Consider the following 57671-nt stretch of genomic DNA (forward strand, 5'->3'; position numbering starts at 1 on the left):
CCTGGACCATACAGTGCAAGGCCGCCACGATCGGCCCGGACGACACCCTGGAGAAAGACCCGCGCCCGCTGCTCGACATCACCGCAGAGCTGGACGGCCTCACCCCCGTCGCCGCCAACTCCGCTCCCATCACCGGCTACGGCACCGACCCCGAGGGACGCCTGCTCGCCGGCCCCATGAACGTCTATCAGCCCTATCGCTGGTACGACCTGGCCTCCCCCGAACACTCTGCCCGCACCCGGCTTACGGTCCACGCCCCAGGCGACGACCTCGGTCACGACATCCGAACGCTCCTCGGCGACGGAACACCGGCCGCCGGCGCATGGACCTACCAGTCTCTCCCCGTCGCTGCCCACAACCGCCCCTACTACCTGCCGACGGGGCCGCGACCCTGACCGGCGGACCCTCAGAGGGTGTGGGCGCCCGGGTGGATGACCGGCAGAGCGCAGACCGACAACCCGCGGGTCAGCGCCCACTGTCGATCCATGGCTGGTCGGCCAGCCATGGCAAGGGGGACAACGCTTTGGTGGGCCGGTACACACCTGCCATGGCCGCCCACCGGGCCGGAATCGCCGGCGGCGGACGTGGCCATCAACGACATCGCACCCCTGGAGACCCGCGCCGCCGACGCCCAAGTGGCGCTGACCGCGCTCGGCGTGCTGTGCCGGCACCGGGAGCAGTCCTGGGTGAATCTCAGCGTCACCGACCTGCGCCGGGCCGACTGCGACGGACTGTGGTTCCCCGAGGTCAATTTCGACCGTGCCTGCCTGGAGGCGGCGGGCCTGTACCACGCCAATCTGACCCAGGCATCCCTGGTCTCGGTCAACCTACGGCACTCTGACCTCACGACTGCGATTCTTCGCCGGGCCCGGTGTGTTCTGGCGGACCTGCGGGGCGCAAAGCTGGTCGAAACCGTCTTGTGTGACGCCGACTTCACCGAGTCCGACCTGCGCGAGGCAAACCTGCGCAAGGCCGACGCCCGTGGCACCGTCTTCCGCCGCGCCGACCTGCGCATGGCTGACTTGCGCGGCTCCGACTTGGGCACTGCTGACCTTGTCGACGCACGCCTGACCGGTGCCCTGGCCAGCGAGCACACCCACTGGCCCGCCGACTTCGACCCCTCGGCCGCCGGAGTCGTCCACGCCGATGACCCCGGACCCGAGCCCTCGCCCCTGCTCCAGCCGCCGGGGATGACGTGGCAGGCCCCGCCACTGCGGTCCACACCGTGACCAAGACACCCCGGTCAAGTCCGCGGCGACCGCGATCGTCTGACCGGCGTCATTCCCCGACGAGACCTGCCTGGAGAGGTGGGCATGTTGGTGGCGGCGAAACGCCATGGGGACGAGAACAACCCGTCGCCTCGGCGGAACCCCAGCGTCACCACCCAATTTGACGGTCTTCGAGGCATCCAAGCCCCACCAAATTCAAGTGGGCCACTGCAAACGGACGGTCGGCTCTGTCGCGGTCGCGCGTCTGCCCCGGGCAGCCGCCGGCCAGTTGGCGGTTGTCTCTTGTTAGTTGGACGGGAGCGCCATACTCCCGGACGGGACGCCACCGTCGGCAGCGCCGGTTCCGATGCCGGAACACACCGACCCGTGCGAAGCCATCCGATGACGAAGTCCTCACCAAAAAACCCGAGTTGGCATCAACAACTCAGGTGCTCGGGTCCAGAAGAGTCGTCGCATGGCCCGAGGAGTGACGCCTCCGGTAAGGCGACCCTGCCGCCGTCACCCCGTGCGAACAGATGGGTATTCGGAAGGCAGCACCTGTCCGCCCGCGACACCATCCGGAACAGGTAGCGGCCGGCGACGGCGGCGTCCGTAGTGACCTGTTCCGGCACCCACAACTCACCCCAGCCGATGGCCAACTGGCGCCTCTCCCGCACGTGTGCGGCAAACTCGGACCGCGGGTATGTCCGCCCGTTGACGCGTTGGACGAAGTCAGGTGTAAGCAGTCAGCCGAGCGTCCGTTCCAGCGGCTCGGCGCTCTCGTCTCCATACAGCAGCCCCGTCAGGAAAGCGGGCAGATCGAATGCAGGGGTCATCGGTGGCCCTCTTCCTGCTCGGCGGAGTCCGGGATGCTTTGGGGGTCGGCTGGACGGAGGAAGCGGTCTCGGCCCCGGTTGAGCAGCGCCGTGATGGTGGGACACCGAGCAACGGGGCTTGCAAGAGAGCTTCTTGTGGGAGCTTGAATATCGGTCCGCTTCTGGTGCCATAGATCCCGTCGGCGCTGTCCCAGACGCGCACCTGGCTCGTAGCCGACCCTGTGCTAGCTTTTTTGCGGACGTACGAAAGTCACAGTCCGGTAGGTAGTCCGGATGGCGGTTGCTCGCTCGTACAGTGCCCCTGAGGCACACCCGGTGCGTCCCTTTTCGTTTCGTGATCGAGAAGGGACACAGCTGTGTCGGATATGCACGTCATCATCGCCGGGGACGGGCTGGGAGGTCTGCCTCTTGCGCAGGGGCTTCGCCAGGCGGGGATCAGCGTCGCCGTCTACGAGAAGGACCCCGGCGCGGCCTTCCGTAACCAGGGTTACCGCATCCGCATCAACTCCGACGGCATCACCGCGCTGAAGGCGGTGCTGACGCCGCAGGCGTTCGAGGTATTCGCGGCCACCGCGGGCAACCCCGGCCCGCGCATGGACACCTTCGACCATCAGCTGAACCTTCTGCACGCCCAGGAACTCCCGCTCATCCAGGGCCTGCCCGGGGGCGGGCACCTGGCCGTCAATCGAATGACGCTGTGTCAGATCCTGCTGTCCGGTCTGGCCAAGAGCGTGCACTACGGAGCCAGGCTCACCCGCTACGAGATCAACCCGCCGGGCGGCGTGACCGCGTACTTCGCGGACGGCACCAGCGCCACCGGCGACGTGCTGATCGGCGCCGACGGGGTCAACTCGGCGGTCCGTCAGCAGTATCTGCCCCAGGCCCAGGTCGTCGATGCCGGACTGCGGCTGCTGTACGGGAAGGTCCCCTTCGCCGACGACGAGGCCCGTGCGCTGGTCCCGCCCGATCTGCTGGGCCTGTGGACCACGGTGGTCGGCGCAGAACGCCGCTTCGTCGGCCTCGCCCCGGTCCAGTACCGCCAACCGATGCGCCAGGCGGCCGGTCGCATCGCTCCGCAGATCGAGCTGAGCGACGACAGCGATTACCTCGCCTGCGTCGTCGGCGCCCGACGCGAGCAGTTCCCCTGCACTGACCAGGAGCTGTTCGCCATGGATGGCCCGCAACTGCGGGCGCTGGCCCTGCCGTTGGTCAAAGGCTGGCACCCGCGGCTGGTCGAGATCGTGGCCCGGCAGGACCCTGCCTCGCTCTTCCCGGTCTCGGTCCGCACCAGCGTGCCCATCGGCCCGTGGGAGACCAGCTCGGTCACCCTGCTCGGCGACGCCATCCACGTCATGAGCCCTGCCATCGGCGTCGGCACGAACACCGCGCTGCGCGACGCCCGCATACTCACCGACCGACTCGCCCAGGCGACCAACGGCCGACCGCTGACGGAGGCCCTGCACGCGTACGAGGCAGAGATGCTCGGCTACAGCTTCGACGCCGTGCGCGACTCGGCCGACCGCGGGCACCGCATGGTGGGCCCGGACCCACTGCCCACCCCCCAGGGATAGACCTCCGCCGCTGCACGGCCACATACCCGCCGCCGCGCGGCAGCCGGCGAACGTGACGGGACAGCTCAGCGGCCGCAGGGCAACTGCCCTGCGGCCGCTGAGCTGTGGCGCCGCGATGAGGGGCGGGGCGCAGACGCCGTCCGCGCCAGCCCCGCGACGGTTGATCGCAGCACGCGCCACACTCGAACCTTGAAAAACGGACTAGCGGTCCGTATTCTCGAACCCATACGGACCGCCGGTCCGTATTTGTTCGGGTGGCGCCCGCCATGAAGAGACCGCCATGCCCCCATGTCGTACCTCTCGTGACGCGTGACCGCACCCGAGGGGCTGGAATCGCCATGCCTTCGAGCAGAACGGAAGCCTTGAACATGACAGTGCCGGTGCCCATGACCGCCGCGGAGCTGTACCGCCATGGCCTGCAACTCCTGTTGGAGAAGGACGTCCCCGGCTGGATGGACCTGTGGGACGAGGGCGGCGTCCTTGAGTTCCCCTTCGCACCCCAGGGCTGGCCCGCGCGGCTGGAGGGCCGACAGGCCATCGCGGACTACATGCGCCACTACCCCGGCCACATCGACCTCCACGACTTCCCCGACGTGACGGTCCATCAGACCACCGCCCACGAGACGATCGTGGTGGAGATGCGCGGGGTCGGCCGCCTGGTGGCGACGGACAGCCCCTTCGACATGACCTACATCGCCGTAGTCACCGTCAAGGAGGGGCGCATCACCGCCTACCGCGACTACTGGAACCCGCTCGCGGTCCAGGAACCCGGCGCCGACTTCGTAGGAGCAAACCAGTGAACACGCCCAGCGCCACCCTGGCCATCGGGGCGACCGGTACCACCGGCCGCCGCGTCGCCGCCGGCCTGATCGCCGAGGGCCACCGGGTCAAGGCCGCCGGCCGACGCGCCACCCCGGTGGAGGGCGCCGAGGCGGTTCGCTTCGACTGGCACGAACCCACCACCTGGGACGGGGCGGTGGAGGGCGCCGACCGCGTCTACCTCGTCCCGCCGATCGGCTCCTCGGACCCGGCCGCGGTGATGCTGCCTTTCCTCCGCCGGGCCCGTACGGCAGGAGTGCACCGCGCCGTGCTGCTCAGCTCGTCGGCGATCCCAGCGGGCGGTCCTGCGGTGGGGCAGGTCCATGAGGCACTGCCCGGCCTGTTCGAGCAGTGGGCGGTGCTGCGGCCCTCCTGGTTCATGCAGAACTTCACCGGCTCAACTCCCCACGCCCGCAGCATCCGTGAGGACGGCGCCATCCTCACGGCCTCGGGAGACGGCCGTGTCGGGTTCGTCGACGCGGTGGACATCGCCGCCGTCGCCGTACGCGCCCTGACCGACGAACAGGCCCCGAACACCGACCTGATCCTGACCGGGCCACAGACGCTGACCTACAGCGACGTCGCCGCGACCATCGCCGAGGTCACCGGCCGTCCCGTGGTCCACCGGCAGTTGACCTTCGAGCAGCTGCGCGACCGCTGGGCGGCCGAGATACCGCTGGAGTTCGCCACCATGCTGGCCGGCATGGACCGCGCCATCGCCGAGGGAGCCGAGGACCGCATCTCGGACACCGTCCAGCGGCTCACCGGCCGCCCGCCGGGAACCTTCCGGGCCTTCGCCGAACGGGCTCTGCTGTGAAGCAGCTGATGTTCCATGGTGATCCGCCGTTCCGGATCGAGACGCTGCGCAACCTCGGCCTCGCCGCCTACGGCGGTCCTGACGCCGGTCCTGACGCCGGTCCTGATGCCGGTGACGACATCATCTGCCCCCGCTTCACCCCACGCAGCCCCCCTCCACCGCCCCACACGCGGCGAACGCCGCCGGGCGCGAGCCGCCACGCGCCCGAACCCACCGAATATCATTCCCTGGGGCCGGGACCGGCCGAAGACCAAGGAGGATCTGTGGCCCAGCGCCCGGAACGCGCCGACGCCCTGCGCAACCGTGAAGCCGTCCTGGCCGCCGCCGACGCCCTCTTCGCCGCCAGCAGCAGCCCTCACAGCGTGTCGATGGACGACATCGCCGCGGCCGCGGGCGTGGGCAAAGGCACCCTCTTCCGTCGCTTCGGCGACCGCGCCGGCCTGATCGGCGCCGTGATCGCCTCCCGCCTCGAACCCCTGCGGCAAGCCGTACAGGCTGCACAGGACTCCGGGTCCTCACCGCAACAGCGGGTACGGGACCTCCTCGATGCCGCACTGCACTTCAAGATCGAGAACCGGAACCTGATGTCGGCCGCGGAGGACGCCGGACTCAGCAGCCCCTACCAGGCCGAGCACTACGGCGCGTGGTACGAAATCCTCCGCGAGGCACTGGATCAGGTGCCCGGCGTCCACGATGCGGAATTCACTGCCCATGCGCTGCTCGCCGCCATCCGCGCCGACCTGGTGGTGTACCTGATCGACGACCAGAAGATGACACCCCAAGCCCTGCACACCTCGCTCGCGGCCCACATCGACAACGTCCTCGGAAACCGCTGCGATCCGGCGGACACGCACAAGAAGCCATGACAGAACCTGCCTGTTTGCGGACCTGGGCGAGCGGCTCGGCTACAGCCCGAACATCGCCGACAGTGTGCTGCCGGCGAGGTCTTCGGGAGCTTCATCCATGCCGAACCTCTGGTGGGGCTGGCGCAGGCTGAGCACCGCGAGGCCGTGCAGGGTGGCCCAGATGGACCTGGCCAGCAGTTGCGGTGAGGGCTGCGCGGGAACGAGGGCGGCCGCCTGGGCTTCGACGACGGCCCGCCCGGCGATCACCCGCCGATGGTCCGCGGCATGGACATCGCCCGTAACAGGGACGGTGTCATCGTCGAGCTCTACACGATCGTCACGGAGGTACGTCCGCTGTCCTAGGGCCTGCCCGATGGGTCCGAACGTGCGTATGGCCGCGGCGGGCGCCCGGCTGGGTGGCCGGGCGCCCACTGTCGCTGGGGGTGTGGGGGTCAGTGGAAGCTGAAGTAGGCGATGTGGTCGCTGCCGTCGGTGAGTTGCAAATGCAGGTGGCGGCAGGTGGCGGCAGGTGCCTGCCCACGTGGAGTCGGTCTTCCAGGTGTAGGTGTAGCGGTCGGTGCTGGAGTCGTAGGTGAGGGCGGTCGTCGCGGTGGTCGGCTCCAGGGGTCCGGTGGGGGCGCCGGTGGTGCAGTTGACCTGTTGGGAGGCGGGTGAGTTGGCGGCGAGGATGTTCAGGCCCTGGTCGCCGTGGAGGCTGAACTTGAGCGGCACCGAGGACCCGGCGTTCTTCGCGTTCACTCTGGGTGGGTTGTCGACCGGCGCGAAGAAACCGGAGAAGTCGAAGGTGTTGCCGGTGATCGTGGTGGTGGTGCTGTCGCTGCCGCTCAGGTCTCCGGACAGGGAGGTGCTCGCGGTGACCGTTCCGGCAGCGGTGGGCAGCACGGCCACGGTGAAAGTCTCGGGGCCCGCATTCATGATCGTGCTCTTTCGGGGACGGGCGCCCTGCCGGGCCGGGCCCGGGACGGGGGCGCGGCAGCGTGCCGTGACGGTCCGCCACGCACGGCGGACCAGGGCGCTCTCCCCCATCGATCCGCTCACCTGTCGCTGCGTGGTCCAGGCTGCGGTGGTGCCCCAGGAACGTGGTCTGCTGCGAGAGAACGTGAGGGCAGCCTTCCACCGCCCGGGGAGGAGAGGGATAGCCCAAATAGGCGACCGGCACAGGGCAGTTGGTTCTGCCCGAGGCTGTTGCATGGGGTCGGTTGCGTACCCACATGCGCAGCCCGGCGAGCGTGACCGCCCCATGAAAGACGTAGGCACTCTTGTCGTACCGTGCCGCAACCGCCCGACAGCTCTTCACTCCGAACAGGCCCTGGCGAAGGAATACGGCGGGGCCGTGTGCGGCACTGGCGACGCGGAGGAAGGCGCCGTCGGGCTCGTGGGCCAGCCGACGGGCGACTGACAGCAGCAGGCCGGTCACCTCGTCGCCGGCCGAAGCGAGCTCGGCGAACCGGGACTTGCCGAGGCCCACGTGGAAGGTGATGTCGAACAGAGCCGGCTCCCCGGCGCCCGCGCTCGGCATCCACCTCGCCGACCGCCGCGCGCTGGTCACCGGCGCCGCCTCCGGGCTCAGCGCGGAAACTGCCGGCCCTGGCCGCGGTGGAAGCTGCCGTCACCCTGACCGTCCGCGACATGGCGGCCGGAAAGCGCGTCGCCAAGGACATCGCCGAGGCGATCGGCAACCAAGACGTGCCCCCACGTGATTCACTCCTCGTTCAGCAGCCTGCGAAAGGCGCGGCACGCCGCCTAACGGATCCGTGCTCACGCCCTGTCGGGCGGGCACGCCACACATGAGCGGTCTGGCTTCCGGGCGCCCGACCAGGGGCAAGACCGCAGGGCGCCCCCGCCAGGAGACTGTCACCGCCTTCCTCCAGGACGGCGATGATCCCACCGAGCTCACCATGTACGTCCAGGCCCTACGGCGCTCCGTACTGCAGACCGCCACCGCCCGCGTCTGGCCTGGCTCATTCGTCGTGCCGGCCTCAACGACTCCGGGACAGGGCAGGCGTCGGTCCTTGGCGAGGGAACGGCTTGCTCCAAGCCTCTGCTCTCATACAGCAGTTGCAGGAGCGTCGGACTGATGAAGTTGAGGACGGTGAGTCATCGTGACTGAGGACAGCACGGCTTGTTCAACTGCCAGTCCCTACCCGGGATCCGCTTTCCATGTGTCTGCCGTTTTGCCATCTCCGTACCATTGCCACCGCCTTCACGCGGGCGGGTGGTGGTGGCACGCCCGGTGGCGGATCCCGCTAGCGGCCCGCACCTGGCGAGGCGACGGCTGTGTCCCGGAGCGTTACGCCTGCCCAGGATCCGCTGGTGGCCGAACCAGGTCGCGCTGGTCGGCTGCCTGCGGATCGACCGCACGGTGATGACCTGCCTGCTCGACACCTGGAGGTGGCGAGTCTGAGGGGCGTCGATGCGATCCTGCCGACCGCCACCCGCGCAAGATCGTCGCGCCCCACCGAGGCGTCGAAACCTTCCGTGGCCTGCAGCGACAGGTGAGGGCGGCGGATGAGCTGCTCTCCGCCATCGACGAGGACGAGCGCGCGATGTTCCGGGCCTGCTCGCCCTGCCCGCCCGCACCCTCGCGGAGGGCGAACTGGGCGGCCTGGCCTGCGACGTCGGCGCTTCCTCCTGCGAAGCCACCGTCAGCCCAGGGCGCGGTCCAGATTGAAGGCGGCGCTGATCAGCGAGAGATGGGTGAATGCCTGGGGGAAGTTGCCGAGTTGTTCGCCGGTCCGGCCGATCTCCTCGGCGAACAGGCCAACGTGGTTGGCGTAGGTGAGCATCTTCTCGAAGGCCAGCCGGGCCTCCTCCAGTCGACCCGCCCGGGCCAGCGCCTCGACATACCAGAAGGAGCAGATCGAGAAGGTGCCCTCGGAGCCCCGAAGCCCGTCCGGACTGACTGCCGGGTCGTAGCGGTACACCAGCGAGTCGGAGACCAGATCCGAAGTGAGCACGTCCAGGGTGGAGAGCCACTTGGGGTCGGTGGGCGAGATGAACTTGGCCATCGGCATCATCAGCAGGGACGCGTCGAGGACGTTGTCGTCCAGCCCCTGGACGAACGCGCCGCGCTCGGCTGACCAGCCGCGAGCCATGATCTGCCGGTAGATCGCGTCGCGGGACTGCTGCCAGCGGGGCAGGTCGGCGGGGAGCCCGCGCCGGTTCGCCATCCGGATCGCCCGTTCCAGCGCGACCCAGCACATCAGCCGCGAGTAGACGAAGTTACGCCGACCCGACCGGGTCTCCCAGACCCCGTCGTCGGGCTGGTCCCAGTGGTCGCAGAGCCAGTCCACCACGGCGCCGACCTCGTCCCAGTGATCGCTGCTGATCGACTGTCCCCACTTGTCGTAGAGATAGACGGAGTCGATCAGCGCGCCATAGATGTCCAGCTGGAGCTGCCCCGTGGCGGCGTTTCCCACCCGTACTGGCGCCGACCCGAGGTAGCCCTCGAAGTGGCGCAGTTCGTACTCGGGCAGGTCGCAGCGCCCGTCGATGCCGTACATGATCTGCAGCGGGCCGGTCTCCTTGGTGCCCCGCATGATCCCGTGCTCGGAGATGAAGCCCATGAACGCCTCGGCCTCCGAGGTGAAGCCCAGACGGAGCAGGGCGTAGACGCAGAAGGCCGCGTCGCGCACCCAGACGTAGCGGTAGTCCCAGTTGCGCTCGCCGCCGAGCTGCTCGGGCAGGCTGGTGGTTGGCGCGGCGATGATCGCGCCGGTGGGCGCGTAGGTGAGCAGCTTCAGCGCCAGGGCCGAGCGATGCACCATCTCCCGCCACCGCCCGTGGTACTGCGAGCGGGACAGCCAGTGGCGCCAAAACCGGACGGTGGCCTCGAACTGCCGTTCCGCCTCCCGACTGGGGCAGGCACGCGGGCCGACATCGGCGCTCACCCGGTCGAGGGCGAACACCGTGGACTCGCCCTCCAGCAGCTTGAAGTGCGACGACACGTCCACGCCGTCGGTCTCGATCGGCACGGTGGCGGTCAGGGCCAGGGACAGAGAGGGGGAGCGGAACACCGCGTGGCCATCCCCGAGCTCCACGGTGTGCGACTCGGTCCCGTAACCGAAGCGCGGGGCGACCTTCGCCCGGAACGGGAGCACTCCGCGGACACAGATCACCCGCCGGATCAGCCGGTGGCGGTCCGCCTCGCGGGACTCGTCAACGACGGGCATGAAGTCCTGGATCTCCCCCACCCCGTCCGCGGCGAAGAACCGCGTGATCAGGACGTTGGTGTCGGGAAAGTAGAACTGCCGGGTACGGGTCGGCACGTCCGCGGACAGTTCGAAGCTGCCGCCCCGGTCGGCGTCGAGTAGGGACGCGAACACGCTGGGTGCATCGAAGCGCGGGCAGCAGTACCAGTCGATGGTGCCGTCGGTGGCGACGAGCGCGGCGGTACGGAGATCACCGATCAAGCCGTGCTCAGAGATCGGCAGATACCGGGAACCGACCAGCTGCCCGAATCCGCCTCCGCCGTACTGCGTCATGGCGGCCTCCTCACCCAGTGGTGCGGGGCATCGAGCCGAACCTCTTGTTTCATGCCAGATCGCGGCATGCTGGAGAGCCGAATCAAACCGGAAAGCCGCAAAATTCTAGCACGCTCACCGGCATCCGAAGGCGGCTGTCATACGGAAGGTGCTGAGACGGGGGCCGGCTGCGGGGCTCGGCGGGCAGGTGCGACTGAGCTCGACCACGTCGAGTCCGAGCACCTCCAGCTGCGACAGCACCCCGTACAGCCCTGAGCGATCGAGGCAACCGACAAGCACGGTCTTCTTCAGGAGGGTGCGGTGCATGGCGGTGCGGCTGCTGGCGAACAGTACGGCGAGTGGTTCCGCGGCCGGGGCGACTCGCAGATGGAGCACGGTGGCCAGGATCTGTTCCACTTCGATGTGCCCGGCGGCAGGTGACACACGGTGATGGTCAGCCCGGTTTCGGCGGCGAGCTGGGCGAGTTCGAGTTTCCAGGCCCGGGTGCGGTAGCCGTTGGAGCCTCCCGTTGTCGGCGGTGATCAGCAGCCGTGTCGCCTGCGGGTAGGCGTCGTGGCCCCGGCCGTGCCACCAGCGGCGGATCGATGCCACGGCGAAGGCTGCGGTGTCGTGATCCGTGCCGACGTTGACCCAGCCCGTGTTCGCCGCCAGATCGTAGATCCCGTACGGGATGGCCTTGCCCAACTGCGGGTCGAGGAAGTCATGGACGTGCACCGGCACCGGGTCACCTGCCGGCCGCCACTGGCGGCCATGGTTCTTGAATTCGCCGACGAGTTCCTTCTTCTTGGTGTCCACGCTGATCACCGGCTGGCCGACATCCCGATGCTCGCGGGCCCGCTCGTTGAGGTAACGGAACTGGGCATCGCGGTCCGCATGCTGGCTGCCCTCGATCGTCTTCGCGTTGGCCTGCAAGCTGAAGCCTTCCTCCCGCAGCAGGCCGGCGACGGTGTCGGCACTGACTCGGTGCCCGGCCCCGGTCAACTGCCTCCCGAGAGAGCGGGTGGACTTCACCGTCCACCGCAGCGGCGACATCGGATCACCCCGCACATCCGGCTCGACCAGAGCCAGCAGTGCCGGCCGCAGCCCAAGGTCGACATCGGCGACCCGTTTGCGGCTCCCCGCCCGGACGACGCACCCGCCCCGACGGATCCTCACCCGCCTCCAGCTCGAACACGCCCTTGCGGACCGTCGTCTCACTCACCGCGGCCGCCCGCGCGACGGCCCGCACCCCTCCATGCCCCAGCCCCCGGGCCTCCGCAGCCATCAACAGACGCCGCTGCCGCTCGCCCAGGTGAGGAAACAACACCGCGAGCTTCACAGCGAGTTGGGCACGAGTCTCGTCCGGGATGCGCATACCACCCCAATGAACCCCAGGACAGGAAGCAACACCTTGATGATCTGCAAGCCCTTAGGCGGACGTGGTGGTGCCGGTCGGCAGGGCCTGCTGATAGAGCGCCACCAACACGCCGTGCACGGGCTCGTCCTCTGCATTCTCCTCGGTCTCGTCGACCAGTTGGGCGAGGTTCTCGCCGAGTTCTCGTGCCTTCGTGGGGCTGAGACGCAGGTGGCGCAGTGTCAGGTGGGTCTCGGCGGGAGAGCGGTCCAGTTCCTGGGCGACCGCGGCGAGCATCGCGGCGGTGCCTGCCGCCTGGGGTTCGGCGACGACCATGCGGCGGGCGGTGCGCTGGTAGTGCTGCTCGGTGCCGCCGCGGACCTGGCGGGTCTCGGCGATGTGGACCAGCCCGGCTTCGCGGAGCACTTTGAGGTGATGGGCAACGTTGCCCTTCTTCGCGTCGAGCTGCGCCGCAAGCTGGCTGGCGGTGGCAGGCCGGTGGCCCAGGGCGAAGAGCAACCTCTGACGCAACGGGTGGGCGAGCGCTGCGAACTGCCCAGGCGCACCGATCTCCAGGACGTCCTCAGGAGGCGGCAGATAGGGAGGCTGATCACGCATACCAAAAGTGTCCAAACTCTTTGACGCTTTCACAAGGGCGCTGCTCTAATCCCTGCCATGACGACTCCGACGAAGCTTCTTTCCGCCCCTGTCATCGACGAGACAGCCCGGCTGCTGACCGAGCACTACGTTTTCCCCGAGATAGCCGAGCAGCTCGCCGGGCTGCTGCAACGACGCCTCACCGAAGGCGCCTACGACGTCGACGACGCCGAGGAGCTCGCCCGTCTGGTCACCGCGGACCTGCAGTCCGTCAACGGCGACCGACACCTGAGACTGAAGCACCACGCCGACCCGGTCTCCCCGATGCAGGGGGCGGCCACCCTGGACGCCATGCGCCGGGACTTCGACACCTCGCTGGGCGGCGCGCCCCGGATGCAGTTGCTCGACGGAGGGGTCGCCGTGATGGAGTTGGCGCCGATGCTGTTCCCGCTGGAGTGGGCCGCCGAACCGCTGAGCGCCGCGCTCACCCTGGCCTCCCGCGCCCAGGCGCTGATCGTTGACCTTCGCTCCAACCGGGGCGGCGACCCGGACACGGTCGCCTTCGTCTGCAGCTACCTGCTCGACGAGCGCACCCATCTCAACACCATGCACTGGCGCGACGGTGAACGCAGCGAGCAGTCCTGGAGCCTGCCGCATGTCCCCGGCGCGTGCTTCGGCGGCACCAAGCCGTTGTATGTGCTGTCCAGCGACAGCACCTTCTCCGCCGCTGAAGAACTGGCGTACAACCTCCAGCAGCTCGGCCGCGCCGTAGTAGTCGGCGAGCCCACCCGCGGCGGCGCACACCCGTGCAGGGGCTGGACGGTGCACCCACACCTGGAAGCCACCGTCCCTGTTGGCCGCGCCATCAACCCCGTCTCCAACACGAACTGGGAAGGCACCGGCGTGCAGCCGGACATCCCCTGCGCTGCTGCCGACTCCCTCGACCACGCACACACGCTGGCCCTCGCCCGACTGGCAGGCTGACCCACTCCAGCTTGTGAGTCGGTGGTGGGTGGCAGTGGGTGTTCGGCAGTCATGTTGATCTCGTAGGTGATGTTGCTTTCCTGTTCAGGGCTTAGATGTAGCCGACCACGAGGGCGTCAAGAGCCCCGACCACCCGGCGTTCACCGGCATGAAGCGCGCCGAGATCACCTAGGGCGGCGCCTCCGAGGCCTCCGCCTCCTGGCGGCGCGGCCCGACCGCGACCCGGGCCCGGCCCGGGCTACCCCCGCTGACCGCCCAGCAGACCGGCGTCCAGAGCGAGACCGGACGCACCCCGGGACCCGCCGGCACCTGGCAGCGCACCAAGACGTCGAGGCAGCCATGAGTGCGCTGCGAGGGCCCTGGGTCGCCATGGAGGCCACCCGGTCGCGGCGACGTCGTCGGCCAGCGAGGTAAGCGGATTCTGCACCGAGGTCACGTTCACACTCCCGTGTTCCCCCGCGCCTTCGTGCACCATCGGGCCGGGTGCCACGTCGTTCGGGTGCGGGACCCGTGCCGGGTGACGATGTGCGAGGGAGAGGAGGGGACGAATGACGGGTGAAGTGATCACTGCCCGGTCCGGACCGTAGTCGGGAGGCAACCGGGTGCCAAACGGGCCCGCGCGACGACCGTTCGGACGCCGGAACCGGGCCAGCGGTCAGCGGCCGGGCCAGCCGGGAGCTCGTCGGCCACCACGGAAACGGTCAGAATCGGTCGCCATGCACAGGAGAACGGGCCCCTCCGGTCTGCCCGTTTGGGCTTACAACTTCTCCCATCGCTCCGTGTGCCAGGTGAGCCCTGTCGTTTCCGAGCGATGTCCGACTGTTGGAGTGCCCGGAGGCAATGATCACGCCCGAGTTAGAGATCCGCCCCGCCGCCCGTTGCATCGAACCCGACGAGGAGTTCCTGCGGGCCCTGTACGAGCGACACGGATCCGTACTGCTCCGCTTCGCCACCCGACTCCTCAATGGCGACTGGCACCGCGCCGAAGACATCCGCCAAGAGGCCGCGATCCGCGCCCGGCAGCACGCCGCCAAACTCGACCCGCGGCGGAGTCACTGCGCCCGTGGCTCTTCCACGTAGTACGCAACCTGGGCATCGACGGGTACCGGGGACGGCGGGCGCGCCCGCTGGAGGATCAAGTGCCCGACATCACGCACCTGCCGGTGCCTGACAGGGTCGACCACGCGCTCACGACGCACGTGGTGGTGGACGCAATGCGCGACCTCGCACCGCTCCAGCGCGAGGTCCTGCTGCACGTCTACTACCTGGGCCGCAGCGTAAACCAGACGGCACACGTCCTCGGCGTGCCCCCCGGGACGGTCAAATCCCGCACCCACTACGCGATGCGCGCCTTGCGGGACAGCCTCAACAACCGGGGCCTCAGCACTGTTTGACGCTTTGTCACAATTCCGGAGCAGCACACCCCCTCAGCGGGACAGACGGTCCGATTAGGAAGGCGAGTTGCCCACCAGGGCACCCTGGACTACCCCTTTTACCTCTGGCCCCGCCTCGTGCCCACCGGCACCATGAAGGGATCGGTTCACCGTCGACGGGATCACGCAGGGAGGCGCCCCGTGCGCGTCGTACAGCAGAAACAGGGCCCAACTGCCAAGGCGCCGCGGAGGGAGCCGCGCGCCGAGCCGGCGGAACGCTCGGCGGAGCGGCCTCCCTCCGGTCTTCTGCCGCCGGCCGCCCTGCTCGACTTCCAGCGGACCGCCGGGAACGCCGCCGTGGTGCGCGCGCTGCAACGACAGGCCCGGCCCGCGCAGGACAAGGACGCCTCGGTCAGTGGGCCGGTGGAGCCCTCCACGGTCCCCAAGGTTCTCGGGACCTCCGGCAAGCCGCTCGCCGGGGGCGTACGCACCGAGATGGAGACCCGCCTCGGCGCGGACTTCTCCGACGTACGGGTGCACACCGGTGCCGACGCCCAGCGTTCGGCGCTGGAGCTGGGAGCGCGCGCGTACACCTCGGGCAACCACGTGGTCATCGGCGACGGAGGTGGCGACCGGCACACCCTCGCCCATGAGTTGACCCATGTGATCCAGCAGCGTCAGGGGCCCGTCGCGGGCACCGACCACGGCAACGGGCTGCGGGTCAGCGACCCCTCGGACCGCTTCGAGCGGGCCGCCGAGGACAACGCCCGCCGCGTCCTTGCCCGGCCCCTCCCTGAGCCTGCCGACGCCTCACACGAGGCACACGACCCTGCCGCGCACCACAGCGCGTCGGCACAGAGGGCGGCCGCGAACCCCGTTCAGCGCTACGTCGTCGTCAACCCCGGCGACGCCAACTACCCGAACGTGGGAACGGTCGACGCCCACGGCCAGCCCGGCCCCGCCGCACCGGATTTCTTCCCCAGCCAGGAGGAGCGGCCCCGCATCGTCCAGGATCCGCACACCGGGCCCCGGCAGGCCGACAGTTTCGTGGCGGCCGACGGCAGCCTCAACGTCGTGTACAACGGCCAGGCCCCGCTGCGGCTGGCCGAGAAGATGGACCTTGCGGTGGAGCACATCACCGACGGCCGTCAGGCCAAGACGTTCTTCGCCACATCCGATCGCATCGACAAGGCCAACGCCCAACTGCGCGGCAAGGTACGGCTCGACCGGGGACAGGGCGTTCTGACACTGCAGCGGACCAAGCGGTTCCTCAACATCAAGATCATGGACCAGAACCTGACGCTGTGGCAGGTCGAACCCGTGGTGCAGAACCCCGGGCGCGGCCAGGCGCCACAGCGTGGGCTGGCCGTGCGGCTCTCGCAGCGCTGCAACGAGATCGCCACCGAGGTCACCGCGAAGCCCGCACCGCAGTTCACCGGCGAGGACCTCTACTTCGAGGCCATCTTCAAGGTCATCGACGAGTTGGCGGGCTCCGCCGCGGTCAACGACCTTCGGACCCGCTACGGGGCCGCCAGGACCGCAGCCATCAGCGACCAGAGCAAGCTGCCGGGCCTTGCGGCCGTCATCAGCGAAATGATCCAGCGGGTCATGGCATTCCGCGACAACCCGACACAGCTGCCCCAACTCCAGGCCACGTACGAGAAGTTCAAGGTCAACGAGTTCACCACGAAGGCCGGCGTCGGCGACCTCTTCATGATCAAGGGGCTGCGCGCCGACTCCACCTCCGGCGGGCTCGACTTCCACTTCGCCTCCGTCGTGGCCAAGAGCGGACGCGACCACGTCACCATGGAGAACTTCGCACGGCACGAGGAAGAGGGCACTCTGAGCTCGGGCGACCCTCAGTGGTACTTCGAAATGTACGGGCCCGTGGAGAAGATGCAGACCTTCCACGAGCAGTGGGGCTGGGCGAACCGCTTCACCGCCCAGAGCGCGGACAACCGCCTCGTCCTGACGATCCTGATGCAGGGCTGACGACGAAGACAAAGACGAGGCCCGGTGCGCGCACACCGGGCCTCGTTTCGTGGGGCGCACGCACGCCAGCCGTTGCGGATCCGTTGGCTCGGCGGCGGCGAGCCAACGGGCCGGAGGCCGTCGCGGGCAACCGCTGAGTACGCACATCAAGGGGAAGAGCGGCCGCGCCATCGCCCGAGCCGGTCGTCGCGCACTGTAGTGGGAAACGCCCGCGAAGGGCTCGGGGTGTTCGACGAGGTGACCACGTTCGAAACGGGGCGCCGACCCGAACCGAGATGACGAGCGTGGGAACGCCAACTGCCAACAGTCCTATACGAGTTGGCAGACTCGACCGTCCGCAGGACGTGGGGTCCAGGCAGCGCCTCTCGCGCATCCGTGGCACCGTCCGGTCCGGTGCGAGCCGCCTTCTCCTTACGAAATCCGGCCGCCGCACGTCATCACGATCCGGCCAATAACCGAGATCCTCGACCCCTTTCGGGCAACCGCGACGACCGCTTCATACGGCCACCTTCCTGCGCCGTCGAACACCGACCGGAATGTGTGTTGCCCTCCGGCTGTGCAGCAGCTTTCGGACGTACCCGGAACGCTGGCTTTCCCTTGCGCCACGGAAGGATCACGATGCTGCCCCGGAAACTTCCGCCTCGTCGTTTGACGTCGCTCAGCACCCCACTCGTTCAACGCCTCATCGCACCCGGATGCCTGTTTCCCGGTGGCTGGCGTGCCGGGCTTCGCGCACGTCACGTTCACCGTCACCGTGGCGTTTTCGGGGATTTCGATTGGAGTCACCCAGTGGTAGTCCTGGTTGCGGAAGGTCTCAAGGGCGATCGTGGTGATCTTGCGCTCTCCGAAGGTGATGGTCAAAACCCCGTCGTCGCCCTGGAAGTTGGCCACGACGATGTCGGTGATCCCGAAGATCTTTCCGGCAGGGACCTTGTAGACCCCCGGCTTCGTGGCGCCGCCGTCCGTCTGGACGTCGATGGTGGCCGAGCTCTGTTGGCCGCCGCCGACCTTGCCCGGCTGCGGGCTCGATCCGGTCCCGCTACCCGATCCCGTCGCACCACCACCCGAGGGCTTGTTCTGACCGCCGACTCCGGTGCCGGGCGTCCCGCCCTGCTGAGCGCTCGGGTTGGGGCTGGGTTTGCTGACGGCGTCATTGGCGGCCTGTTTGGCGGTGCTCTGCACGGCCGGCCGCACCAGCGCGAACCACGCGAGCAACAGCGCAACGAGCGCGGCCAGCACGGCGAACAACCGCCCAAGACGTCGCGGATTCCTACGACCACATCTTCTGGGTCAACGGCGAGAACGGTGCGTCCATCCGCGCCTCCTTCCAAGGCATTCATGACGTGCTGCCCCACACGGACGCGGGCGCTCCTGCGGACAGCAGCCGACTTCGCACCCGGGTGCGCGCCTTGTTGAGTGCCTCGCCACGGCCCTGGCTCATGATCATCGATCATGCCGTAGACCATGAGCTCCTGCAGCCGTGGGTTCCCACCAGCGGACGTTTCCCTCATTCTTCCCCCAGTCAGGAATAGGGTCCGCCTCCGGCTCCCCACCAGAAGGCCCCCAGCATGCAACCGCGATGACACCAAGGGGTCAATGCGCAACGGACATGTGAGAGGCGTCGTTTCGGTCACCGGCGCCGAGACTCGAACACCGGCCGACAGAGCGGGGCTACGAGTCCCGGACGGCCGGCAAGGAAAGCGAGCGGGCCCTGAACCAGCGAGTGATCGTTCTCGGTGAAGTACGAGAACTCGTCCTCCGGCTCGGACAGAGAAGTCACCGTTGCCCACCACGCCGACCTCACTCAGGAATAGCCACACTTCCCGTGGGACGTGGTCACCGACACCTCCAGCGCCGAGCTGACCACTATGGACGCGCAACGGCGTCGTCGAGCTGACCCGCGCAGCACGGTTGTTGTCGCCGCTTTGGTGTTCCGGGGAGTCGACCGCGACCGAGAGGGCGCAGGTAAAGCAGAATGCCTGGTTGGAATTTCCCAGCCAGGCGTTCTGCCCTTTTCCTGTCCACGGTCAGTGGATCACCATGTCACAGCGGCGTGTATCCGCCGCACACCGCAGGAGCCAGCGGCTACGACTGCCCCGAGCCGGGTGCGTTGGCAGCGTGGACCTGGCGGATGAAGCGCCGTTGCCACGGTACTTCTACCGCACGGGAGTGGTAATTCTTCCTCACCCATTTGACCGCCTCCTTGGGGTCCATGCCCTCGAAGACGCAGAGCGCCGAGAGCCCCGTGCCAGTCCGACCGATGCCGCCCCCGCAGCAGATCTCCACGCGCTCGCCTGCGGCGCGATCGTACGCGATGCGAAGTTTGCGCATCGCATCCATGGGGTCAGCGGGAAGCCAGAAGTCCCGCCAGGGAATCCACAGGGACTCCCAGGCCGGCTTGGGCGGCTCGTGTTCCGTCAAGTGCACGGCGAACGTAGGAGTTTGCCCCTCCGGTAGGTCGTACCTGAGTCCGCGTCCGCGAATCGTCCGCCCTGAGGGGAGGGTAACTACCTTGGGTATCGGTGTTCCACATTTCGGTCATGATGAATCCCGTTTCGATCGGTTTCGTAAAATCGAGGTGTCTGCCATGGCGATCATCCCCAGCGGGATCTGGGGAAGCACTTGTTGAACATGGAGAACCAGCGCGAAGGCCAAGCCCTCGGCCTGCCCAAGAACGCCCGCTGTCGCGCCGAGCACGGCCGCCTCGAAGGTACCCAGCTGGCCCGGCAGGGTCGGCAAGATGTTGGAGACCTCGATGGATAGCAGTACAACTACCAGGACGGCCACCGACAGCGGCAGGTCCAGAGCCTTCGCGATGGCCACCGCAGCCAGGAAGTCCAGTGCCCGGGTGGCGAGCGCGGCCGCCCCCACCTCCGCGAAGACGCGCGGACGCCGGACCGGCCCGAGTGCCGTGCGCGCGTCGAACACGACTTTGCGCAGTCGGCCCTCCCGGGCGGGGGCGGACGGAGTGCGCGCGACCCTCACGATCAGTACGGACTCCACCGTCAGCACGGCCAGGTACACCCAGGCGACGGTCGCCGCCCAGCCTGGCACATCGCTCCCCGGCCACCAGACGAACACCAGGAAGGGCACCAGGAAGGGCACCAGGCCCAGGCTGGAGAAGAACTTGCGGACCATCATGAGCGTGACGGTCACCGTCCTGGCTATCCCCTCGCGCAGCAGATAGCCGATCCGGACGAACTCACCCACCCCCTCCGGGCTGACAGCCGCCGCTGCCTGGGCGGCGAACTCGATCCGCACCAGGAGGGGGAACCGGATCCGGGACTCGGTGAACATCGCGTTCCAGCCTATGGCCCGAGTCGTCTGCGAGGCCACATTGGCCAGTGCTGCCAAGACCAGCCAGCGCCAGTCGGCGGCCTTCAGCGCCACCCACAGATGGCCCAGATCCATACCCCAGAGGGTGATCACCAAGCTGATGCCCACCGCCACGAACAGCAGCCCCCGGATCACCCGTCGCGCGTGCTGTGCTCCTTCGGCGGGGACTCGGTCGGTGTCACGACTCGCTCCCCAACCGCACAGTGCCTGCATCGCCGTCCACGGTCAGCATGTCCCCGGTTCCGATCTGCGAGGTCGCGGTCCTCACTCCCATCACCGCCGGGATGCCGTACTCACGCGCCACCACCGAGCCGTGGGACAGCGCGCCCCCGACATCGGCCACCACGGCGCTGGCCCGGGTCAGCAGCGGCGCCCATGCCGGAGTTACCTGGCGGACGACGAGCACCTCTCCCAACTCCAGTGCGTCCGCGTCCGCGAACTCGTGGATCACCCGAGCCCGGCCCGTGTAGCTCCCCGGGCTCACCGCTGATCCGCTGAGCTCGTCGCCTTTGTGCTCCCCCCGCTCGGTCCCGAACAGCGCCAAGGAGGTGATGTCGGACCCGAAGAGCATGATCCGCGCGTCGGCGGGGACCACATCGGGCGGATTGAGCCGCCGCTGCCACTGGCGTCGCAGTCGGCGCTCACGCACCAGGTCGCGCCACTGCGCGTCGTCCGCGCCGGCGTTCACCCAGCCGCTCAGCTCCGCCCCGGTCAGGTAGAACACGTCTTCGTCGACATCGAGCAGGTCGGCGAGGACCAGCCGGCGGCCGAGTTCGAGATATCCAGCCCGCATGAACGGCCAGCCGAGCGTGAAGTGGTGCAGGGCCTCGTCCCGTACTCCGCTCCAGTGGTTCGCCCACCGGTGGACCCCGCGCCGCAGTCGGCCTAGAGCACCGCGTCCGAGGCGGCGTGCCGGGACGCAGTCAGGGACCAATGCCGGTGCCAGGGAGCCTGGTTCGCCGCCGACGCGGCGGCTGGCGATCAACGAGCGAAGCATCGAAGGATCGTCGATCGCGGTGGGTTCGGCCGGGTCGAGGCTGTACACCAGGTGGCCGAAGCGTCCCAGGTACTCCTGCAGCAGTTGTTCCTCGTCCTCCAAGGTGGCCGCGGCGACCCGGTCCAGGGCACGGTCGGCCTGGTGGGCGAGCCGGTCGTCGCCCACGAGCAGGGATCCGGGTGTGAGCCCGGCTGCGCGCCGACCATCGCGCGCCAAAACCATCCCCAGCAGCCACTCGCTGGTGTTCCAGTGCCAGGCAAGGCCGCCGATCACCGCCCAGTAGCGGGCGCTCAGATCCTCAATTGTCCTTATTCGGCACAGCACTTCGGTCGACGTCAGCTCCTCAAGAGGCGCGTCTCGTGCCCGCTCCAGGCCCGCCTGGAGCGCGGGCAGTATGTCGTGCCGCCAGCGCCGCTCCACTGGTGAGAGATGGAAGGCAAACCACCGCGCGGTGAGTCGCAGGGTGCGCAGCGGATGCTCGGAGAGGGGGAAGTCGAAGCGCAGATAGGCGAACCCGTTCACGGTCCCGTGCATGGGCTCCGGGATGAGCGGGTTGCGCGCGCAGTCTGCGTGGACCGCCCCAGTTCGTCGCCCACCGGTCGATGAGCGAGGGGAACAGCGTCGTGGCGAAGAGGGGGGAGAGGGGATCGGACAGCCACGAGTCGCAGATACTCATCCGGGCCCACCGTGCCCCGGGCACTTCGCTCGCCCAGTCGCCGAACTGCGTCGGCTGCGGGACGGCTGCGGTGATCGGGCGAGCCTGCAGCAGGTGCAGCCCGGTGTCGTCCAGCGCCCATTCGATGTCCTGCGGTCCACCCAGCGCCCGTTCCACGGCCAGCGCTGTGCGTACCAGGGAGCGGAGAGGGCCCTCGCTTCCCTCCGTCTCGCCCACCCGTTCCCCGAACGCGGTCCTGAACACGGGCGCGTGCGGTTCCTTCCGGGAGAACACCGCCCGGTTCGGCTCCACGATCCCGTCCACGAGCTGATCACCGAGCCCCTCGACCGCCTCCACGAGCACCAGATGGTCGTCGTCCGCGGCAGGGTCCTCTGCGGTGAACGCCACCCCGGCCCATTCGGGGGCCACCATCGCCTGGACCACGACAGCCATCGCCGGGGCCTGCTGGGCAAGCCCGATCCGGTCTCGGTAGACCCCGGAGGCGGCGGAGTGTCGGGACCGCTGGCAGCGGCCGACTGCGGCCAGCAGCTCGTCGAAGGTGCGGACGCCGAGCACGCTCTCGTACTGGCCGGCGGCACTGCTCGCCACACCGTCCTCATTGGTGGCCGACGACCGTACGGCGACGCCGTGCGGGGAGGGCAGGGCCTCCCAACAGGCCCTCACCTGGGCGATCGTGTCGTCGCGCAGTCCCGACTCGCCGGTGTTCTCCCCACCTTCCTCCAGGCCCGCCGTGGCGGTGAAGACATCCACCGGGAGGCAGAACCCGGGAGGTACGGGAAATCCCGCCGCTACCAGTCGGCCCAGTCCCTTGGCCTTGCCCCCGACCCGTTCGACGGGCAGGTCTGCGGCCTCGGCCAGGCTCACGACGCCCTCAGCCACGCTCTGCCACCTCCACCCACTGCTGATAGAAACGTCGAAATCGCCGCACAGCCTCGTCACCGGGCACATAGATGCCGTGCCGGTCCCCCGGCAGCAAGGTGTCGAAGATCGGGAGGTCCTGGCGGGCGGCCACCTGCACCTCCGCACGGTGGACGAGCGCGCGCAGCCACCCCAGGGCCCCGGCCCCGTCGGGGTCGACGACAGCATTGATGTGCTGAATGCTGTGGTGCTCCCCGATCGGCGTGACGGCCAGGATCATCCGGTACAGGCGTCGGCCGTCTGCGTAGTACTCGATCTCCTGGCAGCTTGCCCAGCCGCGCATCCGTAGGGTGAACTCGCCCGCGTTGAGCCCGAACGCGTTCGATACGGTGCCCAACGCGCCCCGGTATGCGGGCCAGGTCAGGGTCGCATCGCAGCGTGGTTCCGGATGGTCGTCCGGCGCACCGTCACCGACCGTTTCCTCGCGCGCTTCCTGGAATGCGATCCGGGCCTCCCCGGCCACCGTCAGCCCGTGCAAGGCCACCAAGTGGTCGGGGTCGTAGGTGTTTTCCAGGATCCGCCGGGTGGTAGCTCGGGTCGGGTCGGCCAGCCGGAACCTCCGGATGCCAGGAATCTTCCGCGTTTCAAGGTCGCGAAGGTCCGGTGGCTCGTGACGGGGCGCCCCGCTGCCGTACCACGCCCACACGTAACCCGAGCATTCGCGGGTGGGCAGCGCGGTGACGGCGGCTCGCGCCGGAGGACGCTGCCCCGGCACGAAAACACATGCCCCGGACTCGTCGAACCTGTGCCGCCACAGGCCAAGAAGCTGGCCGCGTCCAGCGCGGCCCGGATCGGCCTGTCATCCCTGGTCTGACCAGGCAACTCTCTGGGCTGTTGGTCACGTGGTTGGTCACGCCACAGCCTGGAAAAGCAGAAAACCCCACGTGAAGTGGGGTCTCAGCTGGTGTCCGAGGGGCAGCACGGGCCACAGGCACACGCCGCTGACCAGCGGCGAAATCGCGCCCGCCCGATGAGCCAAGTTCGTCACGCGGCGCCCGATACCCCACGGGCAGTCTTGTTCTGTTCAGGCGCCGCTCACTTTACTCAGGCTGGGCGCTGGCCGACATCCCCCAATCCAGTGACGCTCTCGCCACGCACTTCCGCCGCTTCTCCGCCGGCTGGGGAGGGATGCGCGCCGTGGTCGCGGTCATGGACAAGCTCGCGATCGCGACCTGCGAGTCCTGCGCCACCGGTTGGCCTACCGGGAACTCGGCGCCAACTCCTTGCCCCCAGTGCGACCCCGACCGCACGCTGCGGCGCAGGGCAGGAGGCCCACAGTCCAGGACTCATGCGGCCCGTGGACTGACGGCCGTGAGAAGGCACCCGACACTGGTTCAGCACTCCATGTGGCCCGCGTGGGTCACTGAGCCGGACCAGGATACGGGCGACATCCGCACGGTCGCGGAGGTGGTAGCTGAGGTTGGCTGCGAGGCTGAGGAGGCACTGGGCGGCTCACTGCACTCGCTGGTCTCTTCCGGGATATCTGACGGCGATTCCGCGCCGCCGGACCCGGGCGGTTCAGTGTCCAGTCGGGTCCGGCGGCGCGGCGGTGACGAGTTCGGTCAGCACGCCGTGGCAGTCCTTGGGGTGCAGGAAGGTGATCCGCGACCCCATGGACCCGATCCGGGGCTCGTCGTAGAGCACCCGCACGCCCTTGCCCCGGATGGCCTCGGCGTCGCCGTCCACGTCCTCCGTGCCGAACGCGATGTGGTGCACGCCCTCGCCGTTCTTGGCCAGCCACTTGCCCACCACGGAGTCCTCCCGGGTCGACTCGAGGAGCTGGAGGTAGCTGGCGCCGCCGTCCGAGGTCCCATTGATCCTCAACATCGCCTCGCGGAGGCCCTGTTCCTCGTTGGCCTCGACGTGGAGGACCTCGAAACCGTACGTCGCACGGTAGAACTCGACGGTCTTGTCGAGGTCGAAACAGGCGATCCCGATGTGATCGATTCGCGTCAGCATGACTCAAGTCCACCGTACGCACGGGCGATTACGCAACGTGCGCACCGTCACAACGATCCCAGGCCGGGGGGCCTACGCCTCCGAGTCGTCACTTGCCCAGTTTTTTGGCCGTGGCAGCCCGCCGGGCGAACATCTTCTCTTTGGACTCTTCCATCTCACGCAGCGCGGACTTCCGTTCCCGCTTGCTGAGCCGGTCCAGGTAGAGGTGCCCGTGCAGGTGGTCCGTCTCGTGCTGCAGGCACCGGGCGAAGTAGCCCCTGCCCTCGATCACCAGGGGGTTGCCGTCCTTGTCATAGCCTCGTACGACGGCACGGTCGAGGCGGGGCACCATGCGGTAGGGGCCCGGAACTGACAGGCATCCTTCCTTCTCCTCGACCAGCACGCGATCGTCGGCCTCGATCTCGTCCAGGACCGGATTGGCAATGTGCCCGACATGGCGCACCCCCCAATCATCCACGATGTCCCACACGAACAACTGCAGGTCCACGTCGATCTGGTTGGCTGCGAGGCCCGCGCCGTCCGCCACCTGGTTCGTGGCGAACATGTCGTCGATCAACTGCGAAAGCTCGGGGGTGCCGAACTCGGTGACCTCCTGGCACCGCCGGCCCAGGATCTCCTCCCCCACTACGGTGATGCGACGCACTGCACCCCGTTCGACCTCCGGGGCGAACTGCGGGTAGGAATCGACCGGTTCCCCCTGCACTCGCACCCGACGATCCTGCGAGATGTCACCGTTCCGAACAGCCATGGAGTTTCAACGCCTTTCGCACATGCACGCGCCGGCCGGGGACTTGGTCCCCGACCGGCCGTGGCCCAGCTTGACCGAATGCTTTCCAAAGTAGCAGCCTTTGCAAAGTGAGCCACAAAGACCGTCAAGCAACCTCCAGGGAGCGCCCGTTGAGTCGTGCCCGACAGTCACTCCCGGACCATCCCGTGCGCGTCGCCCTGCTGGACCTGCTGGCCGAGGTCGGCACCGTCACGTCCACCCAGGCAGCCGCCCGCCTCGGCCACAGCTCCGGCCTCTGCTCCTTCCACCTGCGTCAACTGGCCCGGCACGGCCTCATCGAGGAGGTCCCGCACAAGGGCGGGCGGGCGCGGCCGTGGCGGCTCCGATGGGAGTCCTCGCACCGGCCGGACCAGGAGGCGCCGGAGCAGTTCGACGACCTGGCACGCGGGTTGGAGGACGAGAGCTACCAGCACTGGTTGAGCCACCGGGACCGGGCGCCGGCCGAGTGGCGCCATGACGAGTCCTTCAGCGCCGTGGTCCACATCACCCCGGCGGAGATGACCGAACTCGCTGCCTCTGTACGCCTCTTGCTGGCCGGATACCGCGAACGCGACCACCGGGCGGTCGCAGGGACCATGCCCGTGGCCGCAGTGGCGAGACTGTTCCCGCTGCTGAACGAAGTTCCCGTGCAGGCGCCGCCCTCGGACCTCCCCTCGGAGACCGAACACCCCGGACACCGCTGACTGTCCGGGAGTTGGGTGGTCGCCGTGGGGAAGTGCCGTGCGTCGGCTCGGTCCCGGGGCGGGACACGGGTGGCGTCAGGGCCCTTGCCCGCAGTCCAGGTCGACCGGGCCGTCGACGCCGAGGGCCGTCATGACGTCAGCGGCCCCCTCACGCCGACTTGCCGTGGCGGTCACCACCGGGATGTCGCGTGTGCCCAGCGCGACCATGGCGCGGAGTTCGCGGACCATCGCGTGGACTCCGTCCTGATCAGCCTTGTTCACGACATAGAGGTCGGCGATCTCCAGCACACCGGCCTTGGCCATCTGGATACCGTCGCCCGCTCCGGGGGCGAGGACAACAATGGTCCGGTCCGCGACCGTCGCGATCTCCACCTCCGACTGCCCGGCCCCGACCGTCTCGATCAGGATGACATCGAAACCGACCTCGGACAGGATCGAGATCATGGGCCGGGCGGTGGCCGAGAGCCCGCCGAGATGGCCGCGGCTGGACACCGACCGGATGAACACCCCGGGGTCGTCCGAATGCTCCTGCATACGGATGCGGTCGCCGAGCAGCGCGCCACCGGTCACCGGTGACGACGGATCGAAGCAGAGCACCGCCACGCGCTTCCCGCGCCCCCGGTACTCGGCGACGAGGCAGGAGATGAATGTCGACTTGCCGACGCCCGGCGGACCAGTCAGGCCGATGACCGGGCAGGCTCTTCCGGCAGGCCCCTGTGTTCCCAGAGCACTGAGGTCGGCCTCCGTGATGGCGTAGTTCTCCGCGCGCCCCATGAGCCGGGCCAGCGCCCGGACGTTGCCCTGCCGTGCGGATTCCAGTGTGGCGTTGAGCGGCCCCCCGGTCACTCGGTCACCTCGAGCGGACGCAGGTTGGCGTACGCCCAGTCGATGATCTCGGGGAGAGAATCCCGGGAGGTGAAGATCCGGCATACACCCATCTCGATGAGCTGGCGTGCATCCTCCGGCGGAATGATGCCGCCACAGAAGACCGGCATGTCCGCCGCGTCGTTCTCGGTGAGCAACTTCAGTATGCGCGGGACCAGTTCCATATGGGCGCCCGACAGCAGGGACAGACCGACGGCGTCGGCACCCTCCTCCAGAGCGGTACGGACGATCTGCTCGGGCGTCTGGCGCAGCCCGGTGTAGATGACCTCCATGCCGGCGTCGCGCAAGGCCCGCGCCACCACCTTGGCACCTCGGTCGTGGCCGTCCAGCCCTGGCTTGGCGACCACCACTCGGACACGATGCATCTGTCTCCCGGCCTTTCCTGTGTCTGCGATCGGAGACGGCGCCGTCATGCCGTCATCAGCGGGGCGATCCGGTCCTCGCCAATCTGCGAGCGCAGCGCGGAATCGGTGACACCGAGCCCACTGGACGGCGCCAGGCAGAGCACACCGACCTTGCCGAGGTGCTCGTTCAGCTGGATCATGCGTGCTGCCTCGCCCGTCTCCTGGAACGGGTACACCTCGGACAGCATCGGCATCACCCGGCCGCGCTGGATGAGGCGGTTCGCCTGCCACTGCTCGTACAGGTTCGCCCCGTGGCTGCCGACGATCTTCTTCAGCCGCATCCAGAGGTAGCGGTTGTCGAAGGTGTGCTGGTAGCCCGTGCTCGACCCGCAGGTCACGATGGTGCCGCCGCGCCTGGCGATGAACACCGAGAGGCCGAAGGTCTCGCGGCCGACGTGCTCGAAGACGATGTTCGGGTCCTCGCCGATCTCACGCCTGATGATCTTGCCGAGTCGTTTGCCCGTCGCCACTGTGACGTCCGGATCGGCGGAGATCTCGCCGATCTCGCGCCGGTCGATGACCAGCTCGCAGCCGAGCTTGCGGGCGACCTCGGCCTTCTGGTCCGAACTGACGATGCCGATCGGTATGCCGCCGCCGTTGCGGACGAACTGCACTGCGTAGCCGCCGAGGCCGCCCGCCGCGCCCCACACGAGCACCACATCGCCCTGGCGCATGTTGGCGCCACGCTCGCTGACGAGCATCCGGTAGGCAGTGCCGGCGCACAGCGGGTTGCTGGCCGCCTCCTCCCAGGTGAGGTGAGCCGCCTTGGGCAACAGCTGGCTGGCCCGGACGATCGCGTAGTCGGCGAGACCGCCGAAGTTCGTCTCGAACCCCCAGGCGCGCTGCTCGTCACCCATCATGCCGTCGTGCTGGGTGAGCGGTTCCTGGTCGTCGACATGGGCCGTCGCCACGGCGACATGGTCACCGACCTTCCAGTTGCGCACGCCGTCACCGACGCGCACGATCACTCCGGCGGCGTCCGAGCCCAGCACGTGATAGGGCTGGTCGTGCCGGGCGGCCCAGCCGCCCTGCTTGCCGTAGTGGCGCAGGAAGTTGAAGGTGGGCAGCGGCTCGAAGGTCGCGGACCAGATCGTGTTGTAGTTCATCGCCGCCGCCATGACGGCGACCAGCACCTCGTCGGGGGCGAGTTCCGGCATCGGGACCTTGCCGAGGTGTATCGATTTGCGGACGTCCTTGTCCTCCACACCCGAGAAGATGCCGACGTCCTCGGTGCACAGGTAGGCCGCGTTGTATTCGCTGGGGACCGGAAGGCGTTCCAGTACGTCGGGCGAGGCGCCCGCGATCACAGCTGCCGAAAGCTCGTCCATGGTCATCCTTCTTCAATGTCAGCGTCGGTGCTGAGGTCGGGTTCGGTGCTGATGTGGGAGTCGGAGACGGTGATTCTGATGCGCCCGGGCAGATCGCTGCCGTGCAGCCAGGTGCGCAGGTGGGCGCGGATGTCACGCGCGCTCGGGGCGTCCCGGCCGGGCCCGGTCACGGTGAGTACCGCGGTCTCCGTCCGGGCCTTCTCCAGTCGCACCACCGCTTCCCGGACCCAGGGGTGGGTGCGGGCGACGCGGGCGACGGCGGAGGCGTCGATCAGGCTGCGGGTGCGGATCCACCGGCCGTCCTGCGGCCCGAGGAGCCGCACACAGCCATCGGCGGCGACATATCCGCAGTCGTCGGTACGGACCTCTCGGCCGTCGGGCAACTGGGCCCGCACCGTACCCGCGATGGAGCGCGGCAACGGCTGTCCTGACCGGCCGTGCACCGTGAACGCGACACCGTCCGCGGGCACCAAGCGGGGCGGGTGGGGAGCATCGTCGTTCCGTACGGTTCCCGCTCGGAGGTCTCCACACAGGTACGGGGTTCCGCCGGTGGTCGGCTCCGGGCGGTCCGCGCACGCCGGGCTGACCGAGGAGGTCGTGCGGTCGGCGGCGAGGTCGGAGACGGCGGTGCTGAAGTCGCCCAGGAGTTGCTCGGCCTCGGCCGCCCCCATGAGGTCCTGGCGGTAGTCGAGACGCACCCGGCACTGCGGCCAGTCCGCCCGGATCTGCAATGTCCTGGCCAGGGCCGCGTTGGTGTTCGGCGTGAAGAAGTCCCAGGCAGAGCGCAGTCCCGGGATGTCCAGGTCCAGCCCGGCCGGGGGGCGGGGGAAGGACAGGCCGAGTTCGGTGCTGAGCCGGGTCATCGGCTTGCCAGGCACACCGGCGACCAGGTCGACGAACGGTACGCGGCGATAGCGCGCCAGTTGCGCAAGCGCCCGGCGCGCGGTTGCCACCGACTGTTCGGCCGACGCGCCTGGAGAGATCTCCAGGGCCACGGGGACCACGTTGATCTGGAGCCCAGCGACGTGGCCGGTGTGCTCGTCACTCACGTCCGAGGCGAGGGCCAGCAGCGGGTTGGTGTTGTCGTAGACCGCCAGTTGGCGGGTGAGCGCCGCCAGGAGCATGGTGAAGGTGCTCACCTTCAGCTCCTGTGCCTTGGTACGAAGGGTGGCGACCGCGGACGGATCCAGGTCGATCGTCGGCGAGGCGGTGACTGTCCGCTGCCCCAGGCATCCGCCTTCGGGCAGCGCCATCGGCGTCGCCCTGTCGACGGCGGTGCGCCAGAACTCGACGGCCTCCTCTATCACTTCTCGGGGGGCCACCGGTGTGTCGGGCGCGGCCAGCGGCGTCGGGTTCACTGCCTTGCCCGCTCTCAGCTCCCCCAGGTAGGCGGAGAAGTCGCGGGCCACGATGAACTTGCTGCGCCCGTCGAACCCGGCGTGATGGGCCTCGAACACGACCGAGCAGCGGTCGGGAGCGTGCGTGAGGAGCCGGAAGCGGATGGGTGCCTCGGTGGCCAGGTCCCAGTGCCGGTGCTGTTCGGGCCGCTCGCGCCAGGCGCGGACGGCCGCACGCTCGGCGCCGTCCTCACAAGGGAGGTCACCGCGTTCGAAGGAGCAGGCCTCCTGGGCCGGCAGGACGCACTGGCGCAACTGCCCCTCGACCAGGCGCAGTACCGACCGCAGCGGCTCGTGCCGGTGCAGCACGGCCCGCGCGGCGGCTTCCAGGTGGCGTGCGTCGACCGCGCCGTGAAAGGTCGCCACGAAGTAGCCGCCGCCGCTGATCGACGGGTCGATCGTGGCTTCCGCCCACAGCGCGTACTGGCCGGCGTCCGCGGGCCTGTCGTGCAGGATCGTGGTCATGCGCGGCCGCCCCGGTCCCGCCGGCGCCTGCTGCGGTCGTCGTTGATCAGCGTGACGACCGCCTCACGGTCGATCTTCCCGCTGGGGGTCCTCGGCAATTCGGGCAGTTCCGTCACCGAGACCGGGACCGAGGCCTCCGGCAGCACCTTGCGCAACCGCTCCAGCGCGGCGGCCTCGATCGGCCCGGTGCACCCTTCGCGCAGGACGACCGCGGCGCGCAGGCTGGCGTGGCCGGACTTGGTCGCCACCATGGCCGTCGCGGCGGCCGCGATGTCGGGGCCGGCGAGCAGCTGTGCGTCGATTTCCAGGAGATCCACGCGGATGCCACGGATCTTGATCTGGCTGTCCACACGGGAGAGGAAGCGCACGCCGTCGTCGGTGAGTTCCACCAGGTCGCCGGTGCGGAAGGCCCGGGTGTGCCCGGCCGGTGAGGGCGCGATGGTGACATAGCGCTCGGCCGTCAGCTCCGGCCGACCCAGGTAGCCCGCCGACAACGGGTGCCCCGCCACCAGGAGTTCGCCAATGTGGGGAGCCTCCGGGGCCTCCGGGTCGATGAGCAGTTCGCACCCCGGCAGGGGGACACCGATCGGCGGCAGATGGGGCCACGCGTACGGGTCGGGACCCAGGATGTGGGACGTCACCATGGCGGACTCGCTCTGCCCGTAGTGGTTGACCAGGCGGCAGCCGGGCATTCCGGCGAACATCGCCCGGATGTCTTCCGAGCAGACGACCTGCTCGCCGGCCGTGTTCACCTCGACCAGGTGCAGCTTGGCCAGGGTGTCCGCCCGTGCCGTCACCGCCAGCATCTGCAGGGCCACGAACGGCAGGAACAGCCGCTCGACCCGTTGCTCGGCGAGCCAGCGCAGCAGCCGCGTCGGCTCACGGCGCAGTTCCTCCGGCATGACCGCCAGCGTGCCGCCGCCGCAGAGCGTGCCCAGGATCTCCTGGAACGAGACGTCGAAGTTCAGCGGGGCGAACTGTGCGGTGCGCAGGTCGGGGCGCGGGGAATGGGACGCCTGCCACTCGGCCATCGTGTCGATACAGCGGTGGCTCAGTGCCACGCCCTTGGGCCAGCCGGTCGACCCGGAGGTGTAGATGATGTACGCGGGCAGCGCGGGATCGCAGTCGACCGGGCGCAGGTCCAGGGATGCGGGCACGCCCGGCGCCCGGCCGATGTCCACCATGGGGCCGCTGTAGCGGACGCGCGTGTGCTCGGTGGTGATGACGGCGCGCGGCGCACAGTCGTCGATCATGAACTGCAGGCGTTCGATGGGGTATTCAGGGTCGAGCGGGACGTACGTGGCTCCGCGCAGCATCACTCCGAACATCGCGGCGACGGCGCCCGCGCCTCGCGGCCGGGACACCGCGACCCGGTCGCCCGCGCCCACCCCGGCCGCCGCCAGTTCGGCCGAGACCGCCTGGGCCCAGGCCGCCAACTCCGCGTACGTGTAGGAGCGGTCGGCATCGAGCACCGCCTCGCGATCCGGGTGATCGGCGACGCGGCGGACGAACGATGTCAGGAAGCAGTCCGGCGTCGCCGGGCCGCCCCACAGCGACTTCAATTCCTGCGTGGTCATGCGCCCGTCCCCTGTTGTGCCTTGGCGGACAGCTCCTCGTGGACGGCGTCCACGAACTCTTCGATGGTGGGGTTGTTGAATAGCAGGTGCAGTTCCGCCTCCAGGCCGTACTCGCGCTCGACGAGGGCGAGGATCTTCGCGGCCACGAGGGACTCGCCGCCCAGGTCGAAGAAGTTGTCCTCGGGCGTGAGGCCCTCTTCGCCGGTAGCTCGCTCCCAGAAGGCAATGACGGTGTCGGTCAGCTGCTGCTTGTTCATGTTTCTTCGCTATCCACTCGGGTGTCGGGCGCCGGTACGTCCGCGTGCGGGTGTGCGGGCCCGAAGGGAAAACTTGTGCCGCTGCGCCGGTCAGGCAGGCGGCGCCTGCGCGTCCAGTCCCGCCGCGACGGCGCGTTGCATCTGGCCGATGCTGGCTCGCGCCCGCGCTGCCGCGATCATCGACTCCATGACGTTGCGGCCCGCCACGACGTCCTCGGTGAGGGCGCGCAGCTCCGCGTCGCAGTTCTTGCGCTCGAAGGGGCGGCGGCGTCCCGGAACGACACCGGACCGCAGTTGCCGTTCGGTGAGCCAGTCCTCTTCCTCGGACTGCTCGGCGTCGACGACGCCGACCGTGGGGCCGCCACTGGAGTAGGCCATGTCGTCGATGCGCGACTCCAGCCAGCCGCTGCGCAGACAGCTCAGCAGTCCGCCGCGGGCCTCGATGTCGTCGAGCCAGCCCTTGGCCTCCGCCTCGATCTCGTCGGCGATACGAGATATCACCTCGGAGCCGCCGAGCGGGTCGACGTACCGGGCCAGATCGGTTTCCTTCAGGAGGATCTGCTGGACCCGCAGCGCGACGCGCGCCGACAGCTGCCCCGGGGTCTGTGCGGCTTCATCGAAGCCGCACACGTGCAGTGACTGGACCCCGCCGAGGACTGCCGCCATGGCCTGGACAGTCGTGCGCGCGATGTTGTTGAGCGGTTCGCTGGCGGCCAGGGCGGAGCCGAAGGTGTTGACCTGGATGCGCATGCGGGTCGACTTCTCGTTGGCGGCGCCGAAGAGGTCCACCATGCGGGTGGCGTACATCCTGCGCAGCACCCGGAACTTCGCCGCCTCGGCGAGGACCTCCATGTGCGTGCCGAAGATGAAGCTGAGTCGCGGCGCGACCTCGTCGACGGTGAATCCGCGCTCCAGCATGCCCTGGAGGTACGTCTCCGCGTCGGCGATGCCGAGCGCCACCTCCATGGGCCGGCTCGCACCGGCCTCGCGGGCGTGCCCGCCCGAGATCGACACGGGGTTGACCTTGGGCAGGTGGCGTACGCAGTACTCGATGACGTCCAGCGAGAAACGGAAGCTGTCGTCCAGGTCGAACACGAACGCCTTGCGGGCGGCGTGTTCCTTGAGCATCTCGTTCTGCAGCGTGCCGCGCAGCAGCGCGGGGTCGACGCCCGATTCCTCGGCGACCACGACCCACAGGGCGAGGATCATCGGCGCGGTCGCGTTGATGGTGAACGAGACCGACACCTGGTCCAGCGGAATCCCGTCGAACACCGCGGCCAGGTCGTCGACGGTGGCCACCGAGACCCCGGCGCGGCCGACCTCGCCCACGGCCGTCGGGTCGTCCGGGTCGAGACCCAGCTGCGTGGGCAGGTCGAAGGCGAGTGAGAGCCCCGTCTCTCCGCGGTCGAGGAGGTAGTGGAACCGCTTGTTGGTGTCCATTCCGTCGCCGAGACCGGCCAACTGCCTGATCGTCCACGGCCGGGACGTATATCCCTTGGGATGAATTCCGGCCTCATAGGGAAACTCACCAGGTTTGGTCATCATCGCCACCTTCCAGTTCTGCGTGCAGTCGGTCGCCATAGGTGTCCAACACGTCGGGACTCAATATGTCGTTGTGTTCGCATTCCACCGTGATCTCGGTGACCGGACCGGCGACATGGCGCGTCCAGTCACGTGAGTAACCCGGATCGAGTTCCTTCCCCACAGCCTGGAACACCACGGCAGCGCCGCTGAACACGTCCGGTGTATGGCCGTGCCAGAGCTCCGAGTTGAATCGGAGGTTGTGCACGACATGGCTGATCATCCAGGCCGGCGGAATGGCCGCGCCGAGGGAGGAATGACTTTCAATCCATTCCACCAGCTCTTCCTGAGTGGTCAGTTCGGGCGGCGCGGGCAGGTCGACGTTCTTGGAGACGAAGTACCGCAACACGTCGATCTCGTCGAATTCCTCGTCCGGTGAGCGGGTCGTGCCGGATTCCACCAGGGCCGCGTCCAGCAGCACCAGTCGCCGCACCCGCGCTCCCCTGCGCTCCAGCACCGTGGCCAACTGGTGCGCTACGACACCGCCGAAGGACCAGCCGAGCAGGTCGTAGGGACCGTCGGGTTGGACGGACTGCACCAGGTCGGCGTAGTGCTCAGCCATCTCGCGGACCGTGCGCGGGCGTTCGCCGTCGTCGAGGGTCTGCTGGATGCCGATGATCGGGCGCCGCACGGCACTTCCCAGCGCCCGGTAGGCCCAGCTGACGCCACCGCCGGGGTGGATGCAGAAGAGCGGCCTCCCCGTGCCCTGGCGCAACTTCACGACCTGGGGCATCTCGTCCGACGCGGACCAGCTGTAGAGCTGCCTGCTGAGGCCTCGCACGGTCGGCGCTTCCATCAGGGCGCGCACGCCGATCTCGGAATCGAAGGATTCCCGTACGGCCGCGACGACCCGCATCGCGGACAGCGAGTTGCCGCCCAGGTCGAAGAAGGAGTCGTCGACGCCGACCCGCGGCACCTCCAGAACCCGGGCGAAGATCCCCGCGAGGATCTCCTCCACCGGCGACGACGGCGCCCGGAAGACACCACCGGTGAACTCCGGATCCGGCAACGCCCGCTTGTCCAGCTTGCCGTTGACGGTCAGGGGCAGCTCGTCGATGACCATGACCGCGGCCGGGACCATGTATTCGGGCAACCGCACGGCGATCTCCCCGCGCACCGCGCCGCCGTCGACCCGCGCGGCCGGGTCGGCGGGCACGACATAGCCCACGAGTTGCTTGCCTGAGTCGGTGGCCCTCACAGTCACCACCGCACGCTCCACCCCGGCCACTGCCGCCAGGGCGGCTTCCACCTCGCCCAGCTCGACCCGGAAGCCGCGGATCTTGACCTGATCGTCCGAGCGCCCGACGAACTCCAGCTCACCGTCGCCGTTCCAGCGCACCAGGTCACCGGTGCGGTACATCCGCGAACCCGCCGGACCGAACGGGCACGCCACGAACCGCGACGCCGTCAGACCCGGCCGGCGCACATAGCCCCGGCCGACGCTGCGGCCCGCCACGTACAGCTCGCCGACCACACCGACCGGTACCCGCCGCAGGCCCGCGTCCAGCACGAACAGCGCGTCGCCCGGTACCGGCGTACCGATCGGGGCTGCTCCCGTGCCGGGCTTCATGGGCCCGCTCATGGAGGCGTAGAACGTCTCCGTCTCCCCGTACCCGTTGATCATCGATCGGCCGGGGGCCCAGCGCTCGACCAGCGCGGCGGAGCATGCCTCACCGCCCACGAACACGGTGTGCACCCGGTCCAGCCCCTCTGGCGAGAGCATTTCGAGCGCCGACGGGGTCTGGTTGACCGTGGTGACCTGCTCGTCGACGAGCAGCCGGTGGAAGTCGTCGGCGGAGTGCACTGCGCGCTCGGGGACGACGACAAGGCGGCCGCCATGCAGCAGGGCGCCCCACATCTCCCACACCGACACGTCGAACACATAGGAGTGGAACAGCGACCACACCTGGTCCGGGGTGGGCTTGAAGGACCGTTCCGAGGGGGCGTACATCTGGGTGACGTTGGCCTGGGTGATGCCGACGCCCTTGGGAATGCCCGTCGTTCCTGAGGTGTAGGTGATGTAGGCGAGCAGGCGGGCATCCGGCAGCGGCAGCGCCTCGGTCGGCTGTGCGGCCCCTTCGGGGTCCTCGACGTCCACGACCGGCACGCCGCACGCTTCGGCGCGATGGGCCAGGCAGGCCGTGGTCAGGACGGCGGCGGGCGTGGCGTCGTCGAGGACGAACCGCACGCGCTCGTCGGGGTGTTTGACGTCGATCGGCACGTATGTGGCGCCCAGCTTCAGCAGCGCCAGGATCGCGGTCACGGTGTGTTCCGAGCGCGGCAGGAGCAACGCGACGACGTCGCCCGTACCCACGCTGCGGCCGGCCAGCAGGTGCGCCAGCTTCGTCGACGCCTCGTCCAGCTCCCGGTACGTCCACGACCTCCCCTCGAACACCAGCGCCACGTCGCCTGGCCGCTGTCGCACCTGCTCGGCGAAGAGCTGAGGGATCGAGGGGTCGGCGGCCGGTTCACCCAGTACCGAACGCTGCCCCAGGACGTCGAGCTGTTCCAGCTCCCGCTCGTCCAGCAGGTCGACCGACAGGACCGGGCGGTCCGCGTCGGCGAGCAGCGTCATGAGCAACCGCTGCCAGCGGCCCACGAGGCGTTCGACGGTCCCGGCGTCGTAGACGTCGGTGCGGTACTCGACCACGCCGCCGATGCCCGCGGGGCGGCCGGATCCGTCGAGCCGCTCACGGAGGCTGAAGGTCAGGTCCATGCGAGCGGTCAGGGTGTCCGCGCGCAGCGGGGAGATGTCGAGGCCGGGCAGGGACAGGTCGGGCAGGGTGACGTTCTGCCAGGCGAACAGGACCTGGATCAGGGGGTGGTGGGCCTGGGTGCGGACTGGATTGAGGCGGTCCACCAACGCGTCGAAGGGCACGTCCTGGTTGGCGAAGGCGTCCAGGCTGCGCTCCCGCACATGCCCGAGCAGGTCGGCGAAGCTCATCTCGCCCGACACCTGGGTGCGCAGCACCAGGGTGTTGACGAAGAAGCCGACCATGTCGTCGAACTCGGTCCGCCCCCGTCCCGCCGTCGGCACGCCGAACGCCACATCCGCGCTGCCGCTCAGCCGCGACAGGAGAACCGACAGCGCCGCTGACATCACCATGAACGTCGTCGCGTTGTGCTCCCGCGCCCTGCGCGCGACGAGTTCCTGCAGTTCCGCGGGCCACTCGACGAGGACCTGACCGCCCCGGTGGTCGGCGACCGCCGGGTAGGGCCGGTCGGTCGGCAGTTCCAGCAGCCCCTCGAACCCGGCAAGCTCCCGCTCCCAGAAGGCCGTCTGGCGGCCCAGCCGGGTGTCGGGATCGGCTTCGTCGCCGAGGAGTTCGTGCTGCCACAGCGTGAAGTCGGCGTACTGCACCGGCAGCGGCTCCCAGGCCGGCTCCGCTTCCGCGCTGCGGGCCCGGTACGCGGTGAGCAGGTCACCGACCAGTGGTGCCAGGGACGATCCGTCGCCCGCGATGTGGTGCACCACCAGGGCGAGCCGGTGTTCCGTGGCGGAGACCTTGAAGAGCCGCGCACGGAAGGGGATCTCGACGGCCAGGTCGAAGGCGTGGCGGGTGACCGTGCCAACCTCGTCGTCCAGCCGCTGCTCGGTCCAGCCCGTGGCGTCACAGACGTCACAGGTGAAGTCCGCCTGGGAGGCGTCGAGGACGCACTGTTCGGCCACGCCGTCCACGGCCGGGAACACCGTGCGCAGGCTCTCGTGCCGGGCCACGACGTCGGTGACCGCCGCGGCCAGCGCCGCGGCGTCGAGCGAGCCGGTGAGCCGCAGCACCAGCGGGATGTTGTAGGTAGCCGACAGCCCCTCCAACTGGTGGATGAACCACAGGCGGCGCTGCGCGAACGACAGCGGCAGCCGCTCCGGGCGCACGACCGGCTCCCAGGTCCGGCCGTCGCCCGAGGGCGCACCCACCAGACGGGCCAGGCCGGCCACCGACGACGCGTCCATCAGGGCGCGCACGCCGATCTCGCAGTCGAAGGATTCCCGTACGGCCGCGACGACCCGCATCGCGGACAGCGAGTTGCCGCCCAGGTCGAAGAAGGAGTCGTCAGCGCCGACCCGCGGCAGATCGAGAACCCGGGCGAAGATCCCCGCGAGGATCTCCTCCACCGGCGAGGACGGTGCGCGGTGCACGCCGCCGGAGAACTCCGGCTCGGGCAGGGTCCGCTTGTCCAGCTTGCCGTTGACGGTGAGCGGCAGCTCGTCGATGACCACCACGACGGCCGGGACCATGTACTCCGGCAGCCGCGCGGCTACCTCGGCCCTTGCCGTCGCGCCGTCCACGCGCACGTCGGGATCGGCGGGCACGACATAGCCCACCACCTGCTTGCCGGCATTGGTGTCCCGCGCCACCACGACGGCGTGCTGCACCCCGGCCACGGCGGCCAGCGCGGCCTCGACCTCGCCCAGCTCGACCCGGAAGCCACGGATCTTGACCTGGTCGTCGGAGCGCCCGAGGTATTCCAGTTCACCGTCGCCGTTCCAGCGCACCAGGTCACCGGTGCGGTACATCCGCGAACCCGCCGGACCGAACGGGCACGCCACGAACCGGGACGCCGTCAGACCGGGCCGGCGCACATAGCCGCGCGCCACACCCCGCCCGGCGATGTACAGCTCGCCGACGACGCCCATCGGCACCCGGCGCAACCCCGCGTCCAGCACGAACAGCGCGTCGCCCGGTACCGGGGAGCCAATGGGGGCGCCGTTGCCGGGCCGCATGGGTGCGCTCATAGCGGCGTAGACGGTGCCTTCGGTCGGGCCGTAGGCGTTGATCATCTCGCGGCCGGGGGCCCAGCGGTCGACTAGCTCGGCCGGGCAAGCCTCGCCTCCCACGAAGATCGTCCGCACCGTGTCGAGCCCCTGGGGCGACAACCGGCCCAGGGCGGAGGGCGTCTGGGTCAGGACCGTGACGCGCTCCTTCACGAGCAGCTCGTGGAAGTCGGTGGCGGAGTGGACGGCGTCCTCGGAGGCGATGATCAGGCGGCCGCCGTGCAGCAGGGCGCCCCACATCTCCCACACCGACACGTCGAACACATAGGAGTGGAACAGCGACCACACCTGTCCGGGCGCCAGCTCAGACGTCCGTGCGGACGTGGTGAACAGCTGCGTCACGTTGGCATGGGTGACGGCAACCCCCTTAGGGGTGCCGGTGGTTCCGGAGGTGTAGATAAGGTAGGCGATCCGGTCGGCGTCGGGGGCCGGGAAGGCGCCGACGACCGGTTGGCCGCCAGCCGGCTGGTTGCCCTGCGTCGGTTCCGCGACGTCCACCACCGTGACGTCGTGTCCGCGCAGCCGCTCCGCCAGCGTCGCCGCTGTCACGACCGCCGCCGGCCCGGCGTCCCGAAGGACGAACGCCAGTCGTTCGTCGGGAGTGTTCACGTCAATGGGCAGATAGGCGGCGCCCAGCTTCAGTACCGCCAGAACGACCGTCACGGTGTGTTCCGAGCGCGGCAGCAGCAACGCGACGACATCGCCCGCGCCCACGCCGCGGCCGGCCAGCAGGTGCGCCAGCTTCGTCGACGCCTCGTCCAGCTCCCGGTACGTCCACGACCTCCCCTCGAACACCAGCGCCACGTCGTCCGGGCGCTGCCGCACCTGCTCGGCGAAGAGCTGAGGGACCGAGGGGTCGGCGGCCGGCTCCGGCAGCGCGGCGCTCCGCTCCGACAGCACCGGCCGGTTTCCCAGTACGTCCAGCTGCGCCAGCTCGTCGTCGTCGAGCACGTCGATCGTCGCGAGCGGGCGGTCTGCGTCGGCGGCCATGGCGGTGACCAGCGTCTCCAGCCAGGCCAGGATCCGCCCGGCCGTCCGCTCGTCGAAGACGTCGGTGCGGTACTCCAGGCGGAGCCTCAGCTGTCGGCCGGGCCACGCCTGCAGGGCGATCGGGTAGTGCGTGAACTCACGGCTCGAAGTAATCCGGATACCCAGCTCGTCGCTGTCGAGTCGGCCGCCGGACGCCTTCAGCGGGTAGTTCTCGTACACGAAGATCGCGTCGAAGAGCTGCTGGTGGCCCGCGGCGCGCTGGATGTCGGCCAGCGCCATGAACTGGTGGTCCATACCGTCGTGATGGGCGTCACGCAGGGCGCCGATCAGCTCGGCCGCGGTCGTCGCGGCGGTCGTCCTGGCGCGCACCGGGACCGTGTTGATGAACATGCCCACGGCCGACTCGCTGCCGGGCAGATCGGCCGGACGGCCCGAGACCGTGGTGCCGAAGACGATGTCCTGGCCGCCGGTCAACGCACCGAGCAGCCGCGCCCAGGCAGCCTGAAGCACGATGTTCACGGTCGTGTTCTGCGCGCGCGCCAGCCGCTCTACGGCGCGGGTGACGCCGGCCGGGAGGTCGGCTCGCAGCAGGGCCCGCGCGGCAGGGCCGGAGCGGTTGACCGGGTCGACCAGGGTCGGCGTCTCCAGGCCCGCCAGCAGATCCTGCCAGTGCCGTCGCGCGGCGCTCCAGTCCTGTGCGGACAGCCACTCGACATAGCTGCGGAAGGCGGGGGCGGGTGCCAGGGGCTCCCGGCGGTAGACGGCGAAGATCTCGCGGAGCAGGATCTGGATCGACCAGCCGTCCACGACGATGTGGTGGACGGAGAGCACCAGCCTGTGCCGGTCCGGTCCCGTCTCGCGGATCAGGATGCGCAGGGGTGCCTCGTCCGTGAGGTTGCTGCAGGCGGCCAACTCGGCGTCGAGCAGCACTTGTTCTTCACTGCCACCGTCACCGTCGCTGCTGTCGCTGCCGATCACGGTCCACGGCACGTCCGGCCGCTTCGGAATGATCTGCACCGGCTCGGTGAGTCGATCGGAGACGAACCGGGCCACCAGGTTGGGGTGGCGTGCGATTACGGCGCTTACGGCCTCGCGCAGGCGGGCCACGTCCAGCGCACCGGTGATCTCGATGCCCAGCTGCACGGTGTACAGCTCGGTGGGCTCGGCACTGTCGGAACGGCGGTGGAAGAGCAGGCCGGTCTGGAGCGGAGTCAGCGGGAGCAGGTCGGCCGGTTCCACGGTCTGTGCGAGGCGGTCCAGCTGCTGCTGGGTGACGGCCGCGGGCAGCACGTCGGAGGGTGTGAGTCCACCGCCGCCGCTCTTCACGTACGCGGCGATCCCGACGAGAACGTCGTGCCAGCGCGCGTGCAGCTCGGTGATGTAGGAGCGGTCGACGCGCGCGCCGGCCCAGCTCCAGGTCGCGTGGAGCTCCGCCTGCGCACCGTTGCCGACCACGGCCGCGTTGATGTCGACCGTGTGGGGCAGCAGCATCGACCGGGAGCCGAAGCGCCGGGCGTCCGGCGCTTCGAGCGGTCCGAGGATCCGCCAGTCGCCGGGGTGCTCACCGGCCTGCGGCACGCCGCGGCGGCCCAGGTAGTTGAAGCCGACCGCGGGATCCGCACCGGGCAGGTCCGCACCGTCATTGAGGTACTTGAGCAGGCCGTAGGTGATCCCGTCCGGGACGGCACGCAGCTGTTCCTTGGCGTCCTTGAGCCACGCGCCGAGAGCCGGGGCGCCGGCCAGGACCGTGTCCCTGTCCAGCGGCGCCGCGGACAGTGCGACCGGGTACTTCGCGGTGAACCATCCAACCGTGTTGGTCAGATCGGTCCCGGCGCCGACCTCGTCGCGGCGCCCGTGGCCTTCCACATCGATACGGAAGGGGGTGCCGAAGTGCTGGTGCTGCTGGGCCAGGGCCGCGCCGAGCGCGATGAGCAGCAGCTCCTGGACGTTGATGTGCAGGGCCGCGGTCGCCTCGGTCACCAGTACGTCCGTCAGCGCGGCATCGACCGAGACCGACAACTGCTCCACGCCCGGCCAGGTGTCGGCGTCCGGCTGCGGCGCGGGCAGCAGGGCTGCGGCCGTTTCGATGCGCTGCCAGCTCGTCAGCTGGTCGGTGACCTCCGGGGCGGTGGCGTACTCCGCCAGCGTCGTGGCCCAGCGCCGGAACGAGGTGCCGCTGCTGTCCAGCGCGATGTCCCGGCCCTCGGTGAGGTGACGCCAGCCCGCCGCGATGTCCCGCTGGATGATCCCCCAGGAGACGGCGTCGATCGCCAAGTGGTGGACGACCAGCAGCAGTTGACGGGAGTGGGCGGCCCAGACGGCGTGCACCATGGCTCCGCGGTGCGGGTCGAGTCCGCGCAACGCGGCGGTGAACGAGGCGTCGGTCAGCTCCTCAACGACGGTGACGCAGTCGGCGGCGTCGACCGAGCCCGCGGGCGGGACCACAAGGTTCGCCGGTTCACCCCGCGGGACGTCGTCCATCCGCAGCCGGAGCATCGCGTGGCGGTCGAACAGCGCCTGCAGGAGCGCGACCACATCGCGGTGCTCTGCCCGCGACGGCGCCTGGAACAGCATGGTCTGGTTGAACTCGCCCGTCGACGCCTCCAGGGAGTCGAGCCATCGGATGATCGGCGTGGCCGTGACGGGGCCGGTGTCGTCGTCCGGTCCCAGGCGCAGCTCGTCCGGGCCCGACAGCTGGAGTACGCGGGCCAGGCGCGCCACGGTCTGCTCGACCAGGATGTCGCGGGGCTTGCAGTGCAGTCCGGCTTCCCTGGCCCGGGAGACCACCTGCATGGAGGTGATGCTGTCGCCGCCGAGGTCGAAGAAGGAGTCGCCGACACTGACCCGTTCGACGCCGAGCACGCGCGCGTAGATGGCTGCCAGGCTCTCCTCGACCTCGGTGGCCGGGGCCCGGTAGCCCTCCGTGTCGCCGTGTTCGGGCGCCGGCAGGGCGCTCCTGTCCAGTTTTCCATTGCCCGTCATGGGCAGCGCGGCCACCACCACGACCGCCGCCGGCACCATGTACTCGGGCAGCCACTCGCCCGTCAGGCGGCGCAGCCGGGCACCGTCCAGCTCGCCGGCTCCGTCGGCTTCGGCGACGACATAGCCGACCAGCTGCTTGAGTCCCGGCCGGTCTTCGCGGACGACGACCGCTGCCTGCCCCACTCCGGGGGCTGCCCGCAGTACCGACTCGATCTCACCGGTCTCGACCCGGTACCCACGGATCTTCACCTGGTCGTCGGCACGCCCGACGTACTCCAGTTCACCGTCGCGGTTCCAGCGCACCAGGTCACCGGTGCGGTACATCCGCGAACCCGCCGGACCGAACGGGTTGGCCACGAACCGGGACGCCGTCAGACCCGGCCGACGCACATAGCCGCGCGCCACACCCCGCCCGGCGACGTACAACTCACCGGCGACGCCCACCGGCACCCGGCGCAGCCCGCTGTCCAGAACGAACAGTGCGGTGCCCGAACCGGCGGCGCCGATCGGTACGACCCCGTCGGCGGCCAGCGGTTTGCTCATCGACGCGTAGACGGTGCACTCCGTCGGGCCGTAGGCGTTGATCATCGCCCGCCCGGGAGCCCAGCGGTCGGTCAGCTCGGCCGGGCACGCCTCGCCACCGACCAGGAGCACCGCGATCGACGTGAGTCCCTCGGGGGACAGACGTGCCAGCGCGGACGGCGTCTGTGTCAGCACCGTCACCTGTTCGGCGACGAGCAGGTCGCGGAAGTCGAAGGGCGAGTACACGACCTCCTCGGGGACCACGACCAGACGCCCGCCGTGCAGGAGCGCGCCGCACATCTCCCACACCGCGAAGTCGAACGCGTAGGAATGGAACAGCGTCCACACCTGGTCGTGTGGCTCCGGGGAAGCGGTGCCGGGGGCGCCGGACGCGGCCAGCCGCTGCACATGCGTGACGATCAGGTCCGCGATGCCGCGGTGGGTGACCGCGACGCCCTTGGGAGTGCCGGTCGTTCCCGAGGTGTAGATGACGTAGGCGGCCTGGTCCACTGCGGGGTAGGGCAGGGCGGCGGTGGGCTGCCGGGCGACGGCCGGGTCCTCGACGTCCACGACCGTCACGCGGTCCGCATCGATCCGGTCCGCGAGCTCCCGGGTGGTGACGACCGCGACCGGCGCGGCGTCCTCCAGCACGAACGCCACGCGCTCGTCCGGATGGTTCACGTCGATCGGCACATAGGCGGCGCCGAGCTTCAACACCGCGAGCACGGAGGTAACGGTGTGTTCCGAACGCGGCAGCAACAGCGCCACCGTGTCCCCGGCGCCCGCGCCGCGCCCGGCCAGCAGGTGCGCCAGCCTTGACGATTCGTCGTCCAGCTCCCGGTACGTCCAGGACCGGCCCTCGAACACCACCGCCACGGCGTCCGGTGTCCGCGACACCTGCCGGGCGAACAGTTCCGGCACCGACACGGCGTCGAACGGCTCCGCAAGCACCGCCCGATTGCCCAGCACGTCCAGCTGCGCCTTCTCCCCCTCGTCCAACACGTCGAGCGACGCCAGCGGACGGTCCGGCTCCCCTGCCATGGCGGTCAGCAGCCGCTGCCAGCGTGCCGTCATGCGTTCCACGGTCACGGCGTCGAAGATGTCGGTGCGGTACTCGACGATCCCGCTGATCCCTCCGGGCCGGCCGTTGTCCGTGAACCGTTCACGCAGGCTGAACGCGAGGTCCATCCGGGCGGCGCCGATGTCGACCGAGACCGTCTCCATGTCGAGCCCCGGCACCGAGATGTCGAAGTCCGCGTCGGTCTGCCAGCCGAACAGCACCTGGACCAGCGGGTGATGGGCCTGCGTACGGACCGGGTTGAGCCGCTCCACGAGCGCGTCAAAGGGCACGTCCTGATGCGCGAACGCGTCGACGCTGCGCTCCCGCACCTGCCCGAGCAGCTCACCGAAACTCTGCTCACCCGAGACGTGGGTGCGCAGCACCAGGGTGTTGACGAAGAACCCGACCATGTCGTCGAGCTCGGTCCGTCCCCGTCCCGCCGTCGGCACACCGAACGCCACATCCGCGCTGCCGCTCAACCGGGACAGGAGCACCGACAGCGCCGTCGACATCACCATGAACGTCGTGGCATTGCGTTCCCGGGCAACTCGCTGCACCAGCGCGTGGAAGTCCGCCGGCAACTCGACGATGATGCGGCCGCCGTGCTGGTCGGCCTCTGCCGGATACGGCCGGTCCGTGGGGAGTTCCAGCCTGCTGGGCAGCTCCTCCAGCGCCCGCTCCCAGTACTGCATCTGTCGGCCGAGCACACTGTTCGCGTCCGCTTCGTCGCCCAGCAGCGCGTGCTGCCGGAGCGTGTAGTCGGCGTACTGGACGGGCAGCGGCGACCAAGAAGGCGCGTGGCCCGCGGTGCGCTCTCCGTACGCGGTCCAGAGGTCGCGCAGCAGCGGTGCCAGCGACCAGCCGTCGACCGCGATGTGGTGCATGACCAGCACCAGTCGGTGCTCGGTGCGCGACACCGCGAAGAGCGTCGCGCGGAAAGGCACGTCGGCGGCCAGGTCGAAGGCGTACCGGCCCCGTTCACCGACGGCGTCGGTGATCCGGGCCTCCGTCCACGCACTGGCGTCGACGACGTCCCAGCCGAAGTCCGCCTCCGGCGCGTCCAGGACACGCTGCTCCGGCACGCCGTCCACCGCCGGGAAGACCGTCCGCAGGCTCTCGTGCCGCCCCACGACATCGGCGATCGCCGCGCGCAGTGCCGGGACGTCCAGCTCGCCGGTCACCCGCGACACCAGGGGGATGTTGTACGTCGACGACAACCCCTCCAACTGGTGGATGAACCACAGTCGGCGCTGCGCGAACGACAACGGCAACCGCTCCGGACGCACCGCCGGAACCCACGCCGCACCGCCATCGGGCGAGCCGCCCACCAGCCGGGCGAGCTCGGACACCGACGGGGCCTCCCACAGCGCCCGGACACCAATCTCGGAGTCGAAGGACTCCCGCACGGCAGCAATCACCCGCATCGCCGACAGCGAATTGCCGCCGAGGTCGAAGAACGCGTCGTCCACCCCGACCTGCGGCAGGCCCAGCACGCGAGCGAAGATCCCGGCCAGGATCTCCTCCACCGGCGACGACGGCGCCCGGTATGCCCCGCCGGTGAACTCCGGCTCCGGCAGGGCCCGCTTGTCCAGCTTGCCGTTGACCGTCAGCCGCAGGTCGTCAACGACCATGACCACCGCGGGGACCATGTACTCCGGCAGGTGCCCGGCCACCTCACCGCGCACCATCGCGCCGTCCACGCCCGCCGTGGCGTCGGCAGGCACCACGTAGCCAACCAGCTGCTTGCCGGCATCGGACGACCGCACCACCACCGCGGCCCGCTCCACGCCCGCGACACCGGCCAGAGCAGCCTCGACCTCACCGAGTTCCACCCGGAAACCACGGATCTTCACCTGGTCGTCCGAGCGGCCCACGTACTCCAGCTCGCCCGCGCGGTTCCACCGCACCAGGTCACCGGTGCGGTACATCCGCGAACCCGCCGGACCGAACGGGCACGCCACGAACCGCGACGCCGTCAGACCGCCACGGCCCAGATAGCCGAGGCCGACACCGGGGCCCGCCACGTACAGCTCACCGACCACGCCCACCGGTACCCGGCACAGCCCCGCGTCCAGAACGAAGAAGGCCAGGTCGGCGAGGGGGACGCCCACGGGGCTGACATGGCTGTCGAGATCCGGGGCGACGATGCTGCGGAAGGACGCGTGGACGGTCGTCTCCGTCGTGCCGTACATGTTGATCAGGTGCGGCCAGGTCTCGCGCTGCTCAAGCCACGCCCGCAGTTTGGACGGCTCCAGGGCCTCGCCCGCGAAGACCACGGCCTCCAGGGCGTCCAGCCGGGGCCCGGACTGCTGCCGCATGTCAGCCGCCTGCAGCGCGTAGAACGCCGACGGCGTCTGGCTCAGAACGGTGACGTGCTCGTCGATGAGCAGCTGATGGAAGTCGGTGGCGGACTGGACCACGTCCTCGGGGACGACCACGAGGCGCCCGCCGTGCAGCAGCGCACCCCACATCTCCCACACCGACACGTCGAACGCGTACGAGTGGAACAGCGACCAGACCTGGTCCGGGGCCGGCACGAACCCCGGGGCCGTCGAGGTGAACAGTCGCGTGACGCTCGCGTGGGTGACCGCGACGCCCTTGGGCACGCCGGTGGTACCGGAGGTATAGATGACGTAGGCGATCCGGTCGGCGTCGGGGAGGGCCGGGGCCACGACCGGCTGCGCCGCCAGGCCGGGGTCGTCGACGTCGATCACCGTGACGTCGAACCCGTCGATCCGGTGTGCGAGGCGGGCAGTGGTCACCACGGCCACCGGAGCCGCGTCGCCGAGGATGAATGCCACCCGCTCGTCGGGGTGTTTGACGTCGACCGGCACGTACGTCGCGCCCAGCTTCAGCACGGCCAGGACCGCGACGACGGTCTCGGCGGAGCGCGGGAGCATGAGGGCGACGGCGTCCCCCGCGCCCACCCCGCGGCCGGCCAGCAGATGTGCCAGGCGTGCCGATGCCTCGTCCAGCTCGCGGTACGTCCACAGGCGGCTCTGGAACACCATTGCCACGGCGTCCGGTGTCCGCGCCGCCTGAGCCGCGAAGAGTGCGGGTATTGACGCACCGTCAGTCGGCTCCGAGAGCACCGCACGGTTGCCCAGGAGGTCGATGTGCGCGCGCTCGTCGTCGTCCAGTACGTCGATCGAGAGGACCGGCTGGTCCATGTCGGCGACCATCGCGGAGAGGATCCGCTCCAGCCGGGCCACCATCGACTCGATCGTGGCGGCGTCGTACACGTCGGTGCGGTACTCGACCACGCCTCCGATGCCCGCCGGTTCGCCTGACTCGGTGTGCCGCTCGCGCAGGCTGAACGTCAGGTCCATTCGGGCCGCGCGGGACGTGGTGGGCACGACCTCGGCCCGTACGCCCGGCAGCGTCAGCTCCGCGGAGATGTTGTTCTGCCAGCCGAGCATGACCTGGACCAGCGGATGATGCGTCTGCGAGCGAGTGGGATTGATCAGGTCGACCAGCGCGTCGAACGGGGCGTCCTGGTGCGCCGACGCGTCCAGGACGCGACCCCGGACCTGAGCCAGTAGTTGACGAGCCGTCATATCTCCTGAGATGTCCGCCCGGAGCACCAGCGTGTTGGCGAAGAAGCCCACCAGATCGGCGAGATCGGCGTCACGCCGCCCCGTTGTCGGGACCCCGAACGCCACGTCGGGGCTGCCGCTCAGCTCGGACAGCAGCAGCGCCAGAGCCGCCGAGACCACCATGAAACCGGTGGACCGGTTCTCCCTCGCCACCTTCCGCACCTGCTCCTGCAGCGACGCGGGCCACTCGACGGGGATGCGATTGCCCCGGTGATCTGCCGCCCCCGGGTAGGGCCGGTCCGTCGGGAGCTCCAGCCGTCCCTCGAAGCCGGCGAGCGTCTTCTCCCAGTAGCGCAGGTGACGGCTGAGCGCGCTGTCGGGATCGGACTCGTCCCCGAGCGTGTCGCGTTGCCGGAGGGTGTAGTCGCTGTAGTGCAGCGGCAGCGGTGCCCAGCCGGGCGCTTCCCCGGCGCCATGCGCGCTGTACGCCAGCTCGATGTCCCGCAGGAGCGGTGCGAGCGACAGTCCGTCCGACGCGATGTGATGCATCACGAGCACCAGCAGGTGCTCATCGTCCGACACCCTGAACAGCCATGCGCGGAACGGGATTTCAGCGCCCAGGTCGAACTCGTACCGGGCCGCCTTCGTGACGGCTTCCTCCAGTGCGTCCGCCGCCCACCCCGAGGCGTCGACGACCTCCCACCGGAACTCGGCCTCCGCCGCGTCCAGGATCCGCTGTTCAGGCACGCCGGCCACGGCCGGGAACACCGTCCGCAGACTCTCGTGCCGGCCCACGACACCGGCGACGGCAACGCCCAGCGCCTGAACATCGAGCCCACCGGTCAGCCGCAGCACCAGTGGAATGTTGTACGCCGACGACAGCCCTTCCAGCTGATGAATGAACCACAACCGACGCTGCGCAAAAGACAACGGGATCAATGCTCAACCTTACTTACGGCGGGCAGCGGACATACTGCCGGAGGGAATACGGGAACGGCGGGGTCGGTCGACAGCGAGCTACAACAAGTCCACGACGTCAGCCGTCATGAATTCGCGCATCCCGATGACGCCCGAGACCAGGGCGAAATAGCGGGAGGTGAGTTCGGGCGATCCGGCAACGGCGTGCAACATGCGCCGTCTCGCCTTCGTCGGATTGAGGTTCGCCAATTCGAGCGTGCTCAGGTACGGACCGTCGAGGGTGTCCGCCATCGTCTTCGAGAAGTCCGACGTCGCCTCGTCGACGGCAGCCGCATCCTCCACCTGCACACCCGACATGGAATCGGCGATCAGATCAGCCTGAACGAACGCGTTGGTGATACCGCGGGCGCTGATCGTGTCGAGATGGTGAGCCGCATCCCCCACCAGTGCCCAGCCCGGCCCGTGCGCCTTGCGGAAGTAGTTTTGCTGGTCCCCCGTTCCCCTCCACCGATCGACCCGCTCGGTGGACATCATCTGTTCGTACAGTTCCGGCGCGGTCGACTTGACCGCCGCCACGTACGCTTCCCCGGGATCGCGGCGCGCCTGCGAGAATTCGGCCTGCGGCATGTACGCGGCCACGATCGTGAGGTCGTCGTGGGTCGGAATCCGGGCGATCCAGCGCCCCACCTTTTCGTGGAATCCAAATCCAGTGCGCAGACCGCGCCAGAAGGTGTAATAGACGCAACTTGCCAGGGGGGCCGACCGCAGGACCGGCGCGTCGACCAGCTCAGCGACCTTCGAGCGCATGCCATCCGCCCCGATGACCAGTCCCGCCGACACAGTCGTCGTCGAGTCCCCGATCCGCAGACGAACCCCGGCGACCCGGTCGTCGCGCCAGACCAATTCCCGTACCTGCGTGCGGTCCATGAATTCCGCGCCCGCTGACACGGCGGCCCGGACGAGCAGGTCGTCGAGGACGTATCGCCTCGGCGCGTACGCGGCGGAGACTCCGTCCACCGACGGCACCGCCGAGGTCAGGCTGAGGCCATCAATGTCATGGCTGATGGTGTCCAGAGGCGGGCAGCCGGAGGCCACGACGTCGTCGAGCACCCCCCACCGCGCGAGTCTCGCGACCCCGGGCTGGTGAATGTAGAGCGTGGACATGGTGTCCGACGGGAACGACGCCTTGTCGACCAGCAGAACTCGCCGACCCTGCCTTGCCAGCAGCAGAGCGGTCGACGCACCCGCGCAACGCGCGCCCACCACGACAACGTCATAATCCATTACCGAATCCACCGAATCCCCCTGGTTCCCACCGTCAACGACATACGACCGTCACCATCCACCGATACGCGTCAACCTCGGGGAGAACGCAGTTCCAAGGTGCAGCATTTGGCGCTTCCCCCTGCCTTGAGTAGTTCGGAGAGATTCACGCCGATGGGGTTGAAGCCGCGCTCCCGGAGTACCGCCGCCAGACCCGTGGCAGCCTCCGGCAGAATCACGTTGTAGCCGTCGCTGAACGCATTGAGCCCGAAGACCGATGCGTCCTCGCGGGACGCCAGGATCGCGTCAGGGAACATTTCCCTGAGTACGGACTGGCTACCGGGCGAGAAGGCGTCCGGGTAATACATGATCTCGTCGGCGGAGAGCACCGAAAGGGCGGTGTCGAGGTGGTAGTGGCGCGGGTTGACCAAGGTCAGGCCGGTCACCGGGAGCCCGAAGAACTCCTGCGCCTCGGCGTGCGACCGCAAGTCGGTGCGGAATCCGGTACCCGCCAGGATGCGCCGACCGACGAGCAGATAGTCACCCTCGCCCTCATTGATGAACTCCGGCCACAGGCAGTCGTCAAATCCCTGTTCCTGGAACCACGAGAGGTAGGCGGGCCCTTCGGCCGTCCGCTCCGCGTGCCGGAAACGTGCACCGAGCACCTTGCCGTCCACCACCGTCGCGCCATTGGCGGCGAACACCATGTCGGGCAGCCCGGGTATCGGGTCGATCACGTCCACGCTGTGGCCGAGCGACGTGTAGAGCTCATACAGCTCCTCCCACTGGGCGAGTGCCAGATCGCGGTCGCAGGGCTTCTCCGGGTGCATCCACGGGTTGATGGAGTACACGACGCCGTAATGGCTGGGGCGGCACATCAGGAGACGGCGCGGGGTAGCCTCCCGGCGCCGGTGGTTCTGCTTCGTGGCGGGGGTCACATCAGGGGCGGGCATGGGCAGGCTCCTCCGGTGGGGACGGATGACTCTCGGGATTCGATAAGGCGTGCAGACGACTTCCGTCGCCTCAGGCGCTCTTGCGGTCGGCATAGTCGAACTCGCGCATGAGGGTCGCGAGTTCCCTGCCACGCCCTGTGTCGTCCGCTCCGAAGCGGTCCATGACTCGCTGCCGGATCTCCGGGCTTTTCTCCTGGCTGAGCTTGAACATGCCATCCGCCGACTCCACCTCGAAACGGAACGCCCCCACAGCCGGGCCGATCCGCCGGAAGTACTCAAGCGAGCTCTCCATCTCCCAGCCGTCGCCGAAGTCCTTCTCGTACGCCTGGACCGTCAGCTGGACGACCTCGAGCGTCTCCTCGAAACCGACGATCGGCCACAGCTTTCCCTGGAGGTGCACCGAGACGAAGTTCCAGGTCGGTGCCGCCGGTGTCGTCCCGTAGACCGCGGGTGTGACATAGCCGTGCGGACCGGTGAAGATCAGCTGGGCGTCCGCGCCGTCGGCCAGCGAGTCCCAATGTGCGTTGGCACGGTTCATGTGGCCGAGCAGCGTCACACCCTCCCGGCCGCCGTCCGTTGAGGAGGCGTCAGGGCTGAGGATCATCGGCAGGTGCGTGGCGTATGGCACCTGCGGACCGTTGGTGACCAGCGTGGCGAGGGGGTACTGCTCGACGATGCGGCGGAGCCATGCCCGGTCTTCCGCCTGGTAGATCGATGGGACGTACATGGTCACCTCGTGAGGATGGACTGGGCGATCTCGCCGGACCGGACCGCGGTGTTGGACAGGAGGCCGGCCGACAGACCATGGGAGTGTTCGGTGCTGGCGCCATGGACGTAGATCCCGCAACGCACCGCGTCCGACGTGGTCACGCGGTAGTCGCGCTCCACGCCGAGCCGCCCCTCCTCGTCCCGCTTGCATTCGCTCAGCAAGTCCTGGAGCAGCGGCGTCGGGTCGCTCGGCCGGTAGCCGGTGGCGAAGACAATCACGTCCGCCTCGATGGTCTGCACCGCACCGGACGTCATCGACTCGACCACGACTCGTACACCGTCGGCGTGTTCGTCGACGGAGGTGACGCGCGAGGCGTTGAGCATCCGCAGTCGCTGCTTACCGAGGACCCTTTCCTGGTAGCTCCTGCGGTACAGGTCCTGTGACACCTCGAGATCGACCACCGAGTAATTGGTGTTTCCGTGGTAGTCGAGGAGGCGCTGCTTCTCGTCGGTCGGAGCGGCGAAGAACTGGTCGACCGCCTCCGGGTCGAAGATCCTGTTCACGTAGGGGCTGTCGTCGGCGACGCTGTAGCCGTAACGCGAGAGCACGGTGTACACATGGGCGCCCGAGAAGGTGCGGTGCAGATAGTCGGCGGCCTCGGCGGCGCTCTGACCAGAGCCCACGACGACGACATTCCGAGGGGTGCCGGTGATGGCGCCGACCCGGTGCATCAGTTGCGAACTGTGCCAGATACGCCCGGATTCCTTGATGCCCGCCGGGAGTCGCGGCGTCAGCCCCATACCGATTACAATATTCCGTGCGCGCTGGACGGTCTCGTGGCCGCCGGGCGCGGCGCGGGCCACTACGTCGACATATTCAACCGCACCGGCCTCGAACACCGGCCGGATGGCAGTGATCTCGGAACTGTACGACACGTTCGACTGGAATTGATGAGCTGCCCATTCCAGGTAGTCATGGAATTCGACACGCAACGGGTACAGGGTCTTGCTGTTGATGAATTCAGCGACCCTGCCCTTCTCCTGAAGGTAGGAGACGAACGTGTACCGGCTCATCGCATTGCGCATGGTCGCCAGGTCCTTCAGGAAGGATACCTGCATCGTTGCGTCTTCCATCAGCATGCCGCGGTGCCAGCCGAATCGAGGCTGCCGCTCGTAGAACTTCATGCTGATTTCCGGCGCCCCCGCTCCCGCCGTCGCGATGTCTTCGAGAGCGATCGCCAATGCAAGATTGGAGGGACCGAAACCGATCCCGACTACGTCCGCTATGTTCGCTTCTGATTGTGCCATCACAGGATGAATTGCCTTCCCATTCACTACTTGCCGCTATTGCCGGACGCCTCGACGAGTGAACTCGGGCGCAAGTCGGTCCAGTTCGCGTCGACGTACTCCAGGCATGCCGCCCGGCCGGCCTCACCAAAGACCGTCGCCCAGCCGGCCGGGACGTCGGCGAAGGCCGGCCAGAGGGAGTGCTGCCCCTCCTTGTTGGTGACCACGAAGTAACTGCCGTCTTCGTTGTCGAACGGGTTGCTCATGTTTTCCTCGACTTCCCGGAAAATTGCATGACGACTTGGCCACAGCGTCGGCTATGAAAGCTGGCTCGGGCTGTGGCGACCGGATTGCAGCATGGCCTGGAAAATCGACCTCTTCGGAAGCCCGCCGCAAAAAGGTGCGAGGGCTGTGGCAACTCGAAGGTATACCGCGGAGAGATGTCATCCGGCGGGGCGCCCGTACGTTCGGGCGTGGGGAGATTACAGGAGGTACGTCGCCGTCACGCAGGTGAAGCTCCGCGAGACTAGGCTACTCATCCTCATGCACCGCGTCGGCAGGGTCTGCACACTGACACGTCAGAAAGAATACGTCTGCAAGGTCTCAAGCCCCCACCCCCTAGGCGCACGATGTGCCGCTTTGGTTGCTCCTACGCAACCGGAATAGCCCTCGGGCATGGCCTGCCCGCAAAGCAAGATCTTTTGTGAACCTACCTGATGCCCACGAAGTAAGCCAACCTTGACTGGAAGTGCCGCTTCCCCTACCGGGCGGTATCGTATACTTGTGCCCGATCCACCGAGTCCCTCCACACGGGGCGCTGCTGAAATGCCATCAGGTGGCAACGTCGCGGGGCATCGACCGCCATCGGTCGGACCACTGAACTCCTTGTTGAGTACCGCGAGTTCATCGATCAGGCCCCCGTCACTCCCTCCGTCACCACTCTCGCCAACCATGCGAAAGCCGCCCCCTGTCTACCGGGCCGGTACGGCAACAGAGGTGGTCCACTGGCCGCATGACGGTGAGTCAGGATCTGCACTTCTCCAGGTCATCTGACCAGCAGGACTCAGCAGGTCTGCGCTCAGCATCGCCTGCCCTCGGCACCCCATCGACGCTCGCCAGCCCTAATGGGCACCGAAGCGGCCGCAGGATCGAGGTCTTCGCCAGCCCAGGGCGTCAAAGCCCCTTCTCAAGGCTGATCCGGTTCTGTGTACGGCAGTTGCTCTATGGCTGCCGCCGCGGGCACAGGACCGAGGTCTATACATCACCAGAGCAGAAAGCTCCGATCCCAGGCTGACCCGATCCTGTGCCCAAGAGTTCATCAAGGCACTACCTGCTGCGGTGGTAGCGGTCGGTGCCGGGGAAGTCGCAACATGCCCCCGGGACTTCGAGCCCCCGGACAAGAGCCGGCCCCCGGTCCCGTCCACTGCCACCGCAGCGCATCCAGTCTGACGATCAGATCGTTGAAGCTCGTGGTCCGAGCCGTTCGCAGGGACCACCTCTCACTGAACCCGGAGCCGCCGAGCTCTTCCACAGACCGAGGGCCCTGCGGACAGCTGGGGTCACGAACGGCTCATCGGATGCAGGGCCATCGAGCCCTTCCATGAGGGAGACGCGTGCCCCCGCGCGGCTGCGACCAGCAGCAACCCCGATCGAGAGGAACCGAACAGCACCATGAGAGTGTCCTGCGGCACTGACCGGGCCAGCGACCACCACGATGTCGCCCTGGTCGACCACGACGGAGATCTGGTGGCCCGAGCCCGGATCGGAGACGACGCAGCTGGCCTGCAACAGCTGCTTGCCCTCCTGACCGAGCACGGCGACAGCGAGGACTCCCCGATCCCCGTGGCCATCGAGACGTCCCGCGGCTTACTGGTCGCCTGCCTCCGCGCCACCAGACGCCCCGTCTTCGCCATCAATCCGATGGCCGCTTCCCGCTACCGCGACCGTCACGCGGTCGCCCGAAAGAAGTCCGACCACCTCGACGCCATGGTCCTGGCGAATATCCTGCGCACGGACCGGGCCGCCCACCGGCCACTGCCCGACGACAGCGAACTCGCCCAGGCCATCGCCGTCTTGGCCCGCGCCCAGCAGGACGCGGTCTGGGACCGCACCCAGGCCGGCAACAAGCTCCGCTCACACCTGCGCGAGTACTTCCCCGGCTTCCTCGCCGCCTTCCAGCACACCCGCGAAGGACTGTGCTCACCCGTCGCGCGCGTCATCCTGGCGGCCGCCCCCACCCCGGCCCACGCCGCCAAGCTCACCCGCGCCCAGCTGCGGTCGCTGCTGAAGAAAGCCGGCCGCCAGCGCGGCATCGAAGCCGAGGCAGACCGGCTCCGCGAAGCGTTCCAGCTTCCTCAGATGCGCCAACTGCCCCAGGTCGAACAGGCCATGGGACACCAGGCCCTCGCGCTGCTGCGGCAACTCGAAGCCGCCTGCACCAGTGCCGATGACCTCACCGCTGCGGCAGTGACGTCTTTTGATACACACCCGGACGCCGAGATCATCACCAGCTTGCCAGGGCTCGGCTCACTCACCGGCGCCCGGGTGCTCGCCGAGATCGGCGACGACCGATCCCGCTTCACCGACGCAAAAGGACTCAAAGCCTTCGCCGGGGCCGCACCGGTCACCCGGGCGTCCGGCAAAAGCCTCGCCGTCATGGCCCGCCGGGTCAAGAACCAGCGGCTCGCCGCCGTCGGCTACGTCTGGGCCGTCTCCGCCCTGTCCTCCCCCGGGGCCCGGGCCCACTACGACCGCCGGCGGGAGGCCGGGGACCGACACACCGCCGCCCAGCGCCACCTCTTCAACCGGTTGCTCGGCTGCCTCCACCACTGCCTCACCCAGCGAGTGCGCTACGACGAAACCACCGCATTCCCACCACCCGAGAGCACGGCTCTACCCGCAGCCGCTTGACAGATCAACTGCATCGGATGTCTGGGATGCCTTGCTCATCGTCAGTGAACTCGTCACCAACGCGGTCCTCCACACACGCACGTCCCTCCAGCGCACCCCCCGCCGACGGCTATGGCTCGCCCTGCACATCCAGCCCAACGCACTGATCTGTGCCGTCAGCGACCCCAGCCCCACCCCACCCCACATGGCAATCCCCGCCCCCTGGGCTGACACCGGACGGGGACTCCAACTCGTCACGGCACTCAGCACCGCCTGGGGCTGGACCCCCACCCCGCCTCCCGGCAAGACCGTCTGGGCCCGCCTCGCCCTCACCTGATGGTCGCTGGCTCCCGGCATGGGCCCCATACCTGGCCGACGGGCGGATGAACCATGATCAGTTGCTGGGGCCGACCAGGACGGCCAGCCCCGCGATCAGTCCCATCACGACGAGGTTGGCGACCACGGCGTACAGGATGCACAGCCAGCCGACCAGGATGGCCAGCAGGGAGATCCAACGGCCGTCGAGACCCCGGCGCTTGGCGCGCCACCGGCCCATGTGGCCAGAGACGATCGCGACGAGCGCGCACACGACCAGGAGGCTGAGGATCGCGGCAGAGTAGGTCACCGCCAGCCAGCCGCCCATGACGGAGCCGCTGGCGTAGATGACGCTACCGACGGCCGCGTAGACGCCCACCCGGGCCGGTCTGTTGCCGGGCAGCCAGGCCGCCTGGGAGGGATCCGCCGTCCGGGGTGTCGTGCTCATGAGGAGCAACGCTATCGGGCCGGGGGCAGGGGCAGGCCGCCAGCCCCCTCCTCGCTCAGGCGGCCTGCGGGTGCAGCAACCGGGCCAACAAGTCGCCGAAGGTGGCCAGGCCGGTCAGGCGACCCTCCGCGTCACGGATGACGGCGAGCGAGGCGCGACGCCAGCACAGCTGGGCGACGGCGTATGTCCAAGGTCAGCAAGAAGTCAGCATCAGCACGGCATCCCAGCCCCGGAACTCTCCTTGTGGGCGCACCCTCACTGACCATGGATGGTAACCAGAGCGGATCGTGGCGGACAGCGGTCGCGAGCAGCTCGTGTAGCGTCCAGGGGCGGGGGTCCTGGCCGGTGGATACCGAGGTCGCCCCGGACATCACCGTGCGCGGGAGCACGCTGTGGCTCGCCCGGCTCGTCACCAATCTGCTGGACAACGCACAACGCCACGCCAACCACCAGATCCTGCTCTCCCTGAGCGTGGACGAGGCCCACAACACAGCGGTGTTGGAGGTCAGCGACGACGGCCCGGGCATCCCACCCGCCGACCGCGAACGCGTCTTCGAACGCTTCACCCGGCTCGACGACGCCCGCAGCCGCGACCAAGGCGGTTCCGGCCTCGGCCTTGCCATCGCCCGCGACATCGCCACCCACCTCGGCGGCTCACTCACCATCCAGGACTCGGCGCCAGGAGCCCACCTGGTGGCCCGACTCCCCATGAAAGACACCTAATGCGAGGACCGATCAGCCGTAATTGCGGCATGCCCAAATGGCGGGATGCGACGGTGAATTGGGTTTCCTTCGAGCCCACCCCGGGGCAGATCGCCCCCGGGTGGGCCCGACGAATGTGTCACTGGTACCGCACCCGTCCCGGTTCCGAGGGAGCGACCACGTGGGTGTCACCG

General features: G+C 68.9%; 37 protein-coding genes and 5 pseudogenes (2 of these 42 only partly in view). 14 read left to right on the top strand and 28 right to left on the bottom strand.

The genetic code is table 11. The features are described from left to right. The 6 genes from ACSHXC_RS06180 to ACSHXC_RS06205 form a co-directional block, all read left to right on the top strand. Positions 1-395: the 3' end of a hypothetical protein gene (locus ACSHXC_RS06180; RefSeq protein ID WP_438290587.1), read on the top strand. It extends 475 nt beyond the left edge of the window; the window shows 395 of its 870 coding nt (coding positions 476-870); the start codon falls outside the window, past its left edge; the stop codon is at positions 393-395. 189 nt (positions 396-584) lie between these two features. Beyond that, the gene (locus ACSHXC_RS06185) at positions 585-1229 is read left to right on the top strand and encodes a pentapeptide repeat-containing protein (RefSeq protein WP_438290588.1); all 645 of its coding nucleotides are present in this window, start codon (positions 585-587) and stop codon (positions 1227-1229) included. A 1180-nt stretch (positions 1230-2409) separates the two neighbouring features. Further along, positions 2410-3615, top strand: a complete 1206-nt coding sequence (locus ACSHXC_RS06190) for an FAD-dependent oxidoreductase (protein WP_438296457.1) — start codon at positions 2410-2412, stop codon at positions 3613-3615. Positions 3616-3983: 368 nt separating this feature from the next. Beyond that, positions 3984-4415: a nuclear transport factor 2 family protein gene (locus ACSHXC_RS06195; protein ID WP_438290589.1), complete on the top strand. Its 432-nt coding sequence runs from the start codon at positions 3984-3986 to the stop codon at positions 4413-4415. Beyond that, positions 4412-5251 carry an NmrA family NAD(P)-binding protein gene (locus ACSHXC_RS06200; protein ID WP_438290590.1) on the top strand — a complete coding sequence of 280 codons (840 nt, stop codon included), beginning with the start codon at positions 4412-4414 and terminating at the stop codon, positions 5249-5251. The genes ACSHXC_RS06195 and ACSHXC_RS06200 overlap by 4 nt, the downstream gene beginning before the upstream one ends. Before the next feature lie 263 nt (positions 5252-5514). Beyond that, complete coding sequence (locus ACSHXC_RS06205) at positions 5515-6117, top strand: TetR/AcrR family transcriptional regulator (protein WP_438290591.1); 603 nt, start codon at positions 5515-5517, stop codon at positions 6115-6117. 39 nt (positions 6118-6156) lie between these two features. Here ACSHXC_RS06205 and ACSHXC_RS06210 read toward each other — a convergent pair whose 3' ends face one another. Both ACSHXC_RS06210 and ACSHXC_RS06215 read right to left on the bottom strand, forming a co-directional pair. Next, the gene (locus ACSHXC_RS06210) at positions 6157-7032 is read right to left on the bottom strand and encodes a PxKF domain-containing protein (protein WP_438290592.1); all 876 of its coding nucleotides are present in this window, start codon (positions 7030-7032) and stop codon (positions 6157-6159) included. A 286-nt stretch (positions 7033-7318) separates the two neighbouring features. Next, positions 7319-7414, bottom strand: a pseudogene (locus ACSHXC_RS06215) (IS5/IS1182 family transposase); the annotation flags it as partial. 936 nt (positions 7415-8350) lie between these two features. Between ACSHXC_RS06215 and ACSHXC_RS06220 the strand changes: the two are divergent. Further along, entirely contained in the window at positions 8351-8521 is a 171-nt protein-coding gene (locus tag ACSHXC_RS06220) for a hypothetical protein (RefSeq protein ID WP_438290593.1), read from the top strand. Between the two features lie 241 nt (positions 8522-8762). Here the strand turns inward: ACSHXC_RS06220 and ACSHXC_RS06225 are convergent, their stop codons facing one another. From ACSHXC_RS06225 to ACSHXC_RS06235, 3 genes and pseudogenes are all read right to left on the bottom strand, one after another. Further along, a complete protein-coding gene (locus tag ACSHXC_RS06225) occupies positions 8763-10601 on the bottom strand; it encodes a glycoside hydrolase family 15 protein (RefSeq protein WP_438290594.1) in 1839 nt (612 codons plus the stop codon). A 386-nt stretch (positions 10602-10987) separates the two neighbouring features. Next, positions 10988-11955: pseudogene (locus ACSHXC_RS06230) on the bottom strand (ISAzo13 family transposase); the annotation flags it as partial. Positions 11956-12009: 54 nt separating this feature from the next. Continuing rightward, positions 12010-12552: an ArsR/SmtB family transcription factor gene (locus ACSHXC_RS06235; protein WP_438290595.1), complete on the bottom strand. Its 543-nt coding sequence runs from the start codon at positions 12550-12552 to the stop codon at positions 12010-12012. 57 nt (positions 12553-12609) lie between these two features. On the opposite strand from ACSHXC_RS06235, the gene ACSHXC_RS06240 reads away from it, so the two are divergent. The 3 genes and pseudogenes from ACSHXC_RS06240 (at position 12610) to ACSHXC_RS06250 (ending at position 16880) form a co-directional block, all read left to right on the top strand. Beyond that, positions 12610-13515: a S41 family peptidase gene (locus ACSHXC_RS06240; protein ID WP_438290596.1), complete on the top strand. Its 906-nt coding sequence runs from the start codon at positions 12610-12612 to the stop codon at positions 13513-13515. An 840-nt stretch (positions 13516-14355) separates the two neighbouring features. Continuing rightward, positions 14356-14909 (top strand): annotated as a pseudogene (locus ACSHXC_RS06245) (sigma-70 family RNA polymerase sigma factor). A 180-nt stretch (positions 14910-15089) separates the two neighbouring features. Continuing rightward, entirely contained in the window at positions 15090-16880 is a 1791-nt protein-coding gene (locus ACSHXC_RS06250) for an eCIS core domain-containing protein (RefSeq protein ID WP_438290597.1), read from the top strand. 644 nt (positions 16881-17524) lie between these two features. Here the strand turns inward: ACSHXC_RS06250 and ACSHXC_RS06255 are convergent. The 8 genes and pseudogenes from ACSHXC_RS06255 to def form a co-directional block, all read right to left on the bottom strand. Continuing rightward, positions 17525-18128: pseudogene (locus ACSHXC_RS06255) on the bottom strand (hydrolytic protein); the annotation flags it as partial. Positions 18129-18965: 837 nt separating this feature from the next. Continuing rightward, entirely contained in the window at positions 18966-19301 is a 336-nt protein-coding gene (locus ACSHXC_RS06260) for a phosphatase domain-containing protein (protein WP_438290598.1), read from the bottom strand. Between the two features lie 117 nt (positions 19302-19418). Further along, positions 19419-20330, bottom strand: coding sequence for a lysylphosphatidylglycerol synthase transmembrane domain-containing protein (locus ACSHXC_RS06265; RefSeq protein ID WP_438290599.1), 912 nt, complete (start codon positions 20328-20330; stop codon positions 19419-19421). A 64-nt stretch (positions 20331-20394) separates the two neighbouring features. Further along, positions 20395-21435 carry a PEP-utilizing enzyme gene (locus ACSHXC_RS06270; RefSeq protein ID WP_438296458.1) on the bottom strand — a complete coding sequence of 347 codons (1041 nt, stop codon included), beginning with the start codon at positions 21433-21435 and terminating at the stop codon, positions 20395-20397. 121 nt (positions 21436-21556) lie between these two features. Beyond that, positions 21557-22768: a PEP/pyruvate-binding domain-containing protein gene (locus ACSHXC_RS06275; protein ID WP_438290600.1), complete on the bottom strand. Its 1212-nt coding sequence runs from the start codon at positions 22766-22768 to the stop codon at positions 21557-21559. Then, positions 22761-23522: a Rieske (2Fe-2S) protein gene (locus ACSHXC_RS06280; RefSeq protein ID WP_438290601.1), complete on the bottom strand. Its 762-nt coding sequence runs from the start codon at positions 23520-23522 to the stop codon at positions 22761-22763. The genes ACSHXC_RS06275 and ACSHXC_RS06280 overlap by 8 nt, the downstream gene beginning before the upstream one ends. A gap of 803 nt (positions 23523-24325) precedes the next feature. Continuing rightward, positions 24326-24766 (bottom strand): methylmalonyl-CoA epimerase, encoded by a 441-nt coding sequence (gene mce, locus ACSHXC_RS06285; RefSeq protein WP_438290602.1) that lies wholly within the window; start codon positions 24764-24766, stop codon positions 24326-24328. A gap of 88 nt (positions 24767-24854) precedes the next feature. Further along, complete coding sequence (gene def, locus ACSHXC_RS06290; protein WP_438290603.1) at positions 24855-25514, bottom strand: peptide deformylase; 660 nt, start codon at positions 25512-25514, stop codon at positions 24855-24857. A 107-nt stretch (positions 25515-25621) separates the two neighbouring features. On the opposite strand from def, the gene ACSHXC_RS06295 reads away from it, so the two are divergent. Continuing rightward, positions 25622-26236, top strand: coding sequence for a helix-turn-helix domain-containing protein (locus tag ACSHXC_RS06295; RefSeq protein ID WP_438290604.1), 615 nt, complete (start codon positions 25622-25624; stop codon positions 26234-26236). Positions 26237-26311: 75 nt separating this feature from the next. Here the strand turns inward: ACSHXC_RS06295 and meaB are convergent, their stop codons facing one another. From meaB to ACSHXC_RS06360, 13 genes are all read right to left on the bottom strand, one after another. After that, entirely contained in the window at positions 26312-27082 is a 771-nt protein-coding gene (gene meaB, locus ACSHXC_RS06300) for a methylmalonyl Co-A mutase-associated GTPase MeaB (RefSeq protein WP_438290605.1), read from the bottom strand. Next, entirely contained in the window at positions 27079-27486 is a 408-nt protein-coding gene (locus ACSHXC_RS06305; RefSeq protein ID WP_438290606.1) for a cobalamin B12-binding domain-containing protein, read from the bottom strand. Before ACSHXC_RS06305 ends, meaB begins: the two co-directional genes overlap by 4 nt. A gap of 44 nt (positions 27487-27530) precedes the next feature. Further along, complete coding sequence (ccrA, locus tag ACSHXC_RS06310) at positions 27531-28853, bottom strand: crotonyl-CoA carboxylase/reductase (RefSeq protein WP_438290607.1); 1323 nt, start codon at positions 28851-28853, stop codon at positions 27531-27533. Positions 28854-28855: 2 nt separating this feature from the next. Continuing rightward, the gene (locus tag ACSHXC_RS06315; RefSeq protein WP_438290608.1) at positions 28856-30715 is read right to left on the bottom strand and encodes a condensation domain-containing protein; all 1860 of its coding nucleotides are present in this window, start codon (positions 30713-30715) and stop codon (positions 28856-28858) included. Beyond that, positions 30712-32292, bottom strand: coding sequence for an amino acid adenylation domain-containing protein (locus tag ACSHXC_RS06320; RefSeq protein ID WP_438290609.1), 1581 nt, complete (start codon positions 32290-32292; stop codon positions 30712-30714). The genes ACSHXC_RS06315 and ACSHXC_RS06320 overlap by 4 nt, the downstream gene beginning before the upstream one ends. After that, entirely contained in the window at positions 32289-32549 is a 261-nt protein-coding gene (locus ACSHXC_RS06325) for an acyl carrier protein (RefSeq protein ID WP_438290610.1), read from the bottom strand. The genes ACSHXC_RS06320 and ACSHXC_RS06325 overlap by 4 nt, the downstream gene beginning before the upstream one ends. Before the next feature lie 90 nt (positions 32550-32639). Then, positions 32640-34091, bottom strand: coding sequence for a methylmalonyl-CoA mutase family protein (locus tag ACSHXC_RS06330; RefSeq protein WP_438290611.1), 1452 nt, complete (start codon positions 34089-34091; stop codon positions 32640-32642). Further along, the gene (locus ACSHXC_RS06335) at positions 34075-48933 is read right to left on the bottom strand and encodes an amino acid adenylation domain-containing protein (protein ID WP_438290612.1); all 14859 of its coding nucleotides are present in this window, start codon (positions 48931-48933) and stop codon (positions 34075-34077) included. Before ACSHXC_RS06335 ends, ACSHXC_RS06330 begins: the two co-directional genes overlap by 17 nt. A 78-nt stretch (positions 48934-49011) precedes the next feature. Beyond that, positions 49012-50196, bottom strand: a complete 1185-nt coding sequence (locus ACSHXC_RS06340) for an FAD-dependent oxidoreductase (RefSeq protein WP_438290613.1) — start codon at positions 50194-50196, stop codon at positions 49012-49014. A 71-nt stretch (positions 50197-50267) separates the two neighbouring features. Further along, a complete protein-coding gene (ddaH, locus tag ACSHXC_RS06345; RefSeq protein ID WP_438290614.1) occupies positions 50268-51128 on the bottom strand; it encodes a dimethylargininase in 861 nt (286 codons plus the stop codon). 70 nt (positions 51129-51198) lie between these two features. Continuing rightward, positions 51199-51855: an FMN-binding negative transcriptional regulator gene (locus ACSHXC_RS06350; RefSeq protein WP_438296459.1), complete on the bottom strand. Its 657-nt coding sequence runs from the start codon at positions 51853-51855 to the stop codon at positions 51199-51201. Positions 51856-51857: 2 nt separating this feature from the next. Further along, the gene (locus tag ACSHXC_RS06355; RefSeq protein ID WP_438290615.1) at positions 51858-53144 is read right to left on the bottom strand and encodes a lysine N(6)-hydroxylase/L-ornithine N(5)-oxygenase family protein; all 1287 of its coding nucleotides are present in this window, start codon (positions 53142-53144) and stop codon (positions 51858-51860) included. Positions 53145-53170: 26 nt separating this feature from the next. Continuing rightward, entirely contained in the window at positions 53171-53389 is a 219-nt protein-coding gene (locus tag ACSHXC_RS06360; RefSeq protein WP_438290616.1) for an MbtH family protein, read from the bottom strand. 1405 nt (positions 53390-54794) lie between these two features. On the opposite strand from ACSHXC_RS06360, the gene ACSHXC_RS06365 reads away from it, so the two are divergent. Further along, positions 54795-56033, top strand: coding sequence for an IS110 family transposase (locus ACSHXC_RS06365; RefSeq protein ID WP_438290617.1), 1239 nt, complete (start codon positions 54795-54797; stop codon positions 56031-56033). 19 nt (positions 56034-56052) lie between these two features. Further along, a pseudogene (locus tag ACSHXC_RS06370) lies at positions 56053-56349 on the top strand (ATP-binding protein); the annotation flags it as partial. Positions 56350-56406: 57 nt separating this feature from the next. Here the strand turns inward: ACSHXC_RS06370 and ACSHXC_RS06375 are convergent. Beyond that, positions 56407-56775 carry a DUF4190 domain-containing protein gene (locus ACSHXC_RS06375; RefSeq protein WP_438290619.1) on the bottom strand — a complete coding sequence of 123 codons (369 nt, stop codon included), beginning with the start codon at positions 56773-56775 and terminating at the stop codon, positions 56407-56409. Between the two features lie 345 nt (positions 56776-57120). Here ACSHXC_RS06375 and ACSHXC_RS06380 point away from each other — a divergent pair, with 345 nt between their 5' ends. Beyond that, positions 57121-57498, top strand: a complete 378-nt coding sequence (locus ACSHXC_RS06380) for a sensor histidine kinase (RefSeq protein ID WP_438290620.1) — start codon at positions 57121-57123, stop codon at positions 57496-57498. A gap of 118 nt (positions 57499-57616) precedes the next feature. Here the strand turns inward: ACSHXC_RS06380 and ACSHXC_RS06385 are convergent, their stop codons facing one another. Beyond that, positions 57617-57671, bottom strand: partial view of a hypothetical protein gene (locus ACSHXC_RS06385; protein ID WP_438290621.1) — the final stretch only. 977 nt of this gene lie beyond the right edge of the window; only the last 55 of its 1032 coding nucleotides appear in the window; the start codon falls outside the window, past its right edge; it ends in the stop codon at positions 57617-57619.

It is taken from the genome of Streptomyces sp. HUAS TT7, assembly GCF_051550175.1.
GTDB lineage: Bacteria > Actinomycetota > Actinomycetes > Streptomycetales > Streptomycetaceae > Streptomyces.

What these genes read in the sequence shown, in the direction of transcription:
- ACSHXC_RS06210 (WP_438290592.1), bottom strand. Translation starts at nt 7,032, where the DNA reads ATGAATGCGGGCCCCGAGACTTTCACCGTGGCCGTGCTGCCCACCGCT.
- ACSHXC_RS06320 (WP_438290609.1), bottom strand. Translation starts at nt 32,292, where the DNA reads ATGACCACGCAGGAATTGAAGTCGCTGTGGGGCGGCCCGGCGACGCCG.
- ACSHXC_RS06225 (WP_438290594.1), bottom strand. Translation starts at nt 10,601, where the DNA reads ATGACGCAGTACGGCGGAGGCGGATTCGGGCAGCTGGTCGGTTCCCGG.
- ACSHXC_RS06375 (WP_438290619.1), bottom strand. Translation starts at nt 56,775, where the DNA reads ATGAGCACGACACCCCGGACGGCGGATCCCTCCCAGGCGGCCTGGCTG.
- ddaH (WP_438290614.1), bottom strand. Translation starts at nt 51,128, where the DNA reads ATGCCCGCCCCTGATGTGACCCCCGCCACGAAGCAGAACCACCGGCGC.
- ACSHXC_RS06350 (WP_438296459.1), bottom strand. Translation starts at nt 51,855, where the DNA reads ATGTACGTCCCATCGATCTACCAGGCGGAAGACCGGGCATGGCTCCGC.
- ACSHXC_RS06315 (WP_438290608.1), bottom strand. Translation starts at nt 30,715, where the DNA reads ATGACCACGATCCTGCACGACAGGCCCGCGGACGCCGGCCAGTACGCG.
- ACSHXC_RS06330 (WP_438290611.1), bottom strand. Translation starts at nt 34,091, where the DNA reads ATGACCAAACCTGGTGAGTTTCCCTATGAGGCCGGAATTCATCCCAAG.
- ACSHXC_RS06340 (WP_438290613.1), bottom strand. Translation starts at nt 50,196, where the DNA reads ATGGATTATGACGTTGTCGTGGTGGGCGCGCGTTGCGCGGGTGCGTCG.
- ACSHXC_RS06365 (WP_438290617.1), top strand. Translation starts at nt 54,795, where the DNA reads ATGAGAGTGTCCTGCGGCACTGACCGGGCCAGCGACCACCACGATGTC.
- ACSHXC_RS06195 (WP_438290589.1), top strand. Translation starts at nt 3,984, where the DNA reads ATGACAGTGCCGGTGCCCATGACCGCCGCGGAGCTGTACCGCCATGGC.
- mce (WP_438290602.1), bottom strand. Translation starts at nt 24,766, where the DNA reads ATGCTGACGCGAATCGATCACATCGGGATCGCCTGTTTCGACCTCGAC.
- ccrA (WP_438290607.1), bottom strand. Translation starts at nt 28,853, where the DNA reads ATGGACGAGCTTTCGGCAGCTGTGATCGCGGGCGCCTCGCCCGACGTA.
- ACSHXC_RS06235 (WP_438290595.1), bottom strand. Translation starts at nt 12,552, where the DNA reads ATGCGTGATCAGCCTCCCTATCTGCCGCCTCCTGAGGACGTCCTGGAG.
- ACSHXC_RS06190 (WP_438296457.1), top strand. Translation starts at nt 2,410, where the DNA reads ATGCACGTCATCATCGCCGGGGACGGGCTGGGAGGTCTGCCTCTTGCG.
- def (WP_438290603.1), bottom strand. Translation starts at nt 25,514, where the DNA reads ATGGCTGTTCGGAACGGTGACATCTCGCAGGATCGTCGGGTGCGAGTG.
- ACSHXC_RS06355 (WP_438290615.1), bottom strand. Translation starts at nt 53,144, where the DNA reads ATGGCACAATCAGAAGCGAACATAGCGGACGTAGTCGGGATCGGTTTC.
- ACSHXC_RS06270 (WP_438296458.1), bottom strand. Translation starts at nt 21,435, where the DNA reads ATGGTTTTGGCGCGCGATGGTCGGCGCGCAGCCGGGCTCACACCCGGA.
- ACSHXC_RS06240 (WP_438290596.1), top strand. Translation starts at nt 12,610, where the DNA reads ATGACGACTCCGACGAAGCTTCTTTCCGCCCCTGTCATCGACGAGACA.
- ACSHXC_RS06305 (WP_438290606.1), bottom strand. Translation starts at nt 27,486, where the DNA reads ATGCATCGTGTCCGAGTGGTGGTCGCCAAGCCAGGGCTGGACGGCCAC.
- ACSHXC_RS06360 (WP_438290616.1), bottom strand. Translation starts at nt 53,389, where the DNA reads ATGAGCAACCCGTTCGACAACGAAGACGGCAGTTACTTCGTGGTCACC.
- ACSHXC_RS06325 (WP_438290610.1), bottom strand. Translation starts at nt 32,549, where the DNA reads ATGAACAAGCAGCAGCTGACCGACACCGTCATTGCCTTCTGGGAGCGA.